The 57,671-nt window shown below is 41.5% G+C and carries 57 protein-coding genes and 1 other annotated feature (2 of these 58 running past the window's edge); of the genes, 15 read left to right on the top strand and 42 right to left on the bottom strand.

All coding sequences use genetic code 11. The annotated features are described in order from the left end of the window. Both NYE25_RS02935 and NYE25_RS02930 read left to right on the top strand, forming a co-directional pair. On the top strand, nt 1-218 hold the 3' end of the coding sequence (locus NYE25_RS02935) for a TetR/AcrR family transcriptional regulator (protein ID WP_341145058.1). It extends 364 nt beyond the left edge of the window; only the last 218 of its 582 coding nucleotides appear in the window; its start codon lies beyond the left edge, outside the window; it ends in the stop codon at nt 216-218. 119 nt (nt 219-337) lie between these two features. Further along, nucleotides 338-715 (top strand): PilZ domain-containing protein, encoded by a 378-nt coding sequence (locus NYE25_RS02930; protein ID WP_339803222.1) that lies wholly within the window; start codon nt 338-340, stop codon nt 713-715. A gap of 112 nt (nt 716-827) precedes the next feature. Here NYE25_RS02930 and mnhG read toward each other — a convergent pair whose 3' ends face one another. From mnhG to NYE25_RS02895, 7 genes are all read right to left on the bottom strand, one after another. Continuing rightward, nucleotides 828-1,232 (bottom strand): monovalent cation/H(+) antiporter subunit G, encoded by a 405-nt coding sequence (gene mnhG / locus NYE25_RS02925; RefSeq protein WP_076282804.1) that lies wholly within the window; start codon nt 1,230-1,232, stop codon nt 828-830. After that, nucleotides 1,207-1,500, bottom strand: a complete 294-nt coding sequence (locus tag NYE25_RS02920; protein ID WP_042187626.1) for a Na(+)/H(+) antiporter subunit F1 — start codon at nt 1,498-1,500, stop codon at nt 1,207-1,209. Before NYE25_RS02920 ends, mnhG begins: the two co-directional genes overlap by 26 nt. Next, on the bottom strand, nt 1,500-1,973 hold the full coding sequence (locus NYE25_RS02915) for a Na+/H+ antiporter subunit E (protein WP_076282805.1): 474 nt from the start codon (nt 1,971-1,973) through the stop codon (nt 1,500-1,502). Before NYE25_RS02915 ends, NYE25_RS02920 begins: the two co-directional genes overlap by 1 nt. A gap of 5 nt (nt 1,974-1,978) precedes the next feature. Then, nucleotides 1,979-3,457, bottom strand: a complete 1,479-nt coding sequence (locus NYE25_RS02910; protein ID WP_341145057.1) for a Na+/H+ antiporter subunit D — start codon at nt 3,455-3,457, stop codon at nt 1,979-1,981. After that, a complete protein-coding gene (locus NYE25_RS02905; RefSeq protein ID WP_076282807.1) occupies nt 3,454-3,792 on the bottom strand; it encodes a Na(+)/H(+) antiporter subunit C in 339 nt (112 codons plus the stop codon). The genes NYE25_RS02910 and NYE25_RS02905 overlap by 4 nt, the downstream gene beginning before the upstream one ends. Beyond that, the gene (locus NYE25_RS02900) at nt 3,792-6,656 is read right to left on the bottom strand and encodes a Na+/H+ antiporter subunit A (RefSeq protein ID WP_341147672.1); all 2,865 of its coding nucleotides are present in this window, start codon (nt 6,654-6,656) and stop codon (nt 3,792-3,794) included. Before NYE25_RS02900 ends, NYE25_RS02905 begins: the two co-directional genes overlap by 1 nt. 126 nt (nt 6,657-6,782) lie before the next feature. Next, nucleotides 6,783-7,421, bottom strand: a complete 639-nt coding sequence (locus NYE25_RS02895) for a universal stress protein (RefSeq protein WP_231573438.1) — start codon at nt 7,419-7,421, stop codon at nt 6,783-6,785. 343 nt (nt 7,422-7,764) lie between these two features. Between NYE25_RS02895 and NYE25_RS02890 the strand changes: the two genes are divergently transcribed. After that, nucleotides 7,765-8,097, top strand: coding sequence for an ArsR/SmtB family transcription factor (locus tag NYE25_RS02890; RefSeq protein ID WP_340969103.1), 333 nt, complete (start codon nt 7,765-7,767; stop codon nt 8,095-8,097). Between the two features lie 18 nt (nt 8,098-8,115). Further along, entirely contained in the window at nt 8,116-8,649 is a 534-nt protein-coding gene (locus NYE25_RS02885) for an SRPBCC domain-containing protein (RefSeq protein WP_341145056.1), read from the top strand. 100 nt (nt 8,650-8,749) lie between these two features. On the opposite strand, the gene NYE25_RS02880 is transcribed toward NYE25_RS02885, so the two are convergent. The 5 genes from NYE25_RS02880 to NYE25_RS02860 are packed head-to-tail and all read right to left on the bottom strand — an operon-like array spanning nt 8,750 to nt 13,407. Next, on the bottom strand, nt 8,750-9,493 hold the full coding sequence (locus tag NYE25_RS02880; RefSeq protein WP_076282811.1) for an alpha/beta hydrolase: 744 nt from the start codon (nt 9,491-9,493) through the stop codon (nt 8,750-8,752). Between the two features lie 20 nt (nt 9,494-9,513). Further along, nucleotides 9,514-10,314, bottom strand: coding sequence for an alpha/beta hydrolase (locus NYE25_RS02875; RefSeq protein WP_076282812.1), 801 nt, complete (start codon nt 10,312-10,314; stop codon nt 9,514-9,516). A 19-nt stretch (nt 10,315-10,333) separates the two neighbouring features. Next, nucleotides 10,334-11,371, bottom strand: a complete 1,038-nt coding sequence (locus NYE25_RS02870) for a FecCD family ABC transporter permease (RefSeq protein WP_445667114.1) — start codon at nt 11,369-11,371, stop codon at nt 10,334-10,336. Next, on the bottom strand, nt 11,364-12,380 hold the full coding sequence (locus NYE25_RS02865) for a FecCD family ABC transporter permease (RefSeq protein ID WP_341145055.1): 1,017 nt from the start codon (nt 12,378-12,380) through the stop codon (nt 11,364-11,366). The genes NYE25_RS02870 and NYE25_RS02865 overlap by 8 nt, the downstream gene beginning before the upstream one ends. Nucleotides 12,381-12,393: 13 nt before the next feature. Then, nucleotides 12,394-13,407: an ABC transporter substrate-binding protein gene (locus NYE25_RS02860; RefSeq protein WP_341145054.1), complete on the bottom strand. Its 1,014-nt coding sequence runs from the start codon at nt 13,405-13,407 to the stop codon at nt 12,394-12,396. A gap of 210 nt (nt 13,408-13,617) precedes the next feature. Between NYE25_RS02860 and NYE25_RS02855 the strand changes: the two genes are divergently transcribed. Further along, complete coding sequence (locus NYE25_RS02855; RefSeq protein ID WP_341054296.1) at nt 13,618-13,752, top strand: hypothetical protein; 135 nt, start codon at nt 13,618-13,620, stop codon at nt 13,750-13,752. A 582-nt stretch (nt 13,753-14,334) separates the two neighbouring features. Here NYE25_RS02855 and NYE25_RS02850 read toward each other — a convergent pair. The 4 genes from NYE25_RS02850 to NYE25_RS02835 form a co-directional block, all read right to left on the bottom strand. Beyond that, nucleotides 14,335-16,404, bottom strand: a complete 2,070-nt coding sequence (locus NYE25_RS02850; RefSeq protein WP_341145053.1) for a M56 family metallopeptidase — start codon at nt 16,402-16,404, stop codon at nt 14,335-14,337. A 2-nt stretch (nt 16,405-16,406) separates the two neighbouring features. Further along, nucleotides 16,407-16,769 carry a BlaI/MecI/CopY family transcriptional regulator gene (locus NYE25_RS02845; RefSeq protein ID WP_076282816.1) on the bottom strand — a complete coding sequence of 121 codons (363 nt, stop codon included), beginning with the start codon at nt 16,767-16,769 and terminating at the stop codon, nt 16,407-16,409. A 143-nt stretch (nt 16,770-16,912) separates the two neighbouring features. Continuing rightward, the gene (locus NYE25_RS02840) at nt 16,913-17,305 is read right to left on the bottom strand and encodes a hypothetical protein (RefSeq protein ID WP_179085702.1); all 393 of its coding nucleotides are present in this window, start codon (nt 17,303-17,305) and stop codon (nt 16,913-16,915) included. Nucleotides 17,306-17,386: 81 nt separating this feature from the next. Continuing rightward, nucleotides 17,387-17,725, bottom strand: coding sequence for a winged helix-turn-helix transcriptional regulator (locus tag NYE25_RS02835; protein ID WP_076282818.1), 339 nt, complete (start codon nt 17,723-17,725; stop codon nt 17,387-17,389). A 155-nt stretch (nt 17,726-17,880) separates the two neighbouring features. On the opposite strand from NYE25_RS02835, the gene NYE25_RS02830 reads away from it, so the two are divergent. Continuing rightward, nucleotides 17,881-18,609, top strand: coding sequence for an SDR family oxidoreductase (locus tag NYE25_RS02830; protein ID WP_341145052.1), 729 nt, complete (start codon nt 17,881-17,883; stop codon nt 18,607-18,609). 128 nt (nt 18,610-18,737) lie between these two features. On the opposite strand, the gene NYE25_RS02825 is transcribed toward NYE25_RS02830, so the two are convergent. Beyond that, nucleotides 18,738-20,129: an alpha/beta hydrolase gene (locus NYE25_RS02825; RefSeq protein ID WP_341145051.1), complete on the bottom strand. Its 1,392-nt coding sequence runs from the start codon at nt 20,127-20,129 to the stop codon at nt 18,738-18,740. A 47-nt stretch (nt 20,130-20,176) separates the two neighbouring features. Continuing rightward, complete coding sequence (locus tag NYE25_RS02820; protein ID WP_341145050.1) at nt 20,177-20,998, bottom strand: DUF2785 domain-containing protein; 822 nt, start codon at nt 20,996-20,998, stop codon at nt 20,177-20,179. Nucleotides 20,999-21,291: 293 nt separating this feature from the next. Between NYE25_RS02820 and NYE25_RS02815 the strand changes: the two genes are divergently transcribed. Further along, nucleotides 21,292-22,080, top strand: a complete 789-nt coding sequence (locus NYE25_RS02815; protein ID WP_341145049.1) for a tyrosine-protein phosphatase — start codon at nt 21,292-21,294, stop codon at nt 22,078-22,080. Between the two features lie 86 nt (nt 22,081-22,166). On the opposite strand, the gene NYE25_RS02810 is transcribed toward NYE25_RS02815, so the two are convergent. The 7 genes from NYE25_RS02810 to NYE25_RS02780 all read right to left on the bottom strand — a co-directional run bounded on the left by NYE25_RS02810 (nt 22,167) and on the right by NYE25_RS02780 (nt 30,072). After that, nucleotides 22,167-22,889: a sensor domain-containing protein gene (locus NYE25_RS02810; RefSeq protein ID WP_341145048.1), complete on the bottom strand. Its 723-nt coding sequence runs from the start codon at nt 22,887-22,889 to the stop codon at nt 22,167-22,169. A gap of 140 nt (nt 22,890-23,029) precedes the next feature. Next, a complete protein-coding gene (locus NYE25_RS02805; RefSeq protein WP_341145047.1) occupies nt 23,030-24,001 on the bottom strand; it encodes an alpha/beta fold hydrolase in 972 nt (323 codons plus the stop codon). Between the two features lie 73 nt (nt 24,002-24,074). Further along, entirely contained in the window at nt 24,075-25,214 is a 1,140-nt protein-coding gene (locus NYE25_RS02800; RefSeq protein ID WP_076282825.1) for a toxic anion resistance protein, read from the bottom strand. A 24-nt stretch (nt 25,215-25,238) separates the two neighbouring features. Further along, complete coding sequence (locus NYE25_RS02795; protein WP_341145046.1) at nt 25,239-26,927, bottom strand: vWA domain-containing protein; 1,689 nt, start codon at nt 26,925-26,927, stop codon at nt 25,239-25,241. Between the two features lie 13 nt (nt 26,928-26,940). After that, nucleotides 26,941-27,750 (bottom strand): hypothetical protein, encoded by an 810-nt coding sequence (locus tag NYE25_RS02790; protein ID WP_341145045.1) that lies wholly within the window; start codon nt 27,748-27,750, stop codon nt 26,941-26,943. Between the two features lie 162 nt (nt 27,751-27,912). After that, nucleotides 27,913-29,148 (bottom strand): molybdopterin-dependent oxidoreductase, encoded by a 1,236-nt coding sequence (locus tag NYE25_RS02785; protein WP_340969085.1) that lies wholly within the window; start codon nt 29,146-29,148, stop codon nt 27,913-27,915. A gap of 45 nt (nt 29,149-29,193) precedes the next feature. Continuing rightward, nucleotides 29,194-30,072: a LysR family transcriptional regulator gene (locus NYE25_RS02780; protein WP_042193785.1), complete on the bottom strand. Its 879-nt coding sequence runs from the start codon at nt 30,070-30,072 to the stop codon at nt 29,194-29,196. A gap of 113 nt (nt 30,073-30,185) precedes the next feature. On the opposite strand from NYE25_RS02780, the gene NYE25_RS02775 reads away from it, so the two are divergent. Then, nucleotides 30,186-31,475, top strand: coding sequence for an adenylosuccinate synthase (locus NYE25_RS02775; protein WP_341145044.1), 1,290 nt, complete (start codon nt 30,186-30,188; stop codon nt 31,473-31,475). A gap of 117 nt (nt 31,476-31,592) precedes the next feature. On the opposite strand, the gene NYE25_RS02770 is transcribed toward NYE25_RS02775, so the two are convergent. Together NYE25_RS02770 and NYE25_RS02765 are read right to left on the bottom strand one after the other, a co-directional pair. Next, nucleotides 31,593-31,781, bottom strand: a complete 189-nt coding sequence (locus tag NYE25_RS02770; RefSeq protein WP_076121390.1) for a hypothetical protein — start codon at nt 31,779-31,781, stop codon at nt 31,593-31,595. Nucleotides 31,782-31,971: 190 nt separating this feature from the next. Next, complete coding sequence (locus NYE25_RS02765) at nt 31,972-33,159, bottom strand: stalk domain-containing protein (protein ID WP_341145043.1); 1,188 nt, start codon at nt 33,157-33,159, stop codon at nt 31,972-31,974. A gap of 240 nt (nt 33,160-33,399) precedes the next feature. Between NYE25_RS02765 and NYE25_RS02760 the strand changes: the two genes are divergently transcribed. After that, complete coding sequence (locus NYE25_RS02760; RefSeq protein ID WP_341145042.1) at nt 33,400-33,936, top strand: GNAT family N-acetyltransferase; 537 nt, start codon at nt 33,400-33,402, stop codon at nt 33,934-33,936. 320 nt (nt 33,937-34,256) lie between these two features. Here NYE25_RS02760 and NYE25_RS02755 read toward each other — a convergent pair whose 3' ends face one another. The 7 genes from NYE25_RS02755 to NYE25_RS02725 form a co-directional block, all read right to left on the bottom strand. Beyond that, a complete protein-coding gene (locus tag NYE25_RS02755; protein WP_341145041.1) occupies nt 34,257-35,663 on the bottom strand; it encodes a GNAT family N-acetyltransferase in 1,407 nt (468 codons plus the stop codon). Nucleotides 35,664-35,860: 197 nt separating this feature from the next. Continuing rightward, a complete protein-coding gene (locus NYE25_RS02750) occupies nt 35,861-36,856 on the bottom strand; it encodes an ROK family protein (protein WP_341145040.1) in 996 nt (331 codons plus the stop codon). Nucleotides 36,857-36,875: 19 nt separating this feature from the next. Further along, the gene (locus NYE25_RS02745; RefSeq protein WP_341145039.1) at nt 36,876-37,559 is read right to left on the bottom strand and encodes an N-acetylmannosamine-6-phosphate 2-epimerase; all 684 of its coding nucleotides are present in this window, start codon (nt 37,557-37,559) and stop codon (nt 36,876-36,878) included. A gap of 5 nt (nt 37,560-37,564) precedes the next feature. Further along, a complete protein-coding gene (locus NYE25_RS02740) occupies nt 37,565-38,482 on the bottom strand; it encodes a dihydrodipicolinate synthase family protein (RefSeq protein WP_341145038.1) in 918 nt (305 codons plus the stop codon). Between the two features lie 58 nt (nt 38,483-38,540). Continuing rightward, nucleotides 38,541-39,428, bottom strand: a complete 888-nt coding sequence (locus tag NYE25_RS02735) for a carbohydrate ABC transporter permease (protein WP_081382857.1) — start codon at nt 39,426-39,428, stop codon at nt 38,541-38,543. A gap of 12 nt (nt 39,429-39,440) precedes the next feature. After that, nucleotides 39,441-40,337: a carbohydrate ABC transporter permease gene (locus tag NYE25_RS02730; protein ID WP_445667113.1), complete on the bottom strand. Its 897-nt coding sequence runs from the start codon at nt 40,335-40,337 to the stop codon at nt 39,441-39,443. A 125-nt stretch (nt 40,338-40,462) separates the two neighbouring features. Next, nucleotides 40,463-41,854, bottom strand: coding sequence for an ABC transporter substrate-binding protein (locus tag NYE25_RS02725; protein WP_076121384.1), 1,392 nt, complete (start codon nt 41,852-41,854; stop codon nt 40,463-40,465). A 294-nt stretch (nt 41,855-42,148) separates the two neighbouring features. On the opposite strand from NYE25_RS02725, the gene NYE25_RS02720 reads away from it, so the two are divergent. After that, the gene (locus tag NYE25_RS02720; protein WP_341145037.1) at nt 42,149-43,777 is read left to right on the top strand and encodes a response regulator; all 1,629 of its coding nucleotides are present in this window, start codon (nt 42,149-42,151) and stop codon (nt 43,775-43,777) included. Between the two features lie 6 nt (nt 43,778-43,783). Further along, a complete protein-coding gene (locus NYE25_RS02715; protein WP_341145036.1) occupies nt 43,784-45,589 on the top strand; it encodes a cache domain-containing sensor histidine kinase in 1,806 nt (601 codons plus the stop codon). Between the two features lie 2 nt (nt 45,590-45,591). Here the strand turns inward: NYE25_RS02715 and NYE25_RS02710 are convergent, their stop codons facing one another. From NYE25_RS02710 to NYE25_RS02700, 3 genes are all read right to left on the bottom strand, one after another. After that, nucleotides 45,592-47,163 carry an ABC-F family ATP-binding cassette domain-containing protein gene (locus NYE25_RS02710; RefSeq protein ID WP_341145035.1) on the bottom strand — a complete coding sequence of 524 codons (1,572 nt, stop codon included), beginning with the start codon at nt 47,161-47,163 and terminating at the stop codon, nt 45,592-45,594. Between the two features lie 186 nt (nt 47,164-47,349). After that, nucleotides 47,350-48,471 (bottom strand): DUF4179 domain-containing protein, encoded by a 1,122-nt coding sequence (locus tag NYE25_RS02705; RefSeq protein ID WP_341145034.1) that lies wholly within the window; start codon nt 48,469-48,471, stop codon nt 47,350-47,352. After that, nucleotides 48,464-49,000: a sigma-70 family RNA polymerase sigma factor gene (locus tag NYE25_RS02700; protein WP_076282837.1), complete on the bottom strand. Its 537-nt coding sequence runs from the start codon at nt 48,998-49,000 to the stop codon at nt 48,464-48,466. Before NYE25_RS02700 ends, NYE25_RS02705 begins: the two co-directional genes overlap by 8 nt. 224 nt (nt 49,001-49,224) lie before the next feature. On the opposite strand from NYE25_RS02700, the gene NYE25_RS02695 reads away from it, so the two are divergent. Then, a complete protein-coding gene (locus tag NYE25_RS02695) occupies nt 49,225-49,593 on the top strand; it encodes a winged helix-turn-helix transcriptional regulator (protein WP_042187569.1) in 369 nt (122 codons plus the stop codon). Nucleotides 49,594-49,649: 56 nt separating this feature from the next. On the opposite strand, the gene NYE25_RS02690 is transcribed toward NYE25_RS02695, so the two are convergent. Beyond that, complete coding sequence (locus NYE25_RS02690; protein ID WP_076282838.1) at nt 49,650-50,075, bottom strand: hypothetical protein; 426 nt, start codon at nt 50,073-50,075, stop codon at nt 49,650-49,652. A 203-nt stretch (nt 50,076-50,278) separates the two neighbouring features. Further along, nucleotides 50,279-50,562 (top strand) — a binding site (T-box leader). A gap of 102 nt (nt 50,563-50,664) precedes the next feature. On the opposite strand from NYE25_RS02690, the gene trpS reads away from it, so the two are divergent. After that, entirely contained in the window at nt 50,665-51,672 is a 1,008-nt protein-coding gene (gene trpS, locus NYE25_RS02685; protein ID WP_341145033.1) for a tryptophan--tRNA ligase, read from the top strand. Nucleotides 51,673-51,852: 180 nt separating this feature from the next. On the opposite strand, the gene NYE25_RS02680 is transcribed toward trpS, so the two are convergent. After that, nucleotides 51,853-53,085 (bottom strand): aminopeptidase, encoded by a 1,233-nt coding sequence (locus NYE25_RS02680; protein WP_341145032.1) that lies wholly within the window; start codon nt 53,083-53,085, stop codon nt 51,853-51,855. A 166-nt stretch (nt 53,086-53,251) separates the two neighbouring features. After that, nucleotides 53,252-53,599, bottom strand: a complete 348-nt coding sequence (locus NYE25_RS02675; RefSeq protein ID WP_042187563.1) for a hypothetical protein — start codon at nt 53,597-53,599, stop codon at nt 53,252-53,254. A 149-nt stretch (nt 53,600-53,748) separates the two neighbouring features. Between NYE25_RS02675 and NYE25_RS02670 the strand changes: the two genes are divergently transcribed. Beyond that, nucleotides 53,749-54,885, top strand: coding sequence for a VanZ family protein (locus tag NYE25_RS02670; protein ID WP_341145031.1), 1,137 nt, complete (start codon nt 53,749-53,751; stop codon nt 54,883-54,885). Between the two features lie 86 nt (nt 54,886-54,971). Next, entirely contained in the window at nt 54,972-56,414 is a 1,443-nt protein-coding gene (locus NYE25_RS02665; protein WP_341145030.1) for a serine hydrolase domain-containing protein, read from the top strand. Nucleotides 56,415-56,478: 64 nt separating this feature from the next. On the opposite strand, the gene NYE25_RS02660 is transcribed toward NYE25_RS02665, so the two are convergent. Both NYE25_RS02660 and NYE25_RS02655 read right to left on the bottom strand, forming a co-directional pair. After that, the gene (locus NYE25_RS02660) at nt 56,479-57,243 is read right to left on the bottom strand and encodes an exodeoxyribonuclease III (protein ID WP_341147669.1); all 765 of its coding nucleotides are present in this window, start codon (nt 57,241-57,243) and stop codon (nt 56,479-56,481) included. Nucleotides 57,244-57,401: 158 nt separating this feature from the next. After that, nucleotides 57,402-57,671: the 3' portion of a hypothetical protein gene (locus tag NYE25_RS02655; protein WP_341054245.1), read on the bottom strand. Its footprint extends 147 nt past the window's final position; 270 of the gene's 417 nt are visible here — the last part of the coding sequence; the start codon falls outside the window, past its right edge — the gene reads right to left on this strand; it ends in the stop codon at nt 57,402-57,404.

Here is a 57,671-nt window from a genome sequence, read left to right as displayed (position 1 = left end):
TCCTGACAAGAGAACACCAGATGTATCTCTCGGTAATATTTCAAGAAACGATTGATCGAGGTTTGCGCTCAGGTGAGCTTGATTCAACTATTAACGCAAAGAGTTTAGCGCAGACACTTGTCGTATCATTAATTGGACTTACTGTGATCATGAAATCCCGTCCTGAAAGATCATTTGTAGATAATTCTGTAAAAGAAATACTTACATTGTTACGATAGAATCAAAAATTAGGTATGCAGCTTTTGTAACTTCGAAACTTTAATATGTTTAATAACTCTTCACTAATCCTGTTTTCCTGTCGATAATTTATAGTAGATGGAAAAGTATGGAGGAGCATATGAACACTAATCGCAGAACTGAACCTTTTCGATATACCCTTAAAGAACCTGTAACCCTTGATCTTCATATTCTTAGTATTAACGGAATCCAGGTTCCTTCTAAGCCTGTAAGAGCTGTACTGTTCGACATCAGTCGATCGGGTTGCCACTTATCATTCCCCCTCAATATCAACCCAGAAAATAACCTGGTACGCATCGGAATGGAAATGAATCTTACGGATGAATCTATGTACATAGAAGGAATATTAAAATGGAACAGAGAACAGCAAGGCAGTTTCCACTACGGTATTCAATTGGACATTCCTGAGAATGACGGTGATCGTCTTCCAAGGGTGCTACGCAGGCTCGCTGGAGAAGGTAAAATATTGGTTCGTTGAGATGTTAACAAAAGAATAGTACTCCATTAATAAAAAACAAACCCGCGTGTAGACGCGGGTTTGTTACAGTTTTTGCTGCTGTTATTGAAAATCAAAATAATTCCTAACACTTCTACCTTTGTTCTTGAGGTATATCTCGTTCAGGGGTTACTGGTATAACTTGCTCTTTCTCCAGCACCTCTTTTAAATCATCCTGAATTCTTCGATCCCAATGAGGAACACCGGAGCGATATGCCGCCCTACCTGTTAGGTGGGCGGATAAAGGTGCAGTTATAAATACAAAGACAATTCCTAGTAATAGCTTTGCACTAATATGATTCTGAAAAAATGCAAAATATAGAAATGCCCCAACTAAGACACATAACACACCGAGAGTGGCACTCTTCGCGGCAGCATGTGATCTTAGATAAACATCAGGTAGCCGTATCAAACCAATAGCACTAACGGCGCTAAGCAATGCCCCTATAAGAATTAACAAGGCAAACAGCAACTCACCTGTAGTCTTGATCATTTCCATTTTCTAGCACCACTCCCTTTTCGATATATCTGGCAAAGGCTGTCGTTCCAATAAAGGAAAGAATTCCAATCAATAAAATAATTTCTATAAAAGCCTGCGTTTGGAGAAAGACAGATAACACGGCCACCATTGCTAGCAGATTAATTCCAATCGTATCTAGTGCAGCGACTCGGTCAGGTAAAGAAGGTCCTTTCACCAAACGCCAAGCACATACGCCTATAGCTAAAGCCATGATCGTAATGGATAGCATAAGAATAAAATGAATCATTAGCGGGTCACCTCCAGTATCGCTCGCTCAAAGGTATCACGGATATTTGCTCTGAACTGTGCAGGGTCATCAACATCCATAGCGTGAATATACAATGTCCGATTATCATCCGACACTTCAAGCACCACCGATCCAGGAGTGAGGCAGAGCATCGTGATTAACGTTGCCACTTCCCAATCTGATTTCAGCTCTGTAGTATATTTGAGGATAGCTGGACGTATATTAAGCTCCGGTCTTAGAACGGCTTTTACCACTACATAACTAGAAACGACCAGCTCCCGCAGCAGCAACAGGATTAGCTTAAGGATCGCCCACACTTTTCCAAGATATAATCTGGGCCAAAAGCGTCGCATTCCGAGCAGAATGAGTATACCGAGCAGGAAACCAATGACGAAACGTGGCCCAGTCCAATCATTGTGCAGAAACATCCACAGGAATGCTATCATGAAATTCAATAATAGTTGAAAAGCCATAGTATCTACTCCTTCATGACAGCGTTAATGTATAATGCTGGATCGGCCAGTACGGCTCCGGCTTGGCTGACATATCCGTTTACCGTCTCAGCACCTACACCCATCAGAATTACAATCGCGAACAGAACAGCTGCCGGTGCCATCATAGCTTTATAATGAAGCGGTTTGACTTGTTCTTCCCTTTTCTCGCCACCCCAGAATACCTGCTGGAATACCTTGATCAAGGAATATAACACTATGAAGCTTGATGCAAGTGCAATTAGAGCCAGAGCCACATGATTCTGTCCAAATCCGCTACGCACCATCATCACTTTTCCAGCGAAACCACTAAGTGGTGGAACACCAACCAACGCCAAAGTCAGTACGAAGAACATCCAGCCGGTCCACGGATAGCGTCGAATTAAACCACCCATTTCTTTTAAGCGGTCGGTGCCCGATGCTGAGATAATCATCCCGCCCAGGAAAAATAATAATGCTTTGGCAACCATGTCATGCATTAAATAAAACACTACACCATTTAACGAATCCTGAGTCGCGACAGAAATCCCAAAAGCAATAAATCCAACACTGATGATGATATTATAATTAAAAATCCGCCCCAGATCGTTGTAAGCCAGTGCACCGATTGCACCAAGGATCATCGTCGCTCCCGCCATCCAGGCAATCAGTGAATGGGTGAGTCCCGGTTCTTGAATAAAAATCAATGTAAAGGTACGTGTAATGGCATACAATCCCACTTTCGTTAACAATGCTCCAAACAGTGCTCTAACAGCCACAGGTGGCGCACTATAAGAATCCGGAAGCCAGAAAAAGAGCAACAAACCTGCCTTTATCGAAAATACGATCAGCAGCAGGACCGCAATGACGTTCATTACACCGCCTTGTCCCGCCTCTGCTACACGCATAGATAGATGTGCCATATTCAGTGTTCCTGTCGCGGCATATAAATAAGCAAGCGTTGCTACAAACAAGGAAGAGGAAATCACGTTAACTAATACATATTTTAACGTCTCTCTCAGTTGACCTTTGGAGCCACCAAGTACAATTAAAGCGTACGAGGCAACTAACAGGACCTCAAAGCAGACGAACAAATTAAACAAATCTCCGGTGAGAAAGGAGCCAAATACCCCAGTTAATAGAAAATGGAAAAACGGATAGTAATAAAACCTTTCTCTTTCTTCCCCAATGCTGGCGAAGGAAAAAAATAGACATGCCGCACCAACAATAGCACCGACTAGCACAAGTAAGGCCGCAAACATATCGGCAACAAACACAATGCCATAAGGTGGAAGCCATCCACCCATATATAGGGTCTGGATGCCCTTTGTACTTACCTGGTACACAATGATTCCAGCAACCAAGATATTTAAAAACACACTGACGGCACTGATAATACGTTGCAGATCCACTCGTTCTTTTAGAAAAATCAGTATAACTGCCGTAAAGGCCGGAATCAGCAGAGGCAGCACTAGCAAGTTGTTCATTGTTGTCTCTCCTCCTTGGTTCCTTCCACATCATCCGTGCCCGTCGAACGGTAAGTCCGGTATGCCAAAACAATGAAGAATGCTGTTACTCCAAAACTAATTACAATAGAGGTCAAAATGAGCGCCTGCGGTAACGGATCTACATACGCCTCCGCTTTTTCACCTAGCAAAGGTGGAGCACCTGTCTTGAGACCCGACATTGTCAGTAGCAGTAAATGAACACCATGGGTAATTAAATTAGTACCCAGCAGGATGCGTAGCAAGCTTTTGGAAAGGACTAGATAAACACCTACGGTAAACAATACGCCGATCGCCAAGGCAACAACAAGCTCCATTAGCTATCCCTCCCGATCGTAAGTATGATATTCATAGTGACACCAATAACAGCTAGATAAACACCAAGATCAAAGAACATTGCAGTGGTTAATTCTGTTTTGCCCATAAGCGGCAATTGGAAATACCCAAAATTTTGGCTCAGGAAGGGTACGTCGAATATAAATGAGCCAACCCCGGTAAGAAAAGCAATCGAAATCCCGATCGCAATTAACTTACGATAATTAATAGGCAGCACTTTCTCAACCATATCCATCCCAAAAGTAATAGCAAGTAGCACCAAACCTGCAGAAGCCATCAAAGCCCCAATAAATCCGCCTCCCGGATTATTATGACCGGCAAAAAACAAAAACAACGAAAATATCAGAATGATAACGAATGCTACTTTAACTACCGCTTGCAGTAACACATCATCACTTCGGGAATAACGAGGCTTATTATAGGGAACAACCCTCTTCAGTTGGTCTGCTGTACCCTCTCCATCCAACTGCAGCTTGATCATGGAATAAATAGCAAGTGAGGCAAGGCCTAGTACTGTTATTTCAAACATGGTATCAAAGCCGCGGAAATCAACGAGCAGAACATTGACAATATTTTTACCGCCACCCAAAGTATAGCTATTCTCCACATAATATTTCGAGATGGATTCGAACGGACTACTGCCTAGAGCAGCAAGTGCAACCAATGTCATCGTTACGCCCATCCCGATGGAAATAGTTAGTTTCAGGAAATGCGCACGAGGTTTGAGCTTCTCTTTTTCCAGCCTAGGCAAATGCCTGAAACATAATAGGAACAATGTAACAGATACCACTTCAACAATCATTTGCGTAAGCGCCAGATCAGGAGCTCTGAACAGAACAAAGAGCAAAGTAACCATATAACCAACCATTCCTGTTAACAAAATGGCTGTTATTCTGGAACGCACAAACGGAATAGCTAAAGCACCTAGAAGCAAAACCATTACAGCAATAACCTCAAACAAAGAAAAAGGAGTATACTCAGTCGTACCAAGTGTAATTCCATCTGAATACCAGACGACACCGCAAATCGTTACGATCAAGAAGGAAAAAATATACATTAAATAATGTCTCATGGAACCAGTCATATAAGAACTAGTCACCCATCTAGACAATTTCTCAACCAGCCGGATTACTCCGTCATAGACTTGATTTAAAGTGTAGCCACTGCCCCATTCTTTATCGACCAGACTTAAGCGGCCATAGATTCGGTATACAGTAATACCAAGAATCACAACACCAAGTGTCATCCATACTTCTGGTGTAAAGCCGTGCCAGAAATGGATATTCACAACAAAAGGTTCCCCGGTCTGCAAGATAGGGTGAATAGCATTCATTGCAGGGATAATAAGTGTATTAGATAATATATTCGGAAAAAAACCGATAAATATAGACAGCACTGCTAGCAGGCACGGGGCAAGCAGAAGTCCAAATGGGGCTTCATGCGGTTTTTTGTCCAGCTTCTCAGGCTGATATTTTCCGAAAAAGGTGTGGAATACCAAAATCATACTGTATGCAAAAGTAAACACGCTGGCAATCCAGGCCAAAACCGGGAAGAGCGTAAACAACGAGGGAATAGAGAATATATCCAAGTTTCGGATATTCAGGACAGCTGTAAAAAACATCTCTTTACTTAAAAATCCTGAAAATGGCGGCAAACCAGCCATGGAGAAACTGCCGATCATCGCTACCGTAAAGGTAACCGGCATAATGGAAATCAGTCCGCCCAGCTTTCGCAGATCGCGGGTACCTGTCTCATGGTCAACTATACCGACCATCATAAACAAAGAGCCTTTAAAGATGGCATGGTTAATAAGGTGAAAGATAGCCGCTGTTGTTGCAGCAGTGTAAAAGACTGAATCTTCCCCTGCATAAAATGCCGCTGCCGATCCCATTCCTAGCAATCCCATAATCAGTCCAAGTTGACTAATCGTTGAATAGGCTAATAGAGCCTTCAGGTCCGTCTGCTTCATCGCCTGGATAGAGCCATAAATCAAGGTGATCAAACCGACGCCTGACACAACCCAGAACCACTCATATTGCCCCGCAAAAATAGGGCTGAAACGGGCGACAAGATACAATCCAGCTTTAACCATCGTTGCTGAGTGAAGATATGCGCTGACCGGTGTCGGTGCCTCCATGGCATCCGGCAGCCAGATATGAAACGGGAACTGAGCTGATTTGGTGAAGGCGCCTAAGAGAATTAGTAGCATCGCCGGAATAAATAAAGCATGCCCGCTAATATCGCCAACCTCACTCCAAATTTCCCTGATACTAAAGGTGCCTGTCATCACATACAGCATTAAAAAGCCGGCAAACATCGCTAAACCACCAAATACGGTAATCAACATAGATTTGAGAGCACCATACCGCGATTTTTGCCGCCGATGCCAGAAAGCAATCAACAGAAATGACGAGACACTTGTTAATTCCCAAAAACCGTATAGCACCATCAAGTTATCCGAGAGCACAACGCCAAGCATCGCTCCCATAAACAACATTAAATAAATATAAAAAGGGGTCAACGCTTCTTTTCGCTTGTCTAGATAATAAATCGAATAGATAATTACAAGACTACCCATTCCAGTGATTAACAAAGCGAACAGTAAACTTAATCCATCCAGATGGAAAACCAAATCAATGCCTAGGGAAGGAATCCATGAAACGGTTTCATATCCCAAATCCCCTCCCTTAATAACAGGAATCCGGGTTAAAAAATATACAAACAAAGCGAGTGAACCGGGGAAAACAAGCCATCCTCTATGAAGGTTGGATGCTCTCTTGGTCAAAAGTGCGATTACTAAGGCCATTAGAAACGGAACAAGTATGATTACATGCAGCAAAGGCAGTCCTCCTTTTCCACTTGAGCTTATCAAGTTGTGAACTTTAGTACTTACTTTTTTACCAAAAGCCAAAGATCATATGATTGGAAGGGCCCTTAATAATAGGCCCTCATGAAGATAAGGGCACGCCGATTATAAAGAATCGGTCAATGTGCCATCACAAATATGCAAATATCTAGCCTTTCCATCTTCTTGCTCAATTCTGAATAAACCGTTCTCAAATTCTGTGTGTAATTCGTGAAAGAACTTTCCTTTAAGTGAATACTCACCCTTAGGTTCATCACTGAGCTGATACTCATCCCCGATTTTGACCAGGTAGGCGATTACGCCTTCCTCATGGGTTTCTTCCAGCCCGGCGCGCATCCGTTGAACGGCAACTACATGCAGATCCATCATTTTCATTTTACCAATGAGTTCATTGATGAAATTGCGTTTGGTAAGCTCCTGCCATCGAGTCTGAGCAGATTGTCCAATTACGATCTGTGTAACCTCATTCTTTTCAGCTACTTCTACAATAATATCAGTTGTTTTTCGGCCTTCACGTTTCCGAATGATAAATTCTGCGCCAGCTTCATCGGCAAGACGTTTCCAAACCGTCATATACATTTCTTTGCTCTGATTATATTCATCATTGTCCGAACTATCGACATTTAATACAAACAATGGGGCCCCTATTATTTCAGATAGTTGCACACCACGCCGGATTAAACGCTCCCCATGCGGACCATAATGAACACAAACCATAATCTTTTCATTGTGTATGACCTTCACCCTCCTGTAACATGGCCAAGAAATACAAAAGGAGCCTACTGGCGTTAGGCCCCTTGCGTAAATCTAAAACCGATAAGTTATACTTAATTATATCTATTCCTATGTTTTTTGTAAAGTTTAATGGTTATCATGGAACATATTTCTACGTAATGCTTGTACTATGCCCTTCTTTTGAAGTTATCATACAATGAAAATTTTAAATATCCCTTTACAGGAATATTCACTTAATGGTATATTGTAAATGCAAACAGGAAATACAAGGAAGTAGGCCTGTTGAGTCGCTCCATCACGGCCCGTCATATGAAATCCGAATCAAATCAATGAATCGAAGTGATGCTTGTTTATGAATACTAACGTAATGAGTGCTTTAGCAGAGCCTAATCGTATGCAGATCGTTGAACTATTACGCGAGAATCCCCTAACCGTTGGAGAGATCGCAGAAAGTCTTCAGCTGCGGCAGCCTCAAGCGTCCAAGCATTTGCGTGTTCTCAGTGAAGCAGGCCTTATTGAAGTTCAAGCTGTTGCTAATCGGCGCATTTGCAAGCTCCGCCCTGACCCCTTTAAGGAATTAGACACTTGGTTAGAATCCTACCGTCATATGTGGGAGGAACGCTACGATCGACTGGATGATTATTTGCAGAAGCTACAAAGCAAGGAATTAGATAATGAAAAGTAAACGAGGAGGATTTATCCAATGACAAATTCTAACCAAACCAACCAACTAGTGTCCAAAATTGAAGGCAGAACTCTAATATTAGAGCGTATTTTTAAAGCTCCACGTGAACTAGTTTTTAAAGCTTTTTCTGAGGCTGAGCATTTGAAGCATTGGTGGGGGCCAAAAGGTTGGACACTTCCCGTATGCCATGTCGATTTCCGTCCAGGAGGTACTTGGCATTATTGCATGAAGTGCGAGGATAAGAGTCAGGGGGATTTCTACGGTATGGAGTCTTGGGGTAAGGCGATTTATCGGGAAATTTCGATTCCAGAGCAAATTATTTACACGGACGGGTTCTCAGATGCAGAAGGTAATATTTCAAAAGATCTGCCCGAGACACTAGTCCAACTAGATTTTATCGAGCTGGATGGTCAAACGAAGCTGGTTAACACCGGTAAATACGTTTCTCCAGAAGCGTTACAACAAGTGATTGATATGGGGATGCTACCGGGTATTTCACAAACCTTTGATAATTTGGACGTACATCTTGAGAATTTACAGAAGAGTAACTAAAGTAGATATGCTCGGACCGCAAGACTAAATTATGGTTATCTAACCTATATGTAAAAAAATAGGACGATGCAAGGATACTCTATCCTGCTCGTCCTTTTATTCAGTTTGCGGGAAATAAGAACCTGATGCTACTCGGAAAATATTGCAGAAAAAACGTGTCATTATGCGTGCCTAATGGATCTGTCTCAAACATCACCCGCTGATCAGCTCCATCTATCTTCTCTTTTAAAATATCAAAAGCACGTTTACTATTAGGCACCATGTCCTTCTGTGCATTAGTCTTCTGGATACCTTCCTCTTCACCTACATACATATAGACTTTGCATTCCCTATCTAACTTTGAAGTCTCCATATAATGTATAAAATCTTTAAACCACACAGACGCGGATATGAATATAAAATTATCAAAAACAGACTCTGTCTTGTACATCGCATACATACTTATTAACCCACCTAGTGATACACCGCCTAATGCCAATTTGCCCGGCTCATGAGAGATGCGAAAGGAACGAATTATATGCGGGACCAGTTTCTTATATACGTAATCCAAATAATCATCCCCCTTGCCCCCAAAGGACCAATCCTTAAAAAGAGCAGGCATTTCCCAAGGTGTATATTCATCATTACGAAGCTGAGAATCAATCCCGATAAAAATAACCGGCTCTGTAATCCCCTCCTCCACATCCCTTTCTATATCAGCAATCGACTCATTGAACAAGAAATCGCCATCCTGTAAGAAAACCGCCGGGAAGCTTCGCTCAGTAAACAAATGATATGCTTTAGGGAGATACACGATAATTTGTCGCCCCATATGTTCAAAAGTAGTAAGTTCTCCTAACATCATCGTGCATCATATCCCCTTCCTTAACAATTCAACATACGGAACGCTCTGCTCATGATGGTCGGTACTACTGACGCGTGGTTTTCATCTGGCGCTATGTAATGCTCAACCTGCAAATCAGGCAAAGAATACTCACACAATTTTGAAAATAATCCTTTAGCATCATCGACCATAAACGCCTCTTCACTGCCCACTGTGATCAATAGCTTTCTTTTCTCGGATCTTATCGTTTGACCCTTCTTATAAAACTCCTCCGCATACGCCAAGATTTCATGATCATTCCACCAAATCGAGGGGCTAGAGGCCAAATAATACTGGAATAGCTCGGCACGAGTAAACAGCGTCCAGAGGACAAACAACCCGCTTAATGAGTGACCAAACAAAACTTGCTTATGCTGATCGATATTATATTTTTCAGTGATCAGAGGCATTAATTCCAACTCTAAAAAAGATAGTAACTTTTCAGCACCACCATGTGGTCCTATGTCAGCATTTTTCAATCGATCCGGATATACATACTGCTTCGCAGGAGGCGTGAAATCATAAAATCTTCTTTTGGAGACCTCATCATCTGAACCATAATGCCCAATGCCAATCACGATGGCTGGTGTAATCAAAGTTTTCGGCGCATTTCTTGACTGCAATTTCACGACATCCCGGCCCAATTGAAAATATGAATTGCCATCGAGCATGTAATAGACGGGAAATCCATTCTCAGGGGCCTCTTCTCTCGGAATTGAGACCTTTATATCATACGTGTAGCCCATATATTGAGATTCTAGCTTCCATGATTCTGTGCGTTCGAGTTCAACTTGTGTTGACATATGTGCTGCTCACTCTCCCCTACACTCTTGACTTGGCTAATAAATATAAGAAATAGGGAATGCCAATAATCGAAACGACTATTCCCACAGGTAACTCTGCTGGCTGAAATAATGTTTTGGCAAAATAATCCGAGATCACCAGCAAAAACATCCCAACCACTGCACTGGATAACATAATATAACGGTGATTAATCCCTACTAATCTTCTGGCGATATGAGGAGCCATCAATCCTATAAAACCTATAGAACCGGATACAGATACACAGACACTTACAATCCCCACACTGCATAACAGAAAGATCAGCTTTTCTTTTTCTACGGAGATCCCCAAGCTTTTTGTGCTGGAATCCTCCAATTGAAAATAATTGAGCAAATAGCTTTTTCGATACATCACAAATCCTAAAATCAGCACCCAAGGTGTGATCATTATGATATAAGTCCAATTCGCGCTGTAAATACTTCCGACACTCCACACCGCAGCCATTTCATAATCACTTGCATTCATTTTTAGAGAAAGATACAACGATAACGCCCCAAAACCACTGCTTATCGCGATCCCTGTCAATATCAAACGTTGCATATCAAGTGCACCATTCCGCCAAGAGAAAATAAAGATAACTACAACTGCGGCAAGCCCCCCCACAAAACCAAAGAGAGGCATGGCTAGTATCGAAAACCAGCTTTCTTTAAAAAAAGTAACCCCTGACATCTGAAAGAAAAACATAAATGCAACGATGGCAGCTCCGGCACCGGCATTAATCCCAAGGATACCTGGATCAGCCAGCCCGTTTCGGGTAATGCCTTGAATGACCGTTCCAGCCATCCCCAGACCTATGCCTACTAATGACGCAATAATGATCCGTGGTAGTCGAAATTGAAAAATAACCAGGTCAAATTTAGGATTGGGATCTATTCGCAGCAGCGTTTTTATCACATCCATGACAGACATATCAAAAGCGCCATTCGTTAGATGAAAATACCCCGCCACAAGTGTTAGCAGGATAAAAGCTAGTGGCGTCAATATATAGCGACTAAACTGTATTCTGCCTCTATCCACGTTGCTCTCCCCCTTTAACCCGAATTAAATAAAGGAAGAACGGGATTCCAATAAAGGCTGTCACAACGCTAATTGGCGTCTCAAACGGAAAGTTAATATACCGGCTTAAGACATCACAAAATGCTAAAAAAACAGCCCCAATGACTGCTGAGCAAGGAATGATGAAACGATAGTCGATACCAACGATAAAACGTGTAATATGAGGGATAATTAGACCCACAAAGGCTATCTTACCGACTAAAGCTACTGCTGTTCCGGTTAGACATACAACAGATAAAATGCTGACGATTTTCACCCATTTTGTCCGTTGACCCAAGCTAATTGCCGTTTCATCCCCTAGGGAGGCAACCATTACAGATTTAGAAATACTAACTGCCAAGAGCAGACCAACGATTATAAAAGGAATGGACAATATTAGCATATCTGGATTTACAGTATGTATTTTCGAGCTATACCAAACGCTAACATTTTGTGAGACTTGAAAAAACATCGCTACTGCTGAGGCAATACTACTTAAAAATGTACCAATTACAGTACCAATAATGGCTAGTCTGACTGGAGATAAGCCGTTTTTGACTAATGAGCCAAATCCGAAAACCAAACCCGCTCCGATAGCGGAACCCACCATGGATAAAAGAATCATATGAACATTCGATAATCCAGGATAAAACACCATAGCCAACGTAATAACAAATGCCGATCCGTCATTTACTCCCATAATCGATGGTGATGCAAGATAATTCCGTGTAACGCCTTGCATTAACGCCCCTGAAACAGCTAGGGCCGCTCCAACTAATAAAGCGGCGATTACACGCGGTAATCTAGATGTCATAATAATGTTGTGGTCCACATTATTTGCATCGAAGTGTGTAATCGCCTGCCAGATTGTTACTATTCCAATATCCTTAACACCATATAAGACGGATACAACCATTGCTAATACGATGAATAATGGAGAAGTTGATAGGATCAATATAACTTTCCAATTTTTTGTATTCATCTTATTCATCGCACCTTCGGTTTTACTTCAAGAGATTTTCAATTGCAGCATCCAGGAATCTTACTTTAGACCAAGCCGTACCACCTTGCGCCAACGGATCAATTGCATTTACAAAGACATGATTGTTTTTGACTGCATTTACGCTTTTGAAGATCGGATTCTTAAGTAAATCATCAAGTGCCGTTGCATTATCCGTATTCTCGCTGGTCTCAAACTGCAAGAAAATATAGTCCGGATTAATTTCCGCTAAAGCTTCTAGTGAAAGCTCAGCTTGAGCTTTAGTAGTTGTTATTACTTCGGGAATGGCAGCACCTAAATCTTCGTAAATAACCGGATTCAGGTAAACACCCGCTGGATACACACACATACTACCCTCACGAATACGAATAACTAGAATTGATTTATCTTTCAACTTTTCTCCAACGTCAGCCTTTGCACTAGCAGCTTTTGATTCATAATCGCTAATAATCTTTTCTGCTTCTGAGGTCTTTCCGGATAATTGACCTAGTAAAAGCAGATTATCTTTCCAATTCGTTGATATATGTGAATAAGGAATCATCGTTTGAATTTTATTAAGCGCACCCGACACATCTTCACCAAACTTGGAAGACCCTAAAATAACATCTGGATCTAGCTGCAAGATCGCCTCATTGCTTGGGGCAAATTTATCCCCCACTAAAGATGCACCAGCTAATTCCGTTGACAGATAACCTGGAATGGCATTTGCTATAGCAAGTACGCCTACAGGTTTCACTCCTAGGATTGCAGCATCTTCCATAGATTCCAGACTTGCAGCTACGATATTGTGAATCTCTGCAGGTACTACATAATCCTTACCTAGATATGTAATGGTTTGTTCAGTGGCAACTGCCTCCTGAGCCGCATTTCCTTTGTTATTTGCATTTCCCTCAGCTGCTACTGCTGCATTATTTGCACTTTTTGAAGCTGCGTTATCCTTTTCATTGTTACCGCAAGCCGCCAAACTCAAAGCTAAAACCGCTGATACCCCTGCTAATAAAACTTTTTTCTGATTCATTTTCTATCTCCCCATCTATATTTTATTTATCATTCTTTATAGCAAAGTAATGATAATGAGAATCGTTATCATATTAAATCATATGAGAATAATTATCAATAGATTTCTTTAAATATATGAAATTTTGTAAATTGTCAGATCATAATAAAGGGAGAAATTTCCGCAGATGACGTAATTGTTAAAAAAGGAAATGGAGCTGGCGGTGCATCCGTGTCACATGTACTGCATCTAATGCAGGTTGGTCTTCAAAAGGCGTACGCTCTGGCAGAGCTTGTCGAGCTAGATGCACTCTCTGTCGTAGTTCGGAATAAGTTTCGTAAACAGTTGGGTCTACCAATGGCCTAGACTCTAGCGTCCTATTAAGAACACCGAAGGCGTTTATGCTTGCTATAATAGAATTTTTAAAATTTCTAGATTGCGGAGAAATGTGAAATGAACTCAAGGGATGGGCCTATATTCAACTGTTGGCCATGGGGAGCCCTGTTTTTAATTAAGCACACGCCTCTTTGGGATGAAGGACCGAGCGGACCTTAAATCCTTAGAATACATGTTTTAGTCGAGATTACGGACAAATGTATGTGAAAAACCGAATACAATGTGCCGAAGCTAACGTAAATAAGCCAAATGTATGCGAAAAACCGAATACAATGTGCCGACAGTAACGTAAACGAGCCAAATGTATGTGAAAAACCGAATACAATGTGCCGAAGCTAACGTAAATAAGCCAAATGTATGCGAAAAACCGAATACAATGTGCCGAAGTTAACGTAAATAAGCCAAATGTATGTGAAAAACCGAATACAATGTGCCGACAGTAACGTAAACGAGCCAGCGCCGATACACATGCTGATGAACATGCTGATGAACCCGCACCAAATGCGGGTTCTTCTGCGCTTTAAAGTTCAACTTTTTTCATCAGCGGATATTTCACGGCATATATTTCTCAGCAATGCTGGTGACATATCCGTCTTTTTTAGTAATCACACACGGAGGCACAAAATCAGTATATTGCTTGAAATATTCAATAAACTCCTGCTTGCTTACTTCTTTTAGACCACCCGCATTAGCATCAACTATAGAATATCTCGTATCCTCTGCAACCTCTAATGGATCGGTATACGTATATTTGTTGAGGATATAAAATCCATTGGGCATATCCTCATCTGGATTAATATTCAACCCTTTAAAGCGAGCGGAATCCTCCATTGTTAGCCATTCAATGTTATCAAAATCAAAGGAATGATTCTCCAGGCTAAGATTAAAAACATAGCCCATTAATATACTCTCGGGCGTGATCGCAAAATCATCAGCTGTAGCCTCATTGTCCACCACAAGCTGATCCAGCTTGACATGCTGACCCATTCCAATATCATTGCTTATATAATTCATGGCGACCTGCAAAGGATCAAGTAGTGCCGGCTCCTCCCCCTGATCCGCTAATGTCTGCAGACGGGCATAATATTCAGCTATCGTAACATCAGTTTGAGGTGTATTGTAATATTCATTTCCATTCGAATCCTTCCAACGTTCTACGGTCCAAATTCCTGAATCTCCTTGAATAACAGGTTGGGATAACAACAGTTGACTTGTTTCGCCTGTCGTTAAGGGGAATTTCACTAGAATATGCTTCCCACTATAAGTTTCATGCGGAAGGTGATGGTTTGCTTCAAGAAACACACGCACTGCCATTTCCTGACCGGCTGGTGTGGATATGTCATTCTCTCCACTCCTGATTACGCCCAAATATTGTGGTGTTGAATTCATAATAGAAAAAATAAGTATCGGTTTCCCCATGCTTCCTTCTTCGGTGATAAATCCATCAACCACATTTTCCGTCATCGTCAGCTTAGCTGGATCATCCGGTTTCAAGCGATATTCTAAACTCCAAATTTCCAAGGATGTTGCAAACAGATCGTCGAATGACGCTATTTTTTCAAGCTTAGTAATTTTACTGTCAACCATCTTAACATTTGTACTATTCTCATAGCTCGTAATGTTCTGCTCCATAAATTGCTCGGCATAATCCTTTACGGTTAATGGATCATTTTTCGGATTACTTATGAGTCCGACACACAGCGCAGCCACGACTAAGATTGCGACTAAAACAACCCAAAAGGCTGGTTTTTTGTAATTCAGAATATTTTTGATTCGTCCTTTTGTATTGCTCTCGCCAAAGGCAAGCGGTGAACCACCCATAAATCGTCTTCCAGTAGATAAGGACAAAAGTGAGGTCGAGTATTCCTTTTTGATTCCACTGCCCATCTGTCTTATGACGCTTTCGTCACAGGACTGCTCCATATCATCACTCATCAGATAAAAAGCAAGCCAAACCACTGGATTAAACCAATGTATACACAGAACAACGAACGCGAGAAGTTTTATGATGTGGTCGCATCTGTGTATGTGCACTTGCTCGTGTTTGATGAGATAAGCTTTTTCATGATCGGAAAGACCGTTTGGAAGGTATATTCTAGGCTTAAGGAAGCCGAATACAAAAGGTGTGGAGATGCCGTTATGTTCATATATATTTTCGAAAAGAGGGGTTGCGGCTCTTAAGTCTCGTGAAAGTCGAACAGTGGCAACAATGCTGTAGATGAGCAGCAGCCCAATCCCGATCAACCATATATATTGGCCTATGTTAATCCACGCATCTGAAGGATTCGAAGGGATTATACCACTTGGTGCAGCAGGTGTAGAGGGAATAAGTACGGGTGATATATTATTTACAGCTTGCTCGGATGTGTTGATTACATTTTGGATTTGAGGCATTTGTGTGTATAGCTTATTTAGAGGTGAGTTCTGTACTTCAGATGGGATAAAACTAAATATACTCTCAATCGAGAACGGACACAGGAGTCGGATCAAAACCACAGACCATAAGGCATAGGAGAATATTTTGGGAACTTTTCTTAAGAACAGCCGTGCCACGATGATAAACACAATCACATAACTTCCCGTAATGCTCATGTTTAAAAGTTGTTCAAACAGCTGATCCACCGTTACTCCTCCTTATGCTCATGGATTAGTCTTAGAACATCATCAATTTCGCTGTCACTTAATTTCCGGCTCTTTGTGAAAGCAGCCAAAAATTTGGGTAACGAACCGCCGAAGGTTTCCTTCACAAACGCCTTGCTCTGCTCCGCATAAAAGTCATCCTTTTTGATAAGAGAACCTACCACACCATTATCATTGATAAAAATCTCTTTAGCTTCAAGTCGTTTTAACATCGTATACGTCGTAGATTTCTTCCAGTTGAGCTCGGATTCACATAACTTCACCAGATTCCCTGACGGAATCGGTTCATGATCCCATATTAATTCCGCAAATCTCCCTTCCATTTCGGTCAGTCTGAGATCCTTCAACCTTGCGCCTCCCGTTGGTCTACAATTCCTAGACCTTCCATTTGAATTAGAGTTTACAACTTGTAGACCATTTTGTCTACAAAAATTTCCAGTACAAAAAAAGAGACTCTGTCTTTGCAAACATCGCCTCATTGTTATCTTTATTACGGATAAAACACAGATAAGTCACGGAATAATAGTCCGCTCTCTTCTAGTCTGTTAAGCACCTCTTCTACATCAGTTACAATATGGCTTTCTCGCTCATGAGCTGTATTGATTAACCACGGTCGCCCCTGTCTTAAAAAACAAAGATCATCGGGCACTCTAGTCTGCACCCATGAGTACAAGCTCGTAGAATAGGATAGTAGGATATCGACCGCATCCGGTGAACATCTAAAATAATAAACATCTGCATAATGTCCCATAAGCCGAGTTCCCGGCCAATAATCATCTTTGACGATCTCTTTGAGAAAAGGCTGTAACCGTTCCAATAGTTCATATCCTTCTGGCTCTAACTCCATCTGATCCCGTTTGACCAAAATAAATTCATCACACACTTCCATAGCTACCTGTATCAGCGTCTTATAGGCCTGACCCGTTGGGTCCTGCAAAATAGTATTTATAATAATGTCCGCCCCTTACTTGTTTGTATTATTTAAATACTCCTGATGCATCCTTCCCCAGCCACACATGCTATCCAAAACAGTAATTAGTGATTTGCCATGTTCTGAAATACTATATTCCACCCTCAATGGAAGCTCATGAAAAACCACACGATCGATAAGTTGATCCTCTTCAAGCTCCCGTAGTTGCTTAGTTAATGTCCCTTGAGAGACATCTGGAATAATCCGTCGAAGTTCGCCAAATCGTTTGGTACCATCTATCAATAAAATAAATAAAATGAGCGGCTTCCACTTTCCACCGATCTTATCAAGCGTTGTAAGCACTCCGGCCAATCTCGGCTCCAGTAAATCCATGTGATCATCTCTTTCGATAGTTAATCTATTTCACAGCTAGTACGAACAATCGTACCTAGTACGAAAAAAGTGCGTACTGTGCAGAATTTCTTTTATACCTAATAATAAAAAACAGAACTTAAAAGTCCATTTAACTATGAACGGAGTAGATAAAAATGTCCAGTATTTCATTAAAAAACCAGCGAATCGTCATTATAGGAGGAAGCTCCGGAATAGGGCTCGCGACTGCCAAACAAGCTGTTGAACAAGGCGCATATGTCATAATCGCTGGGCGTTCACAAGATAAATTAGAAAAAGCTCAACAAATTCTAGGGTCCGAATCTACCGAAACTCATTCGCTTGATAATCAAAATGAAGAAGACTTAAAGTCTTTTTTTGAAAAAATCGGCAACTTCGATCATTTGTTCACTCCCGGCGCCTCTTATGTTAGAGGACCGATTACTTCAAGCTTAGAGATTGCGCATAGCTGCTTTAATGCAAAGTTCTGGCCTCAATATAATGCTGTGAAATACGCGATCCCATATATAAGTCCAACTGGCTCTATTGTTCTGATGTCTGGCGCATTCAGTCAACGACCACTTGCAGACGGTGCCTCCTATGCAGCTTGTAACGGCGCGATTGAGAGTCTAGGAAAAGCATTGGCTGTTGAGTTAGCTCCGATTCGAGTAAATGTCATCTCCCCAGGCACCATTCATACCAACTTTAATTGGGTAGGAGCAGAACAAGAGACTAGAGACAAGTCTTACGATGAATATACGAATATGAATATCCTTGGCAGGGTAGGACATGCCGACGAAGCAGCACATACAACCATTTATTTGATGACTAATAACTATACTACGGGAAGCACCCTATTTCCTGATGGGGGTTATATTTTGCGTTAAAAAATAGCTGACTCAGTAAGTAGGAAATGCTACTTAGGGGTCAGCTCCTTTTAGTTTAAAGAATTAGGTGAGAAATTTCTTGATTATTAGCCAGGGGATTACCCTCATTTGAATATGAATTTCTATGACTACTTCGTATTAAAGGTTATACGAATTACATCCTCCTGAGTCTCCTTAATTTTATATATACCGATTTTTTCAGCGGAGCTCACTAGCGCTGTGATATACTCAGGAGATGAATTTATTTTTCGAGCAGAGGCCTTCAGGTTAATGGAGAACTCATCCCCGTTCTCGTCAATATCAAGAGATTTCACATAAACTTTAAATACCTTTACATAATGCTCATAGTTAACCAAATGTTCTTCAGTAACATCTTGAAATGAAACATTTACTTTCAAGGATTCCGGTTTCAGAAAGCTCACCTTACCTGCTATATCTACCTGCCCCACTTCAGGATTCAACACTTGATATTCATCTCCGTCAAGGATTGTATAACCCATCCCATTATCCATAGTGGCAATTAAATTAAGACGCACATTAAGAGCTTCCGGTCCGAGTAATGTCAGATAGTCACTTACTTCAAGCTTGATCTTTTGTACAGCCTCTTTCCCGGCGAACATAATCAATGGACTATGTACACGTCTATTCCATGACTTCTCTTCATGTGTACCCAAAGGGTCCATCTGAAAGAATAGGTCCTTACCTGATACAAATCCCTTCGACTTTAATACATTCACAAGCGGATCAATTGGCATTCCTTCGGTTACACCCATGTCGAGCCAAATCTTCAATGCAGGCTTCCCGGACTCTTTCGCCAACTCATCCAATATACGCCCATTACTTACCCAAGTGGCAGGGGATAAAGCCGCTATCGCTGAAAAAGTCTCCGGATGTTGATATCCCATCCATAACGCCTGAATACCACCGAAAGACGATCCCATGATCATTCGGTGATCCCGATCGGGAATGGTCCGATAAGCACCATCGACATAGGGGATAACCGTTTTAATAAAATATTGGGTAAATTCCTCTGCACTCGTTCCATCAGTAGGAATAGACTTCTCCGGAAAAGGGACATACTCCTTTCCACGTTCTGAACCATCACTTGAAGCGATTCCTATCACAATAACCTTCTCCATTGTTCCATCAGCAACGAGCTGATCAATGTTCTCCTCCACTCTCCATTCTTTGCCTAAAGAGCTGGTATTTGTATTGAAAACATTCTGCCCATCGTGCATATACACAACAGGATATCGCTCACTGTCAGTTTCATACCCTGCAGGCAAATAAACAAATATTCTCCGCTCACCTAGTTTATCTATGTGCACAGTACCTTTTGCCACAACCCCAATGTTTGGGCTATCCGATGCCTGAGGTGTATTGCTTATCGTTGGATTGGGAAATGGTGATGTAGCAACTTTTTCATTTACATTTCCGTTATTAGAACATCCCGAAAGCGCTAACAAAATTAATACAGCAAGTCCCCAAAAGCTCCATTTAAATATTCCACTTGAATGCATAGAACCCCTCCTGAACTATGGTTCAAATTTCAAAAGTGAACTTCAAATTAGGAATAGTATACTTTTTCTACTTTATATAATGTATGCTCGATAGTTGGGCAGAGATTGGCATCTACTTTATAAAATTTAACTCGAAAGTATAAACTTTTCAGAAAGTTCTTTATATTATTTTTTTGCCTAAAGGCAGGAAGAAACTCTGAATTTTTCTCCACATCACCAAAACTTTGAATCCATTGCTCTACATAAGTCTGACTGAGTATTTTTCTATTTAAGACACTAATTATGGGTCTTACCATTCTCTCATCTTCCCCATCGGAGTAAATTCGATCTGTTATGATCATCTTTTCATAAACCAAATGGAGAATCGTTATGAGGTCATTGTTATCCAGTTCGGAACATTGAGCTAAATCGTCTAAAGCATCTGCTGCATGGGCTATGGCATGAGCCCAGCCCTTTTCTTCATCATACCCGCGGTAATCTCGCTCTTCTTGTACATTGTAAAATACTTTCTCTTTTATCTGATGAATTTGCTCTCTTGAGAGAAATGGTGATTCTCTATGTCTCTCTAAAACGAGTGGTATGACTAGCATTGAGAAAGATCGAGTAAAGACAGCGTCTGTATTAGTTTCACCAAGCTTAAAATGCAAATGGTTATGATCCAAAATAACTGGAAGAAGTTGTTCTAGTTCATTTGCAGTTAGAGAATTACCAGGAATCCAATGTGATAAGATTGTATAAATCAGGTCATCACGCAGCTCGGCATCCACAGAACCGATGTTATGTATCATTTCTTGTATCAACTGGTATGTATCGGGAGGTGCTTGGTAGCCATTTTCTTTTATTACTATCAACTTTTCTTTTAAATTCATTTTACACACTCCTACTAGAATTTTTCCGTAAACAGCGCAATAACGTTACATGATATTGCAACCGATTTTACAGAAAAGTTGATCTTTTTGCTAGGATTTTGTATTTTATTGGTTAGGTTAGTTAACAGGCGTGAGCAGAGTATTAGTTTATAAAATGTCACACTATCCTTTCGGGTTGTTGGCATTTATCATGGTACTATATATAGTATTAAGGGCAAACTTTTATGGTTAAGCGACACCCTTTCTACATTTTAGAATAGCCTATTCAATAACCAACCAAAGGTGGTACGAAAATGAACCAGAAACTAGAAACAACAGATTCTAAGCGTCGTGTTCTCCCCTTTAAAGGCATCCTCAATTTCCGAGATATGGGCGGATACACCACCTCAGATGGCCGTAGAGTCAAATACGGTTTGTTTTTTCGATCAGCCGAATTAACAGGAATGACCGATCAAGATATAAAGCTCTTTAAATCACTTGGAATTAAGACCATATTTGATTATCGGGGAATAGAAGAAATTCGTTTAAAACCAGATCCAGTCATTCCAGGAGTTAATAACATTTGTCTACCTGCGCTAAAGCAAGAGGTGCCTGGAGACATGAGAGATGTGGTTCGTTCTGGATTCCTTGAACATTTTACGACAGACTTCTTGGTTAATATGTATTTGGATATGGCCTTTAATAACCCTTCCTTTAAGCGACTTATGGCAACCATTATGCTTCCAGATGAATTCAGTATCCTGCATCATTGTGCCGGCGGAAGAGACCGCACTGGCGTAGGATCAGCATTCATCTTCCTAGCACTTGGGGTTCCAAGAGAGACGATTATAGAAGACTATTTACTCTCCAATCAGACACTTGGTCCATTGAATGAGCAAATAAAAAAGCAAGCCTCACAGCATCTGTCACCGAAGGAAGTCGATACTGTTATGGCTGCGCTTATATTACGCAGAGAATTCATGGAAGCCATTTTCTCTGCCATTGACGCGCGTTATAAAAGTGTAGAGATTTTCCTCGAACAGGAATTCGGCATGACTGCTGATAAGCGCAAGCAGCTACAAGCCTTCTGTTTAGAAGCTTAAGAACTTATTGATCTATGGACTAATTCATTAAGATAGCGATAAAAGTATAAGAAGCGTAGCTCTTTAAGAGCTACGCTTCTTTCCATTTAATACTGACGTTCTTCCTCGTAGGATACAAACAACATTCTACGCTGTACATCCATCAACGATTTAATCACCCAAGTTGCGATCACAGAAACGACGAGTCCCGCTACAACATAGGAAATGTATTGCTGAGATAATGTCCAGTCGATATTAAATAAGGCAAACACACTATTCTCCAAAATATTCAAATCCATCGTTTGCAAGAAAATCTGATGTAGCACAGGTAGTGTGATCAGACCTAGCGCTGCCGCTACCACAGTTATCGTTAGTGAGAAGAAGATAATGCTGGATACGAATCGTCCCATAATCAGCATGATGTTACGTGCAAACTTTGCACCATCAAAACCTAACTTCATGCGTTGCAGGAAGCCCGCTCCCTCTTGCTTCATATCCGTTCTGCGCTCTTCACTCGGTCTAGGAATATCCAGTAGTGATCTTACTAGCTCTTGCTCAAATTTCACAATGTAATCTAACCCTTTAGCTACTGCGAAAAACAAGGGTATACCGATGAAAATTGGTGTTAAAGCAATCGATAATGCTAATCCTGTCACCATAAACACGAAATATACAATCGTAATCGGCAAAGAGATTATAAAATACAACATACTCCGATAGGTCTTGGGACTTGATCGACGTTTGCCTGGTTTAGATTGTGTTTTCGATTCTACGGGAATCTGCATGGAATCTACCGCTCCGATCGGCATTGTATACAACTTATCGTTCATTTCTTATGTCCTTCCTCTCACGTTATCAATTAATCTCATTATACGCGAGAAAGAGAAGGCTCAAAACAGTCTTAGGACCGGAGTCTTACCAGACTAAAGGCTAGGATGGGTTTAGACTGGAAATAGCTACAAGCCCTAGTTTATCCCCCCTTCTCTACCATTCGAAGCAACTCATCTACAACAACTTTCGGCTGATAACTATGAATATAGTGAGAACTGCCCTGTACGATGATTTGCTTCCCAGAGGTGGACCAAGCAGGAAACTCCGTTTGACTGTCCTTCCATGATTGATCTTCATCCAGCTTGCCAAAATAGTCAGCCGTCAAAACGGTAATGGGGATATGGAGTGGCTTCCCACCAGTCATGACGACTTCGGCATTCTCTCGACTTAGTTCTAACTCATTCACCATGTTCCTGTTTCCAATCTTGAGTAAGGTACCTTTACGATTTAGTGCCTTTTTCCCCTCAGGCAAAAGCTTATCACCGTTACTTTGGTCAGATACCCATGCCGCGAATCCATCGAAATGATATAACATCCGCAGAATACCTGTCGTTCGGAGTCCCTTATATATCCAAGGAATAACCGTTAGCTCCGGGCTTTTTTTATAATATTCTGGACTTCCACCATCAATAAACACAATCCCCTTCACTTCCTCCGGGAAGCGCTGTGCGTACCGAATCGTTTCTAGAGCGCCGAGTGAGTGACCGACAAATAAATAAGGTGGCTTCTGTTTGGAGACTTTAAGGAGCTCATGAATTTCGTCTGTAATCGTATCGATATCTCGTGGTCTGTCCGTCGCATCGCTGAAGCCGTAACCGAAGCGATCATACACTGCAATTTTTACATGCTGCTTTAGTCCTTCATACAAAGGATAAAAATCAGCATACGGATTTACCGATCCCCATCCAGAAGCGAAGACTACTGTAATATTGCCTTCGCCTTCCGTATAAAGGTGCATCTTGTTGCCCTCTACCTCATACAGTTTTCCAACGGGTCTATAAGCTTTTCTGTCTTGTGTTGAACCATACCATTGATACAAGGCTCCAATTCCTATTAGCACCACCAGTAAGAGGAGAATACCTAACACCATTTTACGAAACCGCCTCCACATGTTCTTCACCTCCCCTTCAGCTATTCCACAAAAAAAGTACGTAAGTTCTACGCACTCCATTGTTCAAACTATTCTACAAGCCCAGCTTATTCCCCTTCTCGAGCCGCACGATCTGCTGTTCTCCGCTATCTGCCAGCTCTCTAAACTGGTTAATGGTTTCACGCATTTTAGGAAGAGCTTCCTGCTTATACGTACTTATCGAATCTAAAGCGGATAGCACATCTGTAAATGCCTGTTTTAATGTATCTACTGAAATGCTAGATTCTAGGGATTGCTTATGGATCGCCGCCCCCTGATCTTTCAACATTTTTGAGGTGCCGCTTATTAGCGTGTTGGTCGTTTGATTTAGGAGTTCAATCTTTTTCAAAACAATTCGTTGATTATAGAGTGCACTGGCCACCGTAACGGAGATTTTCAGGGCAGAAACCGTAACATTTCTAGCTCTGTCCACCCCTCTAATTAGCTCTTTATTATTTCGTATAACCACTTCAATCGCCATAATTCCCTGCTGATTTACTACCAGCATCTGTTGCAGATCCATCACACGCTGCCGCAGAGGAAACAATACCTCCTCCGTTATGAACTTTACTCTTTCTTCAGACTCATTACGTAGCTTGGCTGCATCTAGCTGAGCCTCAATCTCCTGATCCATCAGCATTCCTAGCTGAATTTCTTTCTGCAGTTTTTTAGTGAGCTCTCTAAGCGATTGCTGCTCAAACTCTAATGTAGTGTTATCATTTTTCAATACGGTTTTGCCTTTATCTAAAGAAATGATAATATCTGAGATTACAGCATCTGCTTTTTGATACTTCGCAAAATAACTCCGCAATGGGTTAAAGAACTTCCCTAGAAGACCACTTTTGGCAAAATCCACTGCGCTTGGGTCTAAATCTTTCAGCTGGAGGTTTAGTTCCGTTAACCCTTTAGCTACTTGCCCGCCTTCATCCCCTGTTTTTGATAAATTCCCTACAGAAACTTGCAAAAGAGAGTTCTTGTCTGAAGACGATCTCATGGTGCTCATCCCGAAGCTGTCTATGGATTGCAGCACTTCTTTTCGTTTATCCAAAGATTCTAAATCCAGCTCCAAAATCGTCGAGACATTGGTTATCGCCATTTCCTTCAGTTGCGTTACTTCCTGTGGCTCAGGTTTAACCTGTTCTTCAATCGCTGATTTCAATTTCTCCGGACTTACCACTTCCATCGTAAAAGACATAGAACCCCTCCTAAAAGTTGTAACTTACATTTGAACATTAAGCAGGTTTCCGATTTTATAGACTACGTCGTCTGTATCCGCGTTGATGTTAGCCGCTTCATTAATACTTGAAATGCTCTCCAGTGCTTTAATATTTGCGTTGTAGCCAATGGTGTAAATCGGAATTTTATAGGTTTCAATTAAGCCCCTGATATCATTCAGTGAATGACCTTCATTCGTTTCTCCATCACTTAATACAAAGACTAAAGGTTTGATTTCCGGGTTTATCTTCATTTCGTCTTGAAGCATTTTGAGTGCCACCACAATTCCATCAAAAGTCGCTGTCCCCCCATTCGCCTGAAGACTATCTATTGCCCCAACAAACATCGACTGCTGATTCGTGTCATATTTGCCAATTGGAAGATTTATCGTAACGTTATCGGAGTAGGAAACAAAACCAATACTATTATCTTTGCCTAAGTATTTCTGTCCTGTTAATAATGATTGCTTTAAACGATTTAAAGGCTCACCGTTCATGCTACCTGAGACATCAGCTACAAATACTGCCGCAATGGGTTTATTGCCGTTTTTCTTCTCCTTCCACAGCTTTTGAGCCGAGGATAAAAGACTGCCATCCACTGGATTAACCTCCGAATGATAGTCATTCAATCCATTAAAACCTTTTTCCTCACCCAAACGCTGATACTTATCCTGTTCAACAAACTCCGCGAATTTCTTAATAATGTCCAGCTTCTCTTGTGGAAGATCACCTAATGCGTAAAGGGGACTGTCATGCCTTACACCAAAAGGAGTAAATACATAACTACCCTTTAGTTCGGGGGCATTTGCGTAAATTTGGTACTCTAATACAAAAGCATCCAGCTTCCCCGTTTTAGCCGCATCACGCATTTGTAAAGTAGTCGATGCGATAAAAGGTACATTCGCTTGGAATTTCTCAAAGCCCTGAACTGCTTGCTCTCCAAGCAAATCAGAGCTGTCAAACGTCCCAAGTGCAGTCACAAGAAAGTTCAAACCTGTTGAGCTGGCAAAAGGATCTGTGTAACCCATAGATAATTCATTATTCGCTATCGCATCAGTAATCGTCTTAACGTTTAAAGAACCATACTTTTCTACTAACTCATCATATTTCGTTTTATTCGTGACAATACCAGCTACATTACCAATAAGACGATTGGTTATAAGCTGCGTATTCATTCCGTTCGCTTTTACCATCTCACCCCATAACTCATTGGATGGTGTAAACGCATCTGGTATATATTTACCAGACCTTATGTAATCCGTCGCTGTTCCTGAAGCAATATTGCGAATTTTTACTGAAACAGGTAATCCGTTCACTTCTATATTGGAACTATTAAAGTCTGTCGCCACTTCATTAAGCCATCCATCATTACCCGTTCCTGATTTCTCTGTGGATGAAAAGATTTCGACAAAGCTATCCGTTGTATTGGTTACTGATATAGGGAATTTAGAAATATCCGGTAAGGAATCACCAATCGCTACAGGATCAAGGTCGATTTGTCCTTTAACTTGCTCCGCGATATTTACGTTAATTTTTTTATAAAGTTTTTCCAGCCGCTTTCCTGCATCTTCTGACGAAACCTCAGTAGTGGTTTTACCTAAATTAGATGTTAAAGTGATCCCAAAATACACAAGAGCAAAAACTACCACTGTAATAATTCCGAGGACTAAAAATGTTCTCCCTTTCCTAGCCATTCGCATCTTCCTTTCATTGCTTATAGAATTTCGTCTGTTTGATCAATTCATCGATCTCCTTCATACAAGGCATATCTTCAACATCTTTATAATTCGTACTGTCTAATAGCGATATTTCGAGAAGTAATTGATCTAACTTCAGCAAAATCTCTTCGTTTGCACCGAGATAACCTGTTACATAAGCCAAGTATTCATTGTATAGCGCTGTTTTTTTCTGCACCAATTTATCCGAGAACTGCGCAGGTCTCTGCTGACTGGCAAAAAGGGAGAATTCCGAAGCGTCAAAAACACTTAACTTATTAAGTATCCCTCGGATATTCAGATAGAAAAGCTTCTCTACTTCATAACTGACCGCACCAAACTTCTTGTAGCTTAGCTCCGATTGCTCAAATCTCTGACCCAGGACAACCATTAACGTGTTTTTCTTCTTTTCCATCCGAATGACCTGATCCAAAGCCAGTGTAATGTCCTTCTTCAGCACCTTTACATTTTTGTATTGCGTGAGCGCTGCTATATAATCCTCATGCGTCTTTATCTCTTTTACAGGTGGAACCACCGAAGCTTTAAACAGCAAATTATAACTTCCATAAAGGACAACAAGAAGACTGATCACTACTAATGTCACGCCAAAGGAAGTCTCTAGAACGCTTACTCCCCCAATTTCGACCCCTAATAACCCTGGTGACAAAACGATAATATTCAGTAACACCACGCCAACTATAAGTCCTAATAGCTTTACGGATCTCGCACCGTTCAACATAAACACCTCCCTAACCGATCCGGTAACTTTTTCCATCATTTGCTTTATTTTATCAGAAACCAACTCACCATACTCCTTTTATTTACAAAAAATCTAATTTTCCGCAGATGATCTCTGCCCCTCGTTGATTCACTTCTATATATATGGAAATATTTCTGTGATTACATCCCTAATCACAAAAAAACCTTAACAGGCCCAAAGCCCATTAAGGTTAAGTAAACTCATTTATACCCAAGCATCATTCGAATAGCCTCGTTGCTCCCAGTATCCTGTATGCTCTCCCTCGATTAGTTCAATCCGGTTCAGCCACTTCACTGACTTGTAAGCGAACATTTTGGGGACAATTAGCCGAACCGGTCCACCGAGATCGCTCGGAATCGGTTTCCCATCATGCATAACCGCGACCATAACATCGTCCATATCCGCCTGCTCCAGCGTAAGGGTATCTGTATATACTCCATCCCCTGAGTAGAACTTCACTGTCTTTGCAGTGGACTTCACACCAGCCAGTTGTAGTAGATCCTTCAGCTTGATGCCCTCCCAGGTATTCTTATAGACGGACCAACCTGTCACGCAGTGAAAATCACTCACTTGAACCGTCCGTTGCAATTGAACGAATTGCTCCCAATTCCATGTAAAGCTCTGATCAACAAGACCATCCAACTTAAAGGACCAATTATCGTTCGTGAACTCAGGAATAGGGGTTACAGTATAAACACGGAATTGACCCTGCGACCCACCTCCAAGAGGCGGTGACGATGCCGCCAGTGGCTGCGGTGCTGGCAACAGCTGATTGCGGTCATTCTCGATTAATTTATCGATCGTTTCGCTGCCACCGATGTTTCCAATCGAGCTGCCTAACCATTTTACAAATGAGGGTCCGATTGTAAGGGCAAGCCCTACACCGATCGTCCCTCGAATAAAAGCTCTACGTGTATAGACTGGCTGCGGAGTATTCTGAGATGTTGTAATGGCACTTCCCTCGCTCTTGATGGTCCGACGATTCGGCTCCTTCAACCACTTCACACGAGTCAATGAGTGATAGATAATGTAAGGCAGTCCAATCCATGTCAGGACATCATGAACGACCAATGCAAGATTAGATACTTGCGGTCCTACCGTACGAAACTGCCATAACAATACACCAGAAACGAACCACCCAAGCAACAGGAAGAGCACAACAAGTACATTGAACCGCTGCCAAGGCTTTTCCTTTAGCTGTTTCCAATGTTTACTGGCCAGCAGAAGATAATAGATCACTGGAAGGATAGATGCAATTCCTACCACAATATGCAAGCCTTTAATCCATACCCTGCCTTCACCAAGGAAACCTCGCCAGAAACCGCCTACTAGCACAAGCCCAGTCAAGGCCAATATCACGACGATCCAGCCGTTCCAGGTGTGAAGTGCACGCAGCTTTTTCCCGTATCCCTTACGTAGCCGACCAAGCAAATCACTCATAGCTTAGCCTCCTCCTCATGTGTATAATCCCGCACCCGATTTAATTTAGTCCAATAAGGTTAGAAAGGACTTTGATGCAGCAGAGAGTGGAACCCCTCGAAGAGTCGCTATCCCGATGTTACGCTCTGGAAATGGCGGATCTAAAGGGATTTCTACAAGCTCCCCACTTTTTAATTCTTCCCTTACATAATCACGAATAACAAAAGCTAGACCAAAGCCACGTAAAGCGAACTGAACAAGAAGATCTACACTGCCTAGTTCAAACTCTGGTGTTATCGTCACATGATTGGAGGCAAGAAACCCATCTATGTACTTTCTTGTGCTGCCTCCTGGCTCCAGGAATAATAATGGGTACTGCTTGATGTTTGCAAGCGGCATCGTATTATCTGCTAAATGACGGAAGCCCTTGCCTCCTACAAGACAATCTTGGAGCCGTGTACTCTTACGAAATTCAATCTGCTTGTCAGATGCCGGTAAGCTTACGATGCCGAAATCAATTTTGCCTTCTTTTAAAAGCGTGAGCGTTTCCGGTGTTGTTCGATTCGTAATATGAATACGTACGTTAGGATATTGTTCATGATATTGCTCGAGATAAGATAACAAGTAATATTTGCAGAGGGTATCGCTTGCACCGATATGAATCTCCCCACTATTTAAATTGTTCATTTCTGCAATCGCTCGCTCACCCATCTCCACATTCTGAAAGGCTTGCTCAATGAATCGCAGCAGTACTTTTCCTTCTGTTGTTAGATCCACCCCTCTAGAGGTACGGAAAAATAAGGGGCCGCCCATCTTTTCTTCCAATTGCTTAATCGTGTGACTCACCGCGGGTTGTGTGATATTCAGCCGTTCTGCTGCCGCAGTTAAGCTGCCTGTTTGTGCTACCCAATAAAAAGAGCGATACCATTCCAAGTTGATGTCCATCCCCAAGTCATTACCTCACCTTATAATAGATATTACATATATCAATTTTTCTAATGTTATATCTAGCATTATACTTAGACCTGTAGCCAATCACAAGCTTGGGAGGTAATCACGTGACCGTAATCGCAATTGTAGGAGCTAACTGGGGAGATGAAGGCAAAGGAAAAATGACAGATGTACTAGCCGCTCAATCATCCTATGTAGTTCGTTTTCAAGGTGGAAGTAATGCTGGGCATACTATCATTAACCAGTATGGAAAATTTTCGCTTCATATGCTGCCTTCTGGTGTATTTTACCCTTCAGTTACAAACATTATTGGACCAGGAACAGCTCTTGATACAGAAGTATTAGTAAAGGAATTACAAGCATTAGCAGATAGAGGGGTTCCACAGCCGAAGTTGTACGTGTCTGAGCGTGCTCAAATCGTACTCTCGATCCATCGTTTGTTTGATGAGCTGGAAGAGGAACGACTTGGGTCACAAGGGTTCGGTTCAACCAAACGAGGAATAGCGCCATTCTACGCGGATAAATATGCGAAGCTCGGGATACAAGTTGCAGATTTGTTTGATCCCGTCCGACTTGAGAAACGTCTCGAACAATTACTTGCTTCAAAAAATGTATTGCTGGAGCATTTATATAAGAAAGCCCCTATCCAAGTCTCAGAATTAATGGCTCAGTTGCAAAAGGAAGCTGCGCAATTGGCACCATATGTTGCCAATACAACAGAAATACTACAAGAAGCTTATGCAAAAGGAGAAACGATTCTACTTGAAGGGCAATTAGGCGCTCTGCGCGATCCTGATCACGGTATATATCCTTACTCTACCTCTTCATCGACACTTGCCGGATACGCACCTGTCGGCGCGGGTCTACCTGCGGCTGCCATCACGAATGTTATCGCTGTAACGAAGGCATATTCCAGTTGCGTTGGTGCCGGACCTTTTGTATCTGAATTAGAAGGGCCTGTAGCGGATGAACTTCGCACACGAGGTGGCGATGCAGGGGAATTTGGCGCGACTACCGGACGTCCTAGACGTATGGGTTGGTTTGATGCAGTAGCTACACGCTATGGTTGCCTGATGCAAGGTGCAACGGAGGTTGTGTTGACCAATCTGGATGTTCTTGGTTATTTAAATGAGATTCCGGTTTGCGTTGCCTATGAGCTTGAAAATGGGGAAATCACCGACAAGTTTCCAGCAACCAATAAGCTAAACGCAGCAAAACCGATAGTAACGCATTTATCTGGCTGGAACTGCGATATTTCACATATCACGAACTTCGACGAGCTGCCAGAGCAAGCTAAAAGTTACGTAGACTTTATTGAAACGTCTATTGGAATACGTATTTCTACTGTTTCTGTGGGACCTAGACGTGATCAGGTCATTCATCGTACGCTGAAATAATTTCATACCCAGCATAGTGTGAAATGTATACTTTCTTATATTTCAAAATAAGGATGCCTAGTTGTACCTACATGCAAAATGCATATAGCTGCAACTAGGCATCCTTGCGTTACTCTTTTACACCAACACTGCATCCACTTTCGTCTGAGGCGCCTTGTCACAACGCTTACAAACCTTAACGACTGATCCGTCCGTTTTTCTTTTTGGATAAAGCAGTTTGATCCGTGTACTCTGACAGACCGGACAAGTACCCCGACCCCTGGATGGTAAACTCCACAGTGCATGTCCACGTTTTGACTTTGCCATGAATAAACCCCTCATTTCGGTCAATAAATAGTCAACAATTCATTCTGAAAGTGCTTCTTTCAAAAGATATGCTTCAGAGACAGGCTCTATGACTAAATCAATGATGAGGCGTTCGAATATATGAAAAGGACACCCGGTAATGAACCTGAAGGCGTCCTTTGATTTAAAATGAAGTTATAGTTCCCTTACATTAATTTGTGTAAATCATAGAGACAACACCATTTGTAAAGGTTACGTAATTATAATTTCTATATTGCCAAGTCTCAACTGTAATTCCACTGCCGGATAGACTTGATTTATCAATTGGAGTTCCCCAGCTTAGTTCTACTTGCTGCTTGGTCATTCCTGTCGAAATTTTACCTGCCTTAATTTTAGCCCATGTTGCATTTGACCATTTATAGATTTTGGTAGGATCAGACGTAAAGAAATACTCTTTATTTGCTAGAACGCGAGTGACCTGATCATATTCCATATCATAAGTCTCCACAACTTTACCTGATGCCAATTTAAAAGAAATCGCAAACTCATTATCGTCGTTCACTAGAATATCAACAATCGTTGCTTTTTGGAATTTATAGTCGGAGTCAAACTGGTTGAACCAATAAGTCTTTCCGATTAGCTTAGCGAGATCCCCTTGAGATTCTCTTTTAGCTATTTTTAACGTATTTTTCGTATACGCAAATAACTCCGCTTTACCGAAATTGATGTTCAAAGACTCATAATGAGCACCAAAATCCAACACTGCTCCCAATGAAGTTTTTAAGAGGGTTGCAGGGAATACAGCTCCTCCATCCACGGTTTGCACTTTACCACTCATTTTCACCTTATTCCCATTCACCATAGCAATATCGCTGCCCAGTTGAAGCTGAATAGGCAAATCCCCTACACGAATACTAAAAGTCTTAGTGGCTGTATTCGTCTGAATAGTTGCACCTAAACTCTTAAAGGTAGTTTGTACAGGCAAATACATCGTGCCATTGATTAATACACCATTTTCGATGTCCTTATCAGCACTGATAGATACCTTTAACGTTTTGGAATTAGTTCCTGAACGTACGGTTACATTTGTTTCACCAACGGCTAATGCTTTCATTGAGCCATCTGGCAGCTTTTGCAATAAGTAAGGCTTCTCGATCACCATATCTGCTTGAGACAGTGGAACACGTTCGGATGAGCCATCTGGACCTTTTGCAAAAATCTGCACCGGAACCTTGTCACCAACGGTCATCTCCGTATAGTCCATCTTAAAGATTAGATCATCGTTGTTTTGAGTCGTAGTCTCTGCTTGTACACTTGTATCTGCTGCCTTCGCTGTATGAATTGGACCAAACATAGATACTGCCAGCGCTGCAGTGATGCCCCATTTAATCATTTTCATTTCCAAAATCCCCCTCTAGTAAATAAACCAATATTACTTTATCACAATTCCACTATTTTTGTAGATAAAAATGGAAAGTTGTTAAGCTTATATTTTTATAATGTGTAAATATTATGAAAAATAAAGGAAATTACATGGATCTACAAGAAGTTACAGTGTACGTTTAACAGATTCTTTGTAATCGTATTAGGCGGTAGCAACTGAAGAACAATTAAAACTTAAACTAGGAGTGTTATATTCATGGAAATAGTATCGAACCGATTAATTTTAAGAGATTATACAAGCAGTGATTCTTCTTTTTATGAAGAACTAGAACAAAATCCCCTATCCTACAAATATGAGAACACTGCACCTGATGCAAAACAAATTAAAGATGACTTCCTTTCGATCTTGTCTCAAGCAACAAGTGATCCACGGCAATATTATGATCTTGCAATATGTACAAAGCTGGATATGAAGCCCATCGGTAATGTCAGCATAAAGTTAAACTGGGAAGAAATCAGAGAATGGGAAATCGGTTGGGTCCTACTCCCGGATTATTGGAAAATGGGATATGCAACTGAAGCCGTGAAGTCTCTGATAGGTTATGCCTTTAGCTCTCTTAATGCACATAGGGTTGTTGCTTATGCCAACGCCGAGAATGTGCAATCTGAGAAAGTAATGATTAGAGCAGGAATGTTAAAAGATGGAGTTCTTAGGGAGACTAGATTCTGTAATCAGCAATGGTGCAACGAGATCGTCTATTCCTCTTTAGAGCAGGAGTGGGCTAATGTTTGATGGTTTAAAACTGATTAGGGGAAAACTCCCTATAAAAAGTCGATACCCGCTAATAATGAATGAAATTAGGGAATTCCTCCCTATAAATCAGGCTAATTCCTTTGATTCTCATCAAATCAGACGAATTTAGGGGAGGTTTTCCCTAATTATAAGTCTGGCAACCAATAATCTCAGAATTAGAGGGAGAAATTCCCTAATTGTTCTATTGAAACTTCACTTGGAACTTCACTCGGATCATCATTTGGAACGTCATTTACAGGATAACAAGAAGAGCCGCTCCCGAGTAGTACAAAAACTACTTTTGGAACGGCCTCTTTTCTTTACACTATCAACTCACGTATAACTTCAACCTCATCCCTGCTCATTTCAACGAATCCAAGGGATGTATATAAGTTCGAAGCACGTTCGTTCTCTATTCGATGTCCAATAACGATTTTGTCGCAGTGATGTTTCTCTTTTATAGTTCGAATCAAGGCATCCATTCCGGTTCTACCGAATCCTCTATTCTGATATTTCTGATCAATCATAAAAGCCATAATCCAATAACTTCCGTCCTCAGGATCAACAGCATATACTGAGAATCCTACCAATTCTTCATCTGCGTATAAAGCCAACGGAGTCATTCCGCAATAAGCCGATTCTGCTAACCAATAGACTACAGGTACAGGAAAAACCGTTTTTTGCTCATTGGATACCTCTAATTGCGTACAGGCATACCAGTTATTCTCAGTGATTGTCTTCAGCGCAATATGTGGATGAAAGCCATTCCGAATACTATCACAGATTGCATCTAATTTAGCTTTAAGCTGTAGTGCCCATTCCGGACAAATAGAAACATCCAAATTCTCTAAACTTCGAAGCAACCTAGCGAATCCATATAAGTCAGAGAATCTTTGGAATTCTGGCAATAGCTTGATATATTCATCATCCAGCCGCTTTACAGATCTATATCCACTAATAAAAAGATCGATGTTCTTCTTGCTCTCCTCATCATTCTGCTTGGATAGATCTCTTAACGCTGATGTGATATCCATCGCAAACCAGTGATACATAGAGTCATCAAAGTCGATCGCACTATATTGAGATGTCTCTCTCATATAAAAGATATTGTCTGTCTCAAAATCAAAATGGATCAGCCCCGTATGCCCTACGCCAAAAGAGAGCTCACTTAGCCACGCCTCAATTCGTTCATATTCCTTAAGCGCTTTATGCTCCTCGGGGTGTCTTCTTAATACGGATAAAATAAATTGAAGCGAATCGACCCAGCTTTTACGTGCGGGTGTGCTCGGAGCATAAGTCTCAGATAAATTATGCAATCTCGCGAGCGTTTGACCCCAATGTTGGAACTGCAGCTCCGACATCTCTTCAAGTGGAACGTACTCCCCTTGGGCTTGTTCAAAAACAACCCCGTGATATTTGCTATTTCCAGTTGAAAGGGTCTCAATCCACTTCCCTTGCTTGGATCGTAATGGCGCCACGGTCTCATAGCCCTGTTCCAATAAGTACATCATAAAATCTAGTTCAGCCTGAATATTCTCTGCGCTATTATCCTCTTCGTGAGTAAACCTTAAATAATAGTGCTTACTATTCCATTGAAACGTATAAATAAAATTGCTACTTGCTCTCACAAGCTTCAAAGTTCCAGGCTCATGATTCCAATACTTGATCATCTCTTTGGCAGGTAGATCGTTCTCTGTTCCCCTCACCATGTTCATTAAAGTCATCATTTCCGATAGTGCCTCCCGTAGTCATTGAGAGGTGTTCTTCCCTTACGAATACTGACCTCTCTCGGACTTCATTGTGGTGTTGTTCGTACTCAAACATCATCACTCCTTATAAACGGATTAGGGACCCCAGAAAGATTTGACCTTTCCTCTCATCCCCTTTAACATTATCGGTAAATTATTCTATTTAATCAAGAGATTTAGATAAAGCCTTCATTACTAGATGAAAGGGATGGGACTCCGTACTCCCAGATCTGTAATGCCGCACCAATCATTCCACAGGAATTGCCACGATAGGCTGCTTCAATGCGGACGCCTTCCAGCATCGATGGCATCGTTCTCGTAGCCACTTCTCTTCTTATTCCTTCGAATAATAGCTCACCTGCTTCAGCCACTCCACCACCAATAACAATAACCTTTGGGTTAAAAATATGAATAAACGAAGCGATAGCTGAACCAAGCGCAGCAATTGTTTCTTTCATTACTTCTGTAGCTAGACGGTCTCCTTCCCTCCATCTCTCGATCACTTCTCGTGAGTTTATGTTATCAAGTGGCAGGCTGTGTATAGTTAGTTTTTCCTGCATACGACGAGCTATGCTTGTGCCTGACGCATAGTGCTCTAAGCAGCCTTTCCCACCACAAACGCATGTCGGCCCTTTGAAATCTACAGACATATGCCCTAACTCTCCAGCCCCACCCCAAGAACCATGAACAAGGCGACCTTCTACAATAATTGCTCCGCCTACACCCGTTCCAAGTGCAAGACAGATAAAATCTTCTACACCTATACAAGAACCTAAATATTTCTCTGTTAATGCCAGTACATTCACGTCATTATCTACGATTACTGGAAGCTGGAACTGAGTCTGAAGCAACGTTTTCAAATCTGTCCCAGCATAGCCAGGAATAAGCTCAGAGGCTGAGCGAATACTCCCCGCCTCCCAATCGATTTGTCCTGCCGTTCCTACACCAATCCCTTTAAATTGAATGCCTGCATTCATGGCTGTAACTTCTTCTATTAACCTTTGAATAGCCTGAAAAGCTCGGTCCACAGTCTTCGTGAACCCAGCCTTTGTACTCAGACTTACAGTATGTACTACGTCCCCATGTGGTGTAACCAGACCAGCATTAATTTTCGTTCCACCGATATCCACTCCGACAGCATATTCCATTAGAGGATCATATCCTTCTAACACGGACTCGCCTCCTTCAATCTCAGCAATCGCTCACGGCTTTGACATAGCGTGATGTGATTAATTGTGGCCTTGTAATCGCACTTCCTACAACTACATAAGATGCCCCAGCCCTCTTAGCTCTCGCCGCATCTTCTGGTGTCCATATACGCCCTTCTGCAACTACGGGAATCTTCACGAACTCGCATAACTGCTGAAGCAAGACAAGATCTGGTCCTTCTTGTTGTGTGCTGTATGGTGTATAGCCCGAAAGTGTTGTACCAATAAAATCTACACCTAATTCTTCCGCTGCCAGTCCTTCCTCCAAAGTCGATATATCTGCCATTACAAGCACACCCATTTGATGGGCATATGCGATTAAAGGCTTAACCGACGCTAAGCGACCTTCCCGATTCGTAACATCTAATGCAACAATATCCGCTTTAGCGGACACGATTGCTTTCACCTCATCCAGAGTTGGCGTAATAAATATGGCTGATCCGGGAATATCCCGTTTAATAAGTCCAATAACCGGTACATTTACTTCTTCTTTAATCGCTAGAATATCTGAAACCCCATTCGTCCGAATTCCAATTGCCCCTGATTGAACCGCCGCTCTTGCCATTTTTGCCATTGTATCTCCACCATGAAGCGGCTCATACTCAAGTGCCTGACATGACACGATCAGACCTTTCATCGGAAAGATATCGCTCATTCGAGTCATCATTAACCCTATCCCTTCACTTCAAGAATATACTCTAATATTCTATTGTTGAGAGCTTCCACCCGATCCTGATCCGAAGCCTTGATGGGTAGAAGTGGCATTCTCGGTTGGCCCGTTTCAAATCCACGCAAACTCAGAATTGCTTTGCATGCACCATATAATGATGGAAAGGATAGTAATTCTACAATGAGATCATTGATAATGAACTGCCATTTCTGCGCCTCAGCCATATCGCCTTGCCCATAACATTGTTCTACTTTTAAAAATAGCTCGGGCATAACCCCGTAGGTTCCACCAATCCCACCATCTGCCCCAATGCTGCGGCCAGCTAAGTACTGCTCATCTGGTCCATTCAATACAAGAAAATCATTTCCACCTGCTGCCTTAAACTGCTGAAGCTCAAATGTACTTTCTGCTGAAATCTTCACGCCAATCACTTTATCCTGCGCGGCCATCTTCACTAACAAGCTTTTAGATAATTGAAAGCCTGTCGTTTGCGGGATGTGGTAGATAATAAATGGAAGTGAAGTACTATCAATGATCGCCTGCCAATGACTTTCAACACTGTCTGGAGACAAACGATAATAGATAGCCGGAACAGCCGATACCGCATGTGCGCCAACTAATTCAGCATGTACTGCTAGCTCAACACTGTCTCTTGTAGATGGAGCACCTACATGAGCAATGATCGTAAGCTCATCTCCTACTTCCGCTATAACTGCTTCGAGCATTTGTTTACGCTCTTCTACAGATTGCAGCATGCCTTCGCCTGAGCTTCCGCCAACATAAAGCCCTTTCACACCTGTAGAAGCATAATGACGAGCTAATTTGCGTGCCGCTTCTTTATCTATATTCCCCTCGGCATCATAACTGGAGTACAAAGCGATAATAATGCCTTTAAAAACTTCAAGATTATAAGATTTCATAGATAATAGCCTCCATCGTTTAAATCACTATTGTTAATTTACGTTGTTATGAGAATTGTTAACCCTTAACAGCACCCATGGTAATCCCTTGTGTGAATGCCTTTTGAAACATTAGGAAAATCGCAATCATAGGAATAGAAGCTAACGCAGCACCTGCCATAAGCAGTCCATAGTTCGTTGTGAATTCGCCTCGAAGTGTCGCAACCCCAAGTGGTAAGGTCATCATCGAAGTGGATCGTGTCATAATTAACTGGCTGAAATAATCGTTCCATGAAGTGATGAAGGTGAATATGGCCAGTGCACCAACTGCTGGTTTCAATAACGGTAAAATGATCGTTCCGAACAATCGAATTTCCGAGCTGCCGTCAATTTTTGCCGCTTCAATCAACTCTCCCGGAATCGTCTGCGCGAACTGTTTCATCAAAAAGACTCCAAATGGCCAGCCAATTGCCGGTAAAATAAGCCCTTTATACGTATTGACCCAACCAAAGTCAGCTAACATCGTAAACAACGGAACGAGAATAACTTGCTTAGGTAATGCCATAGCGGCAACAAACATCGTGAAGATAATTCCTCGTCCTGGAAATGATTTCTTTGCGAGAACATATCCGGCGCAGGAAGAGACAATACAGATCGCAGCCATTTCTGCAAAAGCAATAATAAAGCTATTAAACATCCAGCGTTCTACGGGATTCTTAAATAATTCTGTCCAGTTCTGTAACGTCGGCTTTAACGGAAACCACTCCGGTGGGATGGTCGTTGCCACAGTTTGAAGTTTAAAGGCCCCCGACACTACCCAGTAAAAGGGAAATATAAAAAATAATGTAGCCAAAATCAATAGGATTGTAGCGATTATTTTTGGAATCGTTAATTCTTTTTTCCATGCGCTTACTTTCTTAGACTGGATAATAGGTGCTTTCAGTTCTAATGGATTCGTAGAATTCATGATGTCCCCTCCTTAATACTCAACATCGCTGCCAAAGTATTTGAATTGAATGATTGAAATGATCCCAATTACAATTGCGAGTATGACGCCCATTGCAGAGGCATATCCGAAATGACCTAGCATAAAGGCTTGTTCATATACACCATACATAACAGTTGAAGTGCTATATACAGGTCCACCTGAGGTAAGGAGTTGAATCAGTGCAAAACACTGAAAGGTATTAATCGTGGTAATCACGATAATATATAAGTTCGTTGGCATCAGCATCGGCCATAATATTTTCCGGAAAATTTGCCAAGGGGTTGCTCGATCTATCTCTGCGGCTTCAATATAAGAGGTAGGAATGTTACCAATGGAGGCCACATACAAAATGATCGGTTGCCCTACAGAAGTCGTTATTAAGACCACGATAATTGCAAGTAATGCGGTTCTTGTATCCCCAAGCCATGAAACAGGCTCCATTCCAAATAAACCCGTCAAATAATTCAGAATTCCGTAGTTGGGATGGTAAATCCAGCCCCAAACGACTGTAATACTTACGACCGAAGATACGGCTGGCAAGTAGAACACACCGCGGAAAAACGATCTAGCAAACTCTTTTTTCTTATAAATATTCATGGATACAAACAGTGAAAAGATAATCACGATCGGTACGGTGATCACTACGAGTAATAAAGTATTTCCCATGGACTTCATGAAATTATCATCTTTAAATAATGAAATATAATTATTGAGACCAATAAAACTAAAATCTCTCAGCGAGTAATCAAAGAAACTAATATAAACCCCTTTTATCATTGGGTAGGCTACAAACAGAAGAAAAAATCCAAACGCTGGTAATAAGAAAAGATAGCTCATCATCCAGTCACGTATCACATAACCTTTAATTTTGCGTACCGTTGTCCCCACAACCTTCTCCCCATTTCTCTGATGAAAAATAATGATATTTATAGGTGCGTAGCTTTAAAATTTTCATTTTTTTAAAAAGAATAGAGTGCTTCCCGCACTCTATTCTTTTGAACACCATTCACTATTTATTTCATAGCTGCTTTTGCTTTAGTAATAGCTTCATTAGCCTTTGTAGCAAAACTATCCAAAGCTTCCTTGCCGGTTGCGCCTCCAGTTAAAGCACGTTGTAATTCAGGGAACCAGAACGTACGAATATCTGCATATCCATCAGCAATCGTAGGTGCATCTGTCGTAAATTTACGTGCATATTCAGCGTATTTATACTCTGGATCGTCATAAAGACCAGTAATCGAATTACGAACCGAGAGACCACCTGTTTGAATCAAGTTTTTCTTACCCCATACAGGATCATTAGCAATAAAATCAATCAGCTTTTTGGAAGCTGCAATCTTAGCTTCATCCCCATTGTTAAATACAGCCATACCGCCCAGATATGGTTCAAGCTTTGGTTCCGAACCATCTAGTGTAGGGAATGGAAGGAGAATATCTTCGAACTGTACCATTTTTTTAGATACGTTCTGTGCTTTTAGTACAGCGGAATAGTTAAGTGTAAAGGCCAATTTACCTTGCAGGAACAAATCGTTCACGTCAGCAGCAGCAAGTGAAGCTGCACCGGAGACACTGAGTTTATCTTTCGTAGCTTGGACAATCCAATCTAACGCTTTAGCAGCATTATCAGTATTGATAGCGACTGCTGAATTATCTTCATTTAAGAATCGGGATACACCTAAGTTAGCAAGATAAGCACGAGTGCCTTGGTCTCCAGCTTGGCTCTTCGCGAAGAATCCTGTAGGAATAACGTCCGGTGCCTTTTCTTTTACAGCTTCCAACGCCTTTTTATATTCTTCAAACGTCCAAGTTCTATCTTCCTTATCCAAAGGTAGTAAATCTAGAGCGCCAATCTTTTCAAAAATAGATTTATTAACAGCCATCATAAAAGGCGCTGTGTTGATCGGGTACATAAAGATGTTGTCGCCTACACTTGACTGCTTCCAAAAAGCTTCTGAAATATCATTCTTCACTTCATCAGTCACCATGTCGTTAAGCGGTGCAAGCAAATCCTTTTTACCCCAATCGATAATCCGTCCAGGTGCATCATAGATCACATCAGGTGCGGTATTCGAAGCAATTGCGACATTCAGTTTTTCAGGGCCGCCTTCAAAGGTGATCATCTCAAGGTTTACTTTAATTTCAGGATTCTTCTCATTAAAAGCTGCAATGATTTCCTTCTCATACTTGCCTACTTCACCATCTAAAGCTTGAAAGCTCGGAAAATTCCACCAAGTAATTTCTACTGGTTTAGCAGCAACCTCAGTTGCTGCGGGCTCTGTCTTGTCAGCATTATTACTTGGTGTAACCGCTGAATTCGCTGTGTTCGTATTTCCACATGCAACTAACTGTGTACCTAAAAGTGCGACACCAACAATACTCATTAGCCCTTTTTTCATTGCTTTCATGTGCTACCCCCAATTATTTTTTGTGGAATAAAGTACTGCTCTCATTCCTTGCGCTAATCATAAATCAATTGTAAATTCAGGAGAATCCCACTCCTTTTACTTTTAGGGTTCATTTCTGACATATCCCTTCAATCCACCCCTCTTCAATGTTATAATACATTACATATTCCACCTATTAACAATTGAATTTATATTTTTTCACTTTTTCGCCTTAATGTAACCCTTTTAATCTTACATCTAATGGTATTCTCTTACGAGTGATCCACTATAATTCTAGTCTTCCGGAGGGATTTCATGTATAAATTGATGATTGTAGAGGATGAGCCATTAATACGAACGGGCCTAAAACATTACTTTGCTTGGGAGAAGCTTGGGGTCCACAGCATTATTGAAGCAGAGAATGGCAGAGAAGGAATGACCACCGCGCTACGCGAGAAGCCCGATTTGGTGATCACCGATATCCGGATGCCCGAAATGGATGGGCTTCAAATGATTGAGCAGATTCGCAATCTGCTTCCTGATACATTATTTATCATTTTGACAGGATTCAACGATTTCGAATACGCTCAGAAGGCTATACAACTAGGGAATGTACATGCTTTTTTGCTTAAGCCTTTGGAATACGAAGAAAGCCTTCTAGTAATACAAAAATGTATGAACAAGCTTCATCTAAAACGGCAAGACCGATTAAAACGTTCTAATCTGGAAGGGGCAGAGCTTGTAAAGCTGTTGCTAGAGGAAGAACATTCAGTAATAGATGATGCTATTATCCATGAACTATGTAATTTCAACAGTAACTACTATCTTTATCTCCCCTTTGTTTTGACTGGCATTCCTGTGAGAGAAACGCGCACGCAATCCACCCTATGGATAAGAGAATATGCGGAAAAGTTCATTCATTACGCAGTGGATGAGTATCTCCATGCCTCTACACCACACTCTATTTTTACATATTCATCTAAAACAAAGCTCTATGGTCTTATTGTATTGGGATCTCCGTCTTCTACTGACAACTTCCCTCTTCAAACTCAAGTACAGATACGAATCGATCAATATCTGAAGGCGCTTACGCTAGAACATCATCTAGGCCTCTATTTAGTTATAGGTAAGACGACGGAGAACCCTGCACAAATACATACTTTGCTGCACGATTCCGATCGAATGTTATATCAACGCTTTTACATGAGAGATTGCAGGTTATTCTATTTGCCACAATGGATAGAAAACTCAAATTCTCAGAAACCATCCCTAATTCAACTAGATGAGAATGATAAGAAACGGATGATCTCCTGTATCGAAAGTTCTAACGAAATAGAAACGCTCCAGCTGATGCACCGCCTGGCTCAAGATATTTTGAGTAAAACCGATGTCTCTTCTCCTGATTACTGGCTCGCATTTCTTCAGGAAATCATAAGTGTTATAATCCGCTTCGCCAATAAAAACCACATCCATATCGAAGGTGTGTACAGCGAAAAGCTCCTGAACCTTACCTTTGTGGATGATTTTGATTCGCTTGAGACGCTTTTTGACTGGCTTGGCAGGTGGATGATTCATTTGGGGATTGTTTATACCGAAGGACTGACACACAACCACCAACAGGATGTGATCATATTCGAGCATATTAAATCCTTCATTAAAGAAAATATTGATCAAGACGTGACTCTGCAGATGGTAGCAGATCGATTCTTCTATAATCCGTCTTATTTAAGTCGCCTCTTCAAGCGGAAACTCGATAAGAACTATATGCGATTTGTAACCGAAATTCGGATGGAATATGCGCAGGAATGCTTAAAAAAACCGGAGATTCTAGTGACCGATGTCTGTACGATGTGTGGTTACAAAAGCTATAAGCATTTCGTGAAAACATTCCGAAGTATCACCAACATGACCCCATCAGACTATAGAAAACAATCAGGCTGGTGACCTAAAATGATGCAGATTGAGCAACCAAAGAGACGCTACCGGATGCGACATGTCAATCGTCAAATTTTCATGCTGATGATCCTGACCATTACCATTCCACTCCTGATCATATCCGCAATCATCTATATCTTTTCAAACCAAGCCGTCAAAAATGAATACCAGAGTAGCTCAAATCTGATCCTTAATAACCTCTCGTTCAACATTGACCAATATCTTCAAAGTATTGATAAAGGTACACTGAACGCACAGGTAGATAGCCAGCTCCAAACCGCACTTGAGCATTGGACGATCCATAAAGACGACGTCGGAAATGACCTGAATATTCAGTATGGAAACACGATTGAGCATTTCATCAGCGGGATTGAGATGACGATTAAAAATGTTGATAGTGTGCAGATTTTTTCGGGATCACGTGTGTTCTACTCTGCCAATTTCAATCGTGCGGATTATGATGTGAAGGATTATACCCAGGAGGATTGGTATTTACAGACCCAGCAGAAAAAAGGCGGAGTGATTCTATTTGGCAGCCATGTCCCCTTCTATCGCAACAATTCCAAACAATCCGTCATTTCTATTGCCCGAGTCATTAATAAAAAAGGAAGCAAGCAGCCCATTGGCGTCATGTTAATCGATATCCGATTGGATTCATTACGTGAAATCTTAAAGCTCTCGGAGAATAGCAAACGAAAATTCATTATTTTAGACGATAAGGGCGGTAGTGTTTACAGCTCTGACATCTTAGAGACCTCACCCTTACAACCTATCCCTATAGAACCTCAGGCGCTTAATACTTTCATGAACAATGACACGGGAAGCTTTTATGGTACTTTTGATGATAAAGACTCGTACATTAACTTTGTTACGTCTCCCTATTCCAACTGGAAGGTCATACAGTATATAGATGAAAAAGAGATGACTAAGCAAGCCACTTTTCTCGGAAAAATCATTTTAACATTAGCGCTCTTGTCGCTTGTCACTGCGATCTTATTCATGTATATCCTATCGGAGCGTGTCACTAAGCCTATTATTCTTTTAAGCCGAAAGGTTAAGCTGGTGGGGATGGGGAACTTTGATGTGGATTTGTATAGTAATCGTCAAGATGAGTTTGGTGTTCTATACAATGGAATCCGAAAAATGGTGAAAGACCTGCAAAATTATATCGAGCGATCTTCTATGGCCAAAGCACAGCAAAAAGTAGCTCAATACGGCGCCCTTAAAAGCCAAATCAATCCACATTTCCTTGCGAACGTACTTGAATCTATTCAAATGAAAGCCATCATTAATGGGCAAAGAGAGATTGGCGAAATGGTGGGGATTGTAGGTAGATTGTTTCGGATTCATATCCAGACCGGAAAGATAACCGTAACCCTGCGAGAAGAACTTGAACACGTCCGGCTGTATGTAAAAATCCAACAATTACGTTTCGGGGACAAAATTCAATATATTGAACAGCTAGAACCTAATACCGAAATAATTAAAGTCATGCACTTTTCCCTTCAACCCATCGTTGAGAATGCTATCGTCCATGGACTGGAGTGTCGAAGTGAACCGGGTCTCCTTGAAGTCTCCTCGATGATTTCGGGGGATGACATGCTAATTATCGTTAAAGATAACGGAATTGGTATCGATGAAGAGAAACTTAAACAGTTACGTCTTCGTCTCTCTCAACCATCAGACACCCTAGATGAAGATCATATTGGTATAAAAAATGTTCATGATCGTATTCAATTTCATTTTGGTGAACCCTATGGGATTGAAATCACCAGTCAAGTAGGTAAAGGGACGACCGTGATCATCCGACTGCCAGCATAATCCTAAACATTCTGCTCAGTGATTCCTGCTTCAGGATCGAAGGTAAGCATTTTCGTTGCAATTTTATCGATGAAGAAGCGGTCATGACTGACGGTAACTACGGCTCCAGGGAAATGAATGAGTGCCTGCTCCATCACCTGAATACTCGTCAAATCTAAATGATTCGTTGGCTCATCCAAAATAATAACAGCCGCGCCAGAGAGAAGGCATTTCGCTAACGCTACTCTGGCCTGCTGTCCACCTGACAGACTGCCGATCGTTTTGCTCAGATCCATTTCCGAGAATTGTAGCATCGATAGAAATTTGTTCACTTTTTTCCGCGGAGCATCGAGTCCCAGCCCATACACATTTACGGCATGACTGACTGTATCCTTAACATCGAGTTCGTCCCACATCTGATTGAAGTACGCGTAGCTGACCCCACGTTCCCAAGTCACACCACCCGTTTCAGGCTCTTCTTGCCCAGTCAATACCTTTATGAGTGTCGACTTCCCGCTTCCGTTAGGCCCCACAATAGCTATCCGATCTTCCTTTTGAATATCAAAGCTAATGTTCTGGAATATCGTCCGACCATCATAGCTTTGTCCAATTCCCTTCACTTCACCAAGCTTATCCGGAAACCGTAAATTGCTGTAGATATCGGTGATCAGTACGTTCACTGGATGAGGCTCCACACGCTTTTTCATATCTGTCAGTTTACGTGATAGACGATCCTTCGGGGACTTTTTGTTCCCGCGGGTTTCAATGGCTTCAGACTCCATAATTAGAAGCTCTTCTTCCCACTCGAATTGACGATCAAGCACCTTTTTGCGCATCTTCTTTTTACGAACATAGTCGGTGTAATTGCCTTCATATTCTTGAAAATGATAATTCTCGATTTCTATCGTGCGCGTGACTACTCTGTCAATAAACTGCCGGTCATGGGAGACCAGAATCATCGCTCCATTAAAACGGTGCAGCCACTGCTCCAACCATACGATCCCTTCGATATCCAAAAAGTTTGTAGGCTCATCGAGCAATACGACGTCGGGCATTTCAATTAAGACTTTAGCCAGTGCTGCACGGTTCCTCCAGCCTCCCGATAATTCATCTACTGGTTGATGCCGTGATCTTTCATTGAAGCCCAACTTCGTCAGAACAGTGTTGATTTCTACAGATACATTCCAGCCATCCAAATGATCCATTTGTTCAAAAAGCGCCGCTTGCCGCTCTAAAAGTGTATTCATCTGGTCATCATCCGTCACTTGTCCAAGCTGTTCCCCGATTTGGTTAAGCTCCTGTTCGATAAGCGCTACCTGCTCAAAGCACAACTCTAACTCTTGCTGTACAGACAAGGAGCCGGAAAGCTCCGAGAATTGAGAGAAATAACTGATCTTCACATTGGGATCTAACTCTACTTTCCCTGCTGTTGGCTCCTCTTTTCCCATCATCAGTTTAAAAACAGTAGATTTCCCCGCACCATTTCGTCCGATTAACCCAATCCGCTCACCCTTGCTAACTCGAAAATATATATCTCGAAAAATCAAAGTATTCTCATATTTCTTAGTTACGTTCTCCATACGGATTACGCTCAAATCTATCACCCCTAGTTCATATAGATCAAAATACAGCTCAGAACACTCAAAGAGCTATTATAGCACTATTTTAAAAAGGACTTTATAATCATATTTAATCTTCTAGAAAACAAAAAAAGGTCGCTGTCAGCGGACCTTTTTCTGCATTACGAATCCCATCACATTCTCACTCTCATCACTTGCTGCTTATTTTTTCAAGATATCAATATACTCCTCTTTCTCGCGATCAAGCCCCGCATCAAGTTTCAAACGAATGAATTTGGGTTGATCCAATACGTTGCTGCTAAAGTTACTTATAAATCCATCCTCACTGCCACTTCCGCCAATCGAATTATTTTTCAATTCGCGCTTCCCAACCCGCGATGTCAACTCACTAGGGGTCTTTCCAAATAACTCATTCCTGATCTCCCAATTAGTTTTTAAATCCTCACTTAGCGTATATTTGACTACTATACTTAATGGAGAAAGCTCCACTTGTGCAAGATTCACTTCATGCCCGTCAATCATAAAAGGCTGATTTATAACTACCGTCTCGGTCTTTTGTTCCCAGAATTTTGGATCAATAGCGAAGCTCACCTTTAAACGATCAGAATAGCGCATGTCAGCTAGATCCGTTCCCGTTTTTGGTTTTGCTAGCATTCCTGGATCCACTGAAGCGATCTGAAAATTCGCCACCACCTCTTTTGGAAATGCTTTATCCTTATCTAGTGGATAGATAGTTTTTCCGAGCCATGTATAAATACTATCCACAGCATGTAAACCCATCCCACCTCTACCCCCATTTTTATCCACTACACTTTGTCCCGTCACAGCATCTGTAAGCCATACACTATTCACATTGTAAATTTCCTGACCACCACTTGTAGTCCCTGTATATAGCAGTATAATTTTATTTTCATCAGCGATTACAGCATTTAGAGTGATCTTATATCCGTTTTTCTCAGCGCTCTTATTCACGATTTGCACATAATCGTTTCGAATAGCAGATTCTAACGTAAGGGCATCAACATCAGATTCAGCCAGCTTCTTAAAAGGTTCCAACACACCCCAATCACTTGATTCAATACTTGTAGAGGCTTGCTGTGGCATCCATTGGGTTGGATTGAAGAAGAGTAAACCTGCAATCAAAACAGATGCAGTCAGTACAGCCATAGCGCTTCTAGCGAACATTAGCTTTTTTCCGCGCTTTTTACCTAGTTCGAGTCCTGCTTGAATGGCATAGATTTGTGCGGCTGCACTCTCCATTTTTTGCTCCTGTGGGATCCGTTCAGCATCGATTAACATGGCAAGCTCCTCCTGACTACTCATGGTTCCAATCACCCCGATTCTTAATGATCGTTCTTAACTGCTTGAGTCCTTTATGCTGCCATGTCTTGACCGTTCCTTCAGGTTTATCCAGTATGTTAGCAATCTCATGTAAGGTCATATCGTTGTAGTATTTAAGCAGCAGCACATGGCGATACTTGGGTTTAACCTGTTCGAGTGCCCACAGCATTTCCATCCGATGATGGCCAATGTGCGTAATCCGCTCTCCTATTCTCTCGTCTACAAGCGGCATAGAACGCTTTCTACGTCTTTGTTCATCTATACAGACATAAATCAGGATCCGAATGATCCATGATTTAAACGCTTTTGGATCCTTTAATGTTTTTCTTTTGATCCAGGCCCGGCAAGTCATTTCCTGCATCGCTTCAAGCGCATCATTCCGGTTACGCAAGTAGCTATAGGCTATACTGTATAGTTGTTCTCTATGTACCAATATAGAATCGTAGAAATCCGTCTCGCTCCTAGAATCAAGAATCGTTACCTTCTTCATTTCTGCATTAGTCATCGTCATATCCTTCCTTAGCCCCCTCTCCTAAACCTCTCATAGATTAAGACGGGGAGGGTATAGAAACGGTTTTTATTTATATTAACTTTTTTGGGACTGAGCACTTAAAATTATAACATTCTATAAAAAAAGAACGATAAATGTTATGATTAGTAAAATCGGACATAATCAATAGTACGCACTTAAAAGTACCATAGGTACTAAAAAGTACCTATACATTGGAGGATATCATGACAACTATCAAGAAAAAATACAATATTTCTGTTGAGGCCACACTCGAAGTAATTGGAGGAAAATGGAAATGCGTAATTTTGTGTCATTTAACTCATGGCAAAAAACGAACATCGGAACTAAAACAGTTAATGCCCGGAATTACTCAAAAAATGTTAACCCAGCAACTACGCGAACTTGAGGCCGATGGAATTATCAACCGGATCGTATACAATCAGGTTCCACCCAAAGTGGAATATGAGCTTAGTGAGTATGGTGATAGTTTAAGCGACATTTTGACTTCTCTATGTAATTGGGGAGAACAACATATCATTAAGCAATATGGCGATAAATATGCTGTTTTAGAGGACAACATTTTAAATAAATAAATTTTACCCCATGAAAAAAGGACAGTTAAATCAGATCGATTTAACTGTCCCATAACTTAAATTACGCCATCTCCACCTATAGCAGTTGCTGTGAATGATATAGGTCCAAATAGATTTATAGGCAAGTTGCTATCATTCTGAATTACCAATTCATAGTTGTGGATTCCAATATAAGGACCATCAACCCACTGAACATTTAATTGAATATCAGTAGTTGTAGTAAAACGAAAAAAGGAGCTATAAATATCGACTCCAGCACGTCGGATTAAAACAAGAAATTGGCTATTAGCAAGTGCAGTAAGACTAAAACTACCATTTAACTCGACTCTGCTGGAGAAAGAGGCCGGATTAGCCGGACTAATATTTACTTGCGCCGTGGCTAGACCCGCTCCAGCTCCAGGAATCCCTGCAACCGTTGTAACAGTATTAAACGGGTCTAAGGGGATTTTTGCCTGTGAACCATAACTTATATTTGTCGCCATTTATCATCACTCCATTCCAATTACAAGGCTATACATTATTATATTGTGAATCAACAATGATAGATTGGACTTAATTGCTGATGATAATATACATTTAAGTGATACTTTGCTAGATCATATAAACCTAGATGCTCTGTCTATCATCAACTTATTTCCAACCATTGACAAACTCACTCATCAGAATTACAATTACCAAAATATCATGAACAACGCTGACAAAGGGTAAGTAGACAATCGAACATGGACTTCAGAGAGCCGGTGGCTGCTGCGAACCGGTGTCCAGCGCTTGATCGAATGGCCTTTAGAGTTGCTCTTCCGAACCATCTTAGCTGATGTTGTAGGGAAAGCCGGGTTTCCCGCCGTTATCAAGGGACCTGTATCGAGATTGTCTCAGACCTTCTCCGTACCGGTAAGAGAAGATCGTAATACTAACGAAACCTGGTTGCGCGATCATTTAAGGTGGTACCACGACAACTTCGTCCTTATTGGATGAGGTTTTTTTGTCATTTAAAGGAGGTGATGGCCATGGATGATGGCTGGTGGTGGCGACTCAATGTTAGTCAGAAGCAACAAAACAGGAGGAATTCAAATGATAAAAAAACGTGTATTAACTGGAGATCGAGTGACTGGAAAGCTGCACCTTGGCCATTACGTGGGCAGTTTACAGAACCGAGTGGCTCTACAGGAGCAATATGATACTTTTGTATTTCTAGCAGATATTCAAGCCCTAACGACTCACTTTGATCGGCCTCAACACCTTGGTCAAAACTTGAATGAAATCACACTGGACTATTTATCGGCGGGTATAAATCCAGATAAAGCAACCCTATTTATTCAATCTATGGTTCCTGAAATCGCTGAGCTGACCGTCCTATTCTCCATGTTTGTTACTGTGAATTCTTTACGGCATAATCCCACGATTAAAGCCGAATCGAAAAATTCCAGCTTAGATGAATTGTATTATGGTTTTCTAGGTTATCCAGTTAGCCAGGCTGCGGATATAACCTTTTGTAAAGCGACGATTATTCCTGTAGGAGAAGACCAGCTTCCCCATCTGGAGTTGACCCGCAAAATCGTACGTAGATTCAACGAGCTGTACAGCCCTATCCTTGTGGAGCCCAGAGCGCTTATCAGCGAGACGCCAAGACTAGTAGGAACAGACGGCAACGCTAAAATGAGTAAAAGCCTAGGCAATGCTATCGAACTGGACTCTACGAAAGAAGAGATCACCTTCAAGATCCGTAAAGCCACAACCGATCCAGCCCGTGTTCATAAAAATGATCCTGGGCATCCAGATATTTGTCCCATTTATGCTTATCATCGTGCTGTTCGTTCGTATGGCGCCCCAGAAATTCACGATAGCTGCGAAAGTGGCAGTATAAGCTGTTCTGCCTGTAAGCAGCTTATCACTACAGCTCTAGACCAGCTAATTGAACCAATGCGTGAGCGTCGCTCCTATTATGCTGCCAGACCCAAGGTTGTTGAGGATATCTTATTATCCGGAACTAAGCGTGCCCGCGATATTGCTCAAGAAACGATGTCCGAAGTACGCGAGGCTATGGGCCTTAATTATTTTTCAAATAAAACTGATCTCTAAGGGCAATAAAAAAACGCCGGACTCTCTATTGAAGAGAGCGCCGGCTGTTTTTATAAGAAAATATTATTTAATATGGATATCTCCGCTTCTAAATAAAAACACTTTCTATAACATACATCTTTTTAGCAAAGGGAAAGGCCGTAATCTCCTAAAGCGAGGTTACGACCTTAAATGTATTCCTTACAGCACCCAATTCCCTTTACGGAATACCGGTTCAATCGTGCCATCCGCAAGTTCTCCATCAATATCCAGTTCTGCCGAACCAATCATGAAATCAACATGCGTTAAACTTACATTAGCACCTCGTGCGACAAGCTCTTCATTCGTAAGCTTTGTGCCGCCTTCAATATTGACAGGATAGGCACTTCCCAACGCGAAATGGCAGGAGGCATTCTCATCAATCCCTGTATTGTAGAAAATTCGTTTCAAGCGAGAGATTGGAGAATCATGCTGCACTAAAGCCACTTCTCCTAAATAGGATGCACCTTCATCCGTTGCCAGCAGCGAAGTCAGATGCTCACGTCCGGATTCAGCTTCATATGCTACTACTTTTCCATCTTTAAAAGTGAATGAAAGGCCTTCTACCAGACGTCCATTCAGATTAAGTGGGAGCGTGCTTCTTACTGTACCGTTCACGCCAGTACGATGGGGCATGGAATAGATCTCTTCCGTTGGCATATTTGCCACGAAATAAACACCTTTATCATTCTCACCGCCACCGCCACGCCATAGATGACCTTCCGGAAGCTCCACATGCAGATCCGTTCCCGGAGCGCGGTAATGCAGGCTTTTATAACGCTTAGCGTTCATTCTATCCTGACTTTCTTTCAATTGACCGATATGTTCTCTCCACGCGGCAACTGGATCCTCGCTACCTACACGATTCATCTGGAATACCGCTTCCCACATCGCTTCCACTCGATCTTCCTCAGGGAGATCGGCGAACACCTTGTTCGCCCAAGCGCGCGTTGGAGCCTTAACAAGAGACCAGCTAATTTTGCTATTACGAGTATATTTGGAGTAGTTTTTGCGAGCAACAGCTGCCGCTTTAACTGCTCTTGACACTTTGGAAGAATCAATACCATTGAACAATTCCGGATCTGGTACTTTAATATGTAAGATGGCGCCGTTCTCTTCCGCAAACTTCTCCATCATTTCTGCTTGCCACTGTGGATAGTAATCGAAGGAATCTTCTGGGGCTTTTTCGTAACGAATACGTGTAGTCGCTTCATCGTCCCAATCAACAATTACATATTTAGCACCTGCTTCATAGGCTTTACCTACAATCAAGCGAGTAAGCTCTACCGTTTCAATAGGTGCATGCACCATCAAAACTTGTCCAGGCTGTACATTTCCCCCTACTTTTACAACCAGGTTCGCATATTTCTCTAACATGACATCAAAATCTTTCATGAATTCTCTTCCTCCATCTCTATGGTTGCTTTACTGTCGCACCAAAGCACCGGAGCTCCTTAACAGCAGACGGTCAGCTTCATTTCTTATTTTAACGCAAAACGCTTAGAGTTGCGATTCGATATAATAAAGCGGTCCCCATGAAAGGAACCGCTCACGTAAATCCTTATTTTTTATCCACTTGCAGCAACGTTACAGTCTTTAAAGAATAGGTATGCATTATCTTGTCCTCAGAGATTACGTTAAGCTTGGTCAAACTTGCTACCTTCGCGGGATCTGATTTGGAGAGCATACGCCACACTTCGGGGTCTGATAGGGTTTCATATAACTTGAGATCATCATATTCTTTGCGATTTTGCATCACTAGCTTCACTTTGTAGCTTCCAATTTCAGTCTCGGTAGCCCCCTGCTCACTACAATAGCTTAGAATATCCTGCCGAAGCTCTGCTAACTCTTTTTCAATTTCCTTTTGCTTTTGCTTCAGTCGATAATACTGCTGTACCTTTTTCTCCATCACTTCACGCTCCTCTATAGACATATGTATGCCGGAAGCGCTAAATAAATAAGTTGAGTTCCCTATCATAAAATTTTATAATGAGCCGGGAACGCTAGTTTGCAGCAGACTACAATATTCCACAAAAACAATGATTCGGCAGGTGACTTATGTTTCATTCTTACTTTTTCCCAATTTCTTATGCCTTTATGATGTTTCCTATAGCGGCATTGATCTTCACACTCCCTTTTCTAATCGTTCAATACCGTAGACACGGCTACATCCATAAGCTTAGAGCTTTAATCCTATACTTATTGCTGCTCTATCTGATGAACGCTTATTTTCTTGTTTTGCTTCCGATGCCTTCCTCAAGACATAATATGGCACCTTCGGGAAGTATGATGCAGCTCGCCCCTCTTCAATTCATACAAGATATTATAGATGGCTCTAAGATCATACCTGATCAGATTTCAACGTATTGGTCGTTACTGCGTGAGCCTGCTTTTTTACAGGTGATATTTAACATCGCTTTGACCGTGCCGTTTGGATTGTTTCTGGGTTACTATTTTCGAACGCGCTGGGGAATGTGTATTCTCTTGTCTTTCATACTTTCGTTATCTTTTGAGGTCACACAGGTTACAGGCATCTACGGCTTTTTTGATCATCCCTACCGTCTATTTGATGTCGATGATCTTATTACCAACACGCTGGGAGGGATCTTTGGATTCCGAATTGCTATCTGGATAAACGGGTTACTGCCACAAATAGAACAACTGGATTCGAATATCGATCGTTCTGCCAAAAGAGTCTCCTATACCCGCAGAGGGATTGCTTTTTTCATCGATAGTATGGTGTGGATCATTGGGTTTGGTCTACTTTATGGATTCGATGTAAAAAGTGCTTTCTGGATTGTAACAGGGATGTACTTCATCCTGATTCCAGCTTTCACTGGTGGGCGGACCTTAGGCAAATGGATTGTACGTATTCGGGTAACGAACAGAGGTAATCGGGCTTCTTTCTGGGCGCTTATGATCCGATATGGTCTGTTATATTGGGTAATACTTGGACTTCACGCTATTGTTATCGATTCTGATGTGACGGGGCTTCTATCTTCACCATTGAGAACGGTCGCTTACCTCATTGTTCTACTGGTCGATTTAGTTTTCTTTATTCATTTAATCATTAAGGTATTCAAAAAAGATGACCAGCTAATCTATGAGAAATTAAGCCGAACCTCGCATGTTATTTCATGGCCTGAGAAAAGATTGCATACCGATGCCTCCAACAGCAGCTCTTTAGAGGATTAAAAATCTTCATTTTATATAGTATTTATACAATGGAATTTATTATAAAATAGGAAGGCAAGGATTCTCAAAATTTAGGAGATGAATGAATGGAAACTACAAGTAGCTTGCAGTTGTCTAGAAGTCTTCCAGAAGAGCAGGGCATATCATCAGCCGCAATATCCAGCTTTATTGATGCAGTAGAGACGCAAAGCTTAGGTCTGCATAGCTTTATGCTCCTTAGGCATGGGTATGTGGTCTCTGAAGGCTGGTGGTCTCCTTATAAGTCCGATCTTCCACATATGCTATTTTCCCTTAGCAAAAGCTTCACCTCAACTGCAATAGGGTTTGCGGTTACAGAAAAGCTAATTACGCTCGACGATGCAGTTATCTCCTTCTTCCCTGAAGAGGCTCCTGCGACTAACACTGACAATCTATCCAACATGACAATCAGACATCTATTGATGATGGGTACCGGGCATGTCGTGGATACTATGGACACACTTCATAAAAGTGCAGACGGGAATTGGGTTAAAGCTTTCTTCTCAGTCCCAGTGGAGAAACAACCAGGTACACATTTTCTATATAATACCGGCGCCACTTACATGCTGTCCGCGATCCTTCAACGAGTTACTGGCCAAACACTGCTAGAATATCTAGAACCGCGTCTGTTCGCTCCGCTCGGTATTCACGGAGCAACTTGGCAGTCTTGTCCACGTGGAATTAACACGGGGGGATTTGGCTTAAGCATTACCACAGAGGATATCGCTAAATTCGGCCAGCTTTACTTACAAAAAGGGATCTGGAATAATCAACGAATCCTGCCTGAACAGTGGATTAATGAGGCAACTTCCAAACACATTTCCAATGGCGAAGGCGATCATGACTGGGCGCTCGGATATGGTTATCAATTCTGGAGATGCCAACACGGAGCCTACCGCGCCGATGGCGCATTCGGACAACTCTGCGTTGTTCTTCCTGATCAGGATGCGGTAATTGCTATTACTGCCGCTTCAAATAGTATTCAAGGTATTTTGAATGCAGTGTGGGAGCATTTATTACCCAATATGAAAGATGTCCCTCTTCTGGAAGAACAAGCATTAGCAGCCAAATTGGCAGACCAATTAAAGAAATTATCGATAGACCCTCCACAATCGCAGCAGTCATCTTCTCTAGAAGATCAAATTAATGGTGTAACCTACACACTCGAGGATAACCAATTTTCACTAGCTACTATCTCTATCTCTTTCAACAATGATGAAGTTGAAGTTACTTTAATAACTAAACTTGGTGAAAAGAATGTTATTCGATTAGGCCGAGGACAATGGCTCGAAAGCTTTGCACTCATCCTGGAGCCTTTCATGAACCGGATTATGTCCAGCTTTACTTGGACTGCAGAAGATCAACTTCAGTTGTCCTTGCTATTTGTTGAAATGCCTTTCTTGATTACACTTGATATTAATATTCTAGAGAACACTCTAATCCTTAAGCAGCGGATTAATGTGAATATGGGACCACTTGAATTCGATGATATAATTGGAAGAATACAATAGGTATAGTTAATAAAAGAAAGGCCGCTTTGTCCTATGCAGGAACTTAGCGGCCTTATCACTTTTTTTATTCCGAAAAATCAGCTAGCTTCAACATGACTGGGCAATGATCACTACCCATGATCTGACAATCAATTTGAGCATCAATTACATTAGGTGCAAGTCTAGAAGAAGCTAAGAAATAATCAATTCGCCAGCCCACATTCCGCTCTCTCACCTTCGGCATATAAGACCACCATGAATACACTCCCTCTAGCTCCGGGTGAAGATATCTGAACGTATCTATGAAGCCCGACTCTAGCAGTGTGCTCATTTTCCCTCTCTCTTCATCCGTAAAACCGGAGTTCCCACGGTTAGCCTTTGCATTCTTGATATCAATATCTTCATGGGCAACGTTTAGGTCTCCACAGACAACAACTGGTTTACGCTTGTCCAGTTCTAAGAGATAGTTACGGAAACGGTCTTCCCATTCCATTCTATATTCCAATCGAGACAGATCTCGTTTGGCGTTAGGCGTATAGACGTTGACCAGATAAAAATGTTCGAACTCTAATGTAATGATCCGACCTTCTGCTTCTTCATCTTCTTCCATCCCATATCTCACAGAGATCGGTTTGATTTTGGTGAACACTGCCGTGCCTGAATAGCCCTTTTTCACTGCGTAATTCCAATACTGCTCGTATTCTTCGCCTTGCTCCATAGTAATTTGTCCTGCTTGCAGCTTAGTCTCTTGAACGCAAAAAATATCTGCTTCTACTTCTTTGAAATAGTCATTAAACCCTTTAGTGACACATGCCCTAAGGCCATTTACATTCCATGATACCAGCTTTATCATCGGCTTTTCTCCTTGCATTTTGCTTTAATTATACTATTACTGCGGTTATTATATCACTATAGTGAGCTGACGGGATATGTATAGCAGCAAAAGCCGCACCTCTCTCCATTGCGGAGAATTGGTGCAGCTTTTGGTTAATTCATACGCTAGCTAACTTATAGACCAATTGCTGTAGCTGTGAATGTAATTGGGCCTTTTATTTGAATTAAACTTCCAGCATTATTACTATTAGCAAATAGAACACCAAGTGTATAAATTTGGGTTCCCGGCAGTCCACCATCCACAGCAAGCACGTTTACAATCTGAAGGTTGTTACCAGGATCGAAGAATCGATTGAGCGGGCTACTGTATACTTTTGTAGCACCTCTGTAAATATCTACGCGAATATCATCTGTAAATGAAAAACTATCAACACCGAAACTCGC

Origin of the sequence: Paenibacillus sp. FSL E2-8871 (assembly GCF_038000345.1) — a bacterium.
Lineage (GTDB): Bacteria > Bacillota > Bacilli > Paenibacillales > Paenibacillaceae > Paenibacillus_AQ.
This window is presented reverse-complemented; position numbering and strand designations above follow the sequence as displayed.

Bases quoted from the DNA above. Each gene is read 5' to 3' on its own strand.
- NYE25_RS02930 (WP_339803222.1), top strand. From the start codon at position 338: ATGAACACTAATCGCAGAACTGAACCTTTTCGATATACCCTTAAAGAA.
- mnhG (WP_076282804.1), bottom strand. From the start codon at position 1,232: ATGGAAATGATCAAGACTACAGGTGAGTTGCTGTTTGCCTTGTTAATT.
- NYE25_RS02920 (WP_042187626.1), bottom strand. From the start codon at position 1,500: ATGATTCATTTTATTCTTATGCTATCCATTACGATCATGGCTTTAGCT.
- NYE25_RS02915 (WP_076282805.1), bottom strand. From the start codon at position 1,973: ATGGCTTTTCAACTATTATTGAATTTCATGATAGCATTCCTGTGGATG.
- NYE25_RS02910 (WP_341145057.1), bottom strand. From the start codon at position 3,457: ATGAACAACTTGCTAGTGCTGCCTCTGCTGATTCCGGCCTTTACGGCA.
- NYE25_RS02905 (WP_076282807.1), bottom strand. From the start codon at position 3,792: ATGGAGCTTGTTGTTGCCTTGGCGATCGGCGTATTGTTTACCGTAGGT.
- NYE25_RS02890 (WP_340969103.1), top strand. From the start codon at position 7,765: ATGAATACTAACGTAATGAGTGCTTTAGCAGAGCCTAATCGTATGCAG.
- NYE25_RS02885 (WP_341145056.1), top strand. From the start codon at position 8,116: ATGACAAATTCTAACCAAACCAACCAACTAGTGTCCAAAATTGAAGGC.
- NYE25_RS02880 (WP_076282811.1), bottom strand. From the start codon at position 9,493: ATGATGTTAGGAGAACTTACTACTTTTGAACATATGGGGCGACAAATT.
- NYE25_RS02875 (WP_076282812.1), bottom strand. From the start codon at position 10,314: ATGTCAACACAAGTTGAACTCGAACGCACAGAATCATGGAAGCTAGAA.
- NYE25_RS02865 (WP_341145055.1), bottom strand. From the start codon at position 12,380: ATGAATAAGATGAATACAAAAAATTGGAAAGTTATATTGATCCTATCA.
- NYE25_RS02860 (WP_341145054.1), bottom strand. From the start codon at position 13,407: ATGAATCAGAAAAAAGTTTTATTAGCAGGGGTATCAGCGGTTTTAGCT.
- NYE25_RS02835 (WP_076282818.1), bottom strand. From the start codon at position 17,725: ATGGATTTACTGGAGCCGAGATTGGCCGGAGTGCTTACAACGCTTGAT.
- NYE25_RS02830 (WP_341145052.1), top strand. From the start codon at position 17,881: ATGTCCAGTATTTCATTAAAAAACCAGCGAATCGTCATTATAGGAGGA.
- NYE25_RS02825 (WP_341145051.1), bottom strand. From the start codon at position 20,129: ATGCATTCAAGTGGAATATTTAAATGGAGCTTTTGGGGACTTGCTGTA.
- NYE25_RS02820 (WP_341145050.1), bottom strand. From the start codon at position 20,998: ATGAATTTAAAAGAAAAGTTGATAGTAATAAAAGAAAATGGCTACCAA.
- NYE25_RS02815 (WP_341145049.1), top strand. From the start codon at position 21,292: ATGAACCAGAAACTAGAAACAACAGATTCTAAGCGTCGTGTTCTCCCC.
- NYE25_RS02810 (WP_341145048.1), bottom strand. From the start codon at position 22,889: ATGAACGATAAGTTGTATACAATGCCGATCGGAGCGGTAGATTCCATG.
- NYE25_RS02805 (WP_341145047.1), bottom strand. From the start codon at position 24,001: ATGTGGAGGCGGTTTCGTAAAATGGTGTTAGGTATTCTCCTCTTACTG.
- NYE25_RS02800 (WP_076282825.1), bottom strand. From the start codon at position 25,214: ATGTCTTTTACGATGGAAGTGGTAAGTCCGGAGAAATTGAAATCAGCG.
- NYE25_RS02795 (WP_341145046.1), bottom strand. From the start codon at position 26,927: ATGGCTAGGAAAGGGAGAACATTTTTAGTCCTCGGAATTATTACAGTG.
- NYE25_RS02785 (WP_340969085.1), bottom strand. From the start codon at position 29,148: ATGAGTGATTTGCTTGGTCGGCTACGTAAGGGATACGGGAAAAAGCTG.
- NYE25_RS02780 (WP_042193785.1), bottom strand. From the start codon at position 30,072: ATGGACATCAACTTGGAATGGTATCGCTCTTTTTATTGGGTAGCACAA.
- NYE25_RS02770 (WP_076121390.1), bottom strand. From the start codon at position 31,781: ATGGCAAAGTCAAAACGTGGACATGCACTGTGGAGTTTACCATCCAGG.
- NYE25_RS02765 (WP_341145043.1), bottom strand. From the start codon at position 33,159: ATGAAAATGATTAAATGGGGCATCACTGCAGCGCTGGCAGTATCTATG.
- NYE25_RS02760 (WP_341145042.1), top strand. From the start codon at position 33,400: ATGGAAATAGTATCGAACCGATTAATTTTAAGAGATTATACAAGCAGT.
- NYE25_RS02755 (WP_341145041.1), bottom strand. From the start codon at position 35,663: ATGATGACTTTAATGAACATGGTGAGGGGAACAGAGAACGATCTACCT.
- NYE25_RS02745 (WP_341145039.1), bottom strand. From the start codon at position 37,559: ATGATGACTCGAATGAGCGATATCTTTCCGATGAAAGGTCTGATCGTG.
- NYE25_RS02740 (WP_341145038.1), bottom strand. From the start codon at position 38,482: ATGAAATCTTATAATCTTGAAGTTTTTAAAGGCATTATTATCGCTTTG.
- NYE25_RS02735 (WP_081382857.1), bottom strand. From the start codon at position 39,428: ATGAATTCTACGAATCCATTAGAACTGAAAGCACCTATTATCCAGTCT.
- NYE25_RS02725 (WP_076121384.1), bottom strand. From the start codon at position 41,854: ATGAAAGCAATGAAAAAAGGGCTAATGAGTATTGTTGGTGTCGCACTT.
- NYE25_RS02720 (WP_341145037.1), top strand. From the start codon at position 42,149: ATGTATAAATTGATGATTGTAGAGGATGAGCCATTAATACGAACGGGC.
- NYE25_RS02715 (WP_341145036.1), top strand. From the start codon at position 43,784: ATGATGCAGATTGAGCAACCAAAGAGACGCTACCGGATGCGACATGTC.
- NYE25_RS02705 (WP_341145034.1), bottom strand. From the start codon at position 48,471: ATGAGTAGTCAGGAGGAGCTTGCCATGTTAATCGATGCTGAACGGATC.
- NYE25_RS02700 (WP_076282837.1), bottom strand. From the start codon at position 49,000: ATGACGATGACTAATGCAGAAATGAAGAAGGTAACGATTCTTGATTCT.
- NYE25_RS02695 (WP_042187569.1), top strand. From the start codon at position 49,225: ATGACAACTATCAAGAAAAAATACAATATTTCTGTTGAGGCCACACTC.
- NYE25_RS02690 (WP_076282838.1), bottom strand. From the start codon at position 50,075: ATGGCGACAAATATAAGTTATGGTTCACAGGCAAAAATCCCCTTAGAC.
- trpS (WP_341145033.1), top strand. From the start codon at position 50,665: ATGATAAAAAAACGTGTATTAACTGGAGATCGAGTGACTGGAAAGCTG.
- NYE25_RS02680 (WP_341145032.1), bottom strand. From the start codon at position 53,085: ATGAAAGATTTTGATGTCATGTTAGAGAAATATGCGAACCTGGTTGTA.
- NYE25_RS02675 (WP_042187563.1), bottom strand. From the start codon at position 53,599: ATGGAGAAAAAGGTACAGCAGTATTATCGACTGAAGCAAAAGCAAAAG.
- NYE25_RS02670 (WP_341145031.1), top strand. From the start codon at position 53,749: ATGTTTCATTCTTACTTTTTCCCAATTTCTTATGCCTTTATGATGTTT.
- NYE25_RS02665 (WP_341145030.1), top strand. From the start codon at position 54,972: ATGGAAACTACAAGTAGCTTGCAGTTGTCTAGAAGTCTTCCAGAAGAG.